Origin of the sequence: Stieleria bergensis (assembly GCA_007745635.1) — a bacterium.
GTDB lineage: Bacteria > Planctomycetota > Planctomycetia > Pirellulales > Pirellulaceae > Stieleria > Stieleria bergensis.
Genome location: CP036272.1, coordinates 4,411,721 through 4,469,391, shown reverse-complemented (window position 1 = coordinate 4,469,391; position 57,671 = coordinate 4,411,721). Strand labels below are relative to the sequence as shown.

General features: G+C 55.5%; 43 protein-coding genes (1 of these 43 cut by a window edge). 36 read left to right on the top strand and 7 right to left on the bottom strand.

What is annotated here, in order from left to right:
- Positions 1-50: 50 nt before the first annotated feature.
- The 12 genes from SV7mr_RS15850 (at position 51) to SV7mr_RS15795 (ending at position 17,284) form a co-directional block, all read left to right on the top strand.
- A complete protein-coding gene (locus tag SV7mr_RS15850) occupies positions 51-743 on the top strand; it encodes a cytochrome c3 family protein (protein WP_145274190.1) in 693 nt (230 codons plus the stop codon).
- 118 nt (positions 744-861) lie between these two features.
- Positions 862-4,212, top strand: a complete 3,351-nt coding sequence (locus SV7mr_RS15845; protein ID WP_145274187.1) for a TAT-variant-translocated molybdopterin oxidoreductase — start codon at positions 862-864, stop codon at positions 4,210-4,212.
- Positions 4,213-4,302: 90 nt separating this feature from the next.
- Positions 4,303-5,724 carry an NrfD/PsrC family molybdoenzyme membrane anchor subunit gene (gene nrfD, locus SV7mr_RS15840; RefSeq protein ID WP_145274184.1) on the top strand — a complete coding sequence of 474 codons (1,422 nt, stop codon included), beginning with the start codon at positions 4,303-4,305 and terminating at the stop codon, positions 5,722-5,724.
- Positions 5,725-5,820: 96 nt separating this feature from the next.
- Positions 5,821-7,239 carry a quinol:electron acceptor oxidoreductase subunit ActD gene (locus SV7mr_RS15835; RefSeq protein WP_419187461.1) on the top strand — a complete coding sequence of 473 codons (1,419 nt, stop codon included), beginning with the start codon at positions 5,821-5,823 and terminating at the stop codon, positions 7,237-7,239.
- Positions 7,240-7,332: 93 nt separating this feature from the next.
- Positions 7,333-8,607, top strand: a complete 1,275-nt coding sequence (locus tag SV7mr_RS15830) for a hypothetical protein (RefSeq protein WP_145274181.1) — start codon at positions 7,333-7,335, stop codon at positions 8,605-8,607.
- A gap of 95 nt (positions 8,608-8,702) precedes the next feature.
- Positions 8,703-9,305, top strand: a complete 603-nt coding sequence (locus tag SV7mr_RS15825) for a hypothetical protein (protein ID WP_145274178.1) — start codon at positions 8,703-8,705, stop codon at positions 9,303-9,305.
- A gap of 50 nt (positions 9,306-9,355) precedes the next feature.
- Positions 9,356-10,297, top strand: coding sequence for an SCO family protein (locus SV7mr_RS15820; protein WP_145274175.1), 942 nt, complete (start codon positions 9,356-9,358; stop codon positions 10,295-10,297).
- A 122-nt stretch (positions 10,298-10,419) separates the two neighbouring features.
- A complete protein-coding gene (locus SV7mr_RS15815) occupies positions 10,420-11,598 on the top strand; it encodes a cytochrome c oxidase subunit II (RefSeq protein ID WP_145274172.1) in 1,179 nt (392 codons plus the stop codon).
- Positions 11,599-11,726: 128 nt separating this feature from the next.
- Entirely contained in the window at positions 11,727-13,484 is a 1,758-nt protein-coding gene (locus tag SV7mr_RS15810) for a cytochrome c oxidase subunit I (RefSeq protein ID WP_145274169.1), read from the top strand.
- 135 nt (positions 13,485-13,619) lie between these two features.
- On the top strand, positions 13,620-14,927 hold the full coding sequence (locus SV7mr_RS15805) for a cytochrome c oxidase subunit 3 (protein ID WP_145274166.1): 1,308 nt from the start codon (positions 13,620-13,622) through the stop codon (positions 14,925-14,927).
- A 68-nt stretch (positions 14,928-14,995) separates the two neighbouring features.
- Positions 14,996-15,367, top strand: coding sequence for a cytochrome C oxidase subunit IV family protein (locus tag SV7mr_RS15800; protein WP_145274163.1), 372 nt, complete (start codon positions 14,996-14,998; stop codon positions 15,365-15,367).
- 270 nt (positions 15,368-15,637) lie between these two features.
- On the top strand, positions 15,638-17,284 hold the full coding sequence (locus tag SV7mr_RS15795; RefSeq protein ID WP_145274160.1) for a prenyltransferase/squalene oxidase repeat-containing protein: 1,647 nt from the start codon (positions 15,638-15,640) through the stop codon (positions 17,282-17,284).
- Between the two features lie 145 nt (positions 17,285-17,429).
- Here the strand turns inward: SV7mr_RS15795 and SV7mr_RS15790 are convergent, their stop codons facing one another.
- Positions 17,430-17,939 carry a hypothetical protein gene (locus tag SV7mr_RS15790; RefSeq protein ID WP_145274157.1) on the bottom strand — a complete coding sequence of 170 codons (510 nt, stop codon included), beginning with the start codon at positions 17,937-17,939 and terminating at the stop codon, positions 17,430-17,432.
- Between the two features lie 127 nt (positions 17,940-18,066).
- A complete protein-coding gene (locus SV7mr_RS15785) occupies positions 18,067-18,714 on the bottom strand; it encodes a hypothetical protein (protein ID WP_145274154.1) in 648 nt (215 codons plus the stop codon).
- Between the two features lie 593 nt (positions 18,715-19,307).
- Here SV7mr_RS15785 and ccoN point away from each other — a divergent pair.
- From ccoN to SV7mr_RS15745, 9 genes are all read left to right on the top strand, one after another.
- Positions 19,308-21,644 carry a cytochrome-c oxidase, cbb3-type subunit I gene (gene ccoN, locus SV7mr_RS15780; RefSeq protein WP_145274152.1) on the top strand — a complete coding sequence of 779 codons (2,337 nt, stop codon included), beginning with the start codon at positions 19,308-19,310 and terminating at the stop codon, positions 21,642-21,644.
- Entirely contained in the window at positions 21,644-21,820 is a 177-nt protein-coding gene (locus tag SV7mr_RS25485) for a hypothetical protein (protein WP_419187460.1), read from the top strand. The genes ccoN and SV7mr_RS25485 overlap by 1 nt, the downstream gene beginning before the upstream one ends.
- Positions 21,817-22,446, top strand: coding sequence for a cbb3-type cytochrome c oxidase N-terminal domain-containing protein (locus SV7mr_RS15775; RefSeq protein WP_145274150.1), 630 nt, complete (start codon positions 21,817-21,819; stop codon positions 22,444-22,446). Before SV7mr_RS25485 ends, SV7mr_RS15775 begins: the two co-directional genes overlap by 4 nt.
- A 50-nt stretch (positions 22,447-22,496) precedes the next feature.
- Complete coding sequence (gene ccoG / locus SV7mr_RS15770; protein ID WP_145274148.1) at positions 22,497-23,906, top strand: cytochrome c oxidase accessory protein CcoG; 1,410 nt, start codon at positions 22,497-22,499, stop codon at positions 23,904-23,906.
- Positions 23,906-24,442, top strand: coding sequence for a FixH family protein (locus SV7mr_RS15765; protein ID WP_145274145.1), 537 nt, complete (start codon positions 23,906-23,908; stop codon positions 24,440-24,442). The genes ccoG and SV7mr_RS15765 overlap by 1 nt, the downstream gene beginning before the upstream one ends.
- Positions 24,443-24,455: 13 nt before the next feature.
- On the top strand, positions 24,456-25,268 hold the full coding sequence (locus SV7mr_RS15760; protein ID WP_419187459.1) for a sulfite exporter TauE/SafE family protein: 813 nt from the start codon (positions 24,456-24,458) through the stop codon (positions 25,266-25,268).
- Positions 25,269-25,356: 88 nt separating this feature from the next.
- Positions 25,357-28,056 carry a heavy metal translocating P-type ATPase gene (locus SV7mr_RS15755; RefSeq protein WP_145274141.1) on the top strand — a complete coding sequence of 900 codons (2,700 nt, stop codon included), beginning with the start codon at positions 25,357-25,359 and terminating at the stop codon, positions 28,054-28,056.
- Positions 28,053-28,244, top strand: a complete 192-nt coding sequence (gene ccoS / locus SV7mr_RS15750; protein ID WP_145274136.1) for a cbb3-type cytochrome oxidase assembly protein CcoS — start codon at positions 28,053-28,055, stop codon at positions 28,242-28,244. Before SV7mr_RS15755 ends, ccoS begins: the two co-directional genes overlap by 4 nt.
- 11 nt (positions 28,245-28,255) lie before the next feature.
- A complete protein-coding gene (locus SV7mr_RS15745; protein WP_145274133.1) occupies positions 28,256-30,556 on the top strand; it encodes a heavy metal translocating P-type ATPase in 2,301 nt (766 codons plus the stop codon).
- 99 nt (positions 30,557-30,655) lie between these two features.
- On the opposite strand, the gene SV7mr_RS15740 is transcribed toward SV7mr_RS15745, so the two are convergent.
- A complete protein-coding gene (locus SV7mr_RS15740; protein WP_145274130.1) occupies positions 30,656-33,205 on the bottom strand; it encodes a DEAD/DEAH box helicase in 2,550 nt (849 codons plus the stop codon).
- Between the two features lie 553 nt (positions 33,206-33,758).
- Between SV7mr_RS15740 and nusA the strand changes: the two genes are divergently transcribed.
- From nusA to SV7mr_RS15715, 5 genes are all read left to right on the top strand, one after another.
- A complete protein-coding gene (gene nusA, locus SV7mr_RS15735) occupies positions 33,759-35,216 on the top strand; it encodes a transcription termination factor NusA (protein ID WP_145278499.1) in 1,458 nt (485 codons plus the stop codon).
- A 614-nt stretch (positions 35,217-35,830) separates the two neighbouring features.
- The gene (gene infB / locus SV7mr_RS15730; RefSeq protein ID WP_145274127.1) at positions 35,831-38,914 is read left to right on the top strand and encodes a translation initiation factor IF-2; all 3,084 of its coding nucleotides are present in this window, start codon (positions 35,831-35,833) and stop codon (positions 38,912-38,914) included.
- A gap of 365 nt (positions 38,915-39,279) precedes the next feature.
- Positions 39,280-39,705: a 30S ribosome-binding factor RbfA gene (rbfA, locus tag SV7mr_RS15725; RefSeq protein ID WP_145274124.1), complete on the top strand. Its 426-nt coding sequence runs from the start codon at positions 39,280-39,282 to the stop codon at positions 39,703-39,705.
- 135 nt (positions 39,706-39,840) lie between these two features.
- The gene (locus SV7mr_RS15720; RefSeq protein ID WP_145274122.1) at positions 39,841-41,109 is read left to right on the top strand and encodes a hypothetical protein; all 1,269 of its coding nucleotides are present in this window, start codon (positions 39,841-39,843) and stop codon (positions 41,107-41,109) included.
- A gap of 116 nt (positions 41,110-41,225) precedes the next feature.
- The gene (locus SV7mr_RS15715) at positions 41,226-41,969 is read left to right on the top strand and encodes a YebC/PmpR family DNA-binding transcriptional regulator (RefSeq protein ID WP_145274119.1); all 744 of its coding nucleotides are present in this window, start codon (positions 41,226-41,228) and stop codon (positions 41,967-41,969) included.
- On the opposite strand, the gene SV7mr_RS25480 is transcribed toward SV7mr_RS15715, so the two are convergent.
- Positions 41,966-42,262, bottom strand: coding sequence for a hypothetical protein (locus tag SV7mr_RS25480; RefSeq protein WP_419187458.1), 297 nt, complete (start codon positions 42,260-42,262; stop codon positions 41,966-41,968). The genes SV7mr_RS15715 and SV7mr_RS25480 overlap by 4 nt on opposite strands.
- Before the next feature lie 41 nt (positions 42,263-42,303).
- Here SV7mr_RS25480 and SV7mr_RS15710 point away from each other — a divergent pair, with 41 nt between their 5' ends.
- Positions 42,304-42,777 (top strand): hypothetical protein, encoded by a 474-nt coding sequence (locus tag SV7mr_RS15710; protein ID WP_145274116.1) that lies wholly within the window; start codon positions 42,304-42,306, stop codon positions 42,775-42,777.
- A gap of 52 nt (positions 42,778-42,829) precedes the next feature.
- Here SV7mr_RS15710 and cmoB read toward each other — a convergent pair whose 3' ends face one another.
- From cmoB to SV7mr_RS15695, 3 genes are read right to left on the bottom strand one after another with little or no spacing between them, the layout of a single operon-like run.
- Positions 42,830-43,888 carry a tRNA 5-methoxyuridine(34)/uridine 5-oxyacetic acid(34) synthase CmoB gene (cmoB, locus tag SV7mr_RS15705; RefSeq protein ID WP_145274113.1) on the bottom strand — a complete coding sequence of 353 codons (1,059 nt, stop codon included), beginning with the start codon at positions 43,886-43,888 and terminating at the stop codon, positions 42,830-42,832.
- On the bottom strand, positions 43,881-44,618 hold the full coding sequence (cmoA, locus tag SV7mr_RS15700) for a carboxy-S-adenosyl-L-methionine synthase CmoA (protein ID WP_145274110.1): 738 nt from the start codon (positions 44,616-44,618) through the stop codon (positions 43,881-43,883). Before cmoA ends, cmoB begins: the two co-directional genes overlap by 8 nt.
- Positions 44,618-45,568 carry a DNA integrity scanning protein DisA nucleotide-binding domain protein gene (locus tag SV7mr_RS15695; protein ID WP_145274107.1) on the bottom strand — a complete coding sequence of 317 codons (951 nt, stop codon included), beginning with the start codon at positions 45,566-45,568 and terminating at the stop codon, positions 44,618-44,620. Before SV7mr_RS15695 ends, cmoA begins: the two co-directional genes overlap by 1 nt.
- 185 nt (positions 45,569-45,753) lie before the next feature.
- On the opposite strand from SV7mr_RS15695, the gene SV7mr_RS15690 reads away from it, so the two are divergent.
- From SV7mr_RS15690 to SV7mr_RS15650, 9 genes are all read left to right on the top strand, one after another.
- A complete protein-coding gene (locus tag SV7mr_RS15690) occupies positions 45,754-46,692 on the top strand; it encodes a leucine-rich repeat domain-containing protein (RefSeq protein ID WP_145274104.1) in 939 nt (312 codons plus the stop codon).
- 34 nt (positions 46,693-46,726) lie between these two features.
- On the top strand, positions 46,727-47,809 hold the full coding sequence (locus tag SV7mr_RS15685; protein WP_145274101.1) for a M24 family metallopeptidase: 1,083 nt from the start codon (positions 46,727-46,729) through the stop codon (positions 47,807-47,809).
- 39 nt (positions 47,810-47,848) lie between these two features.
- Positions 47,849-48,331 (top strand): acetyl-CoA carboxylase biotin carboxyl carrier protein, encoded by a 483-nt coding sequence (gene accB, locus SV7mr_RS15680; RefSeq protein ID WP_145274098.1) that lies wholly within the window; start codon positions 47,849-47,851, stop codon positions 48,329-48,331.
- 331 nt (positions 48,332-48,662) lie between these two features.
- Positions 48,663-50,009 (top strand): acetyl-CoA carboxylase biotin carboxylase subunit, encoded by a 1,347-nt coding sequence (accC, locus tag SV7mr_RS15675; RefSeq protein ID WP_145274095.1) that lies wholly within the window; start codon positions 48,663-48,665, stop codon positions 50,007-50,009.
- A gap of 4 nt (positions 50,010-50,013) precedes the next feature.
- Positions 50,014-51,144, top strand: coding sequence for an MraY family glycosyltransferase (locus SV7mr_RS15670; RefSeq protein WP_419187457.1), 1,131 nt, complete (start codon positions 50,014-50,016; stop codon positions 51,142-51,144).
- The gene (locus SV7mr_RS15665; RefSeq protein ID WP_145274092.1) at positions 51,120-53,639 is read left to right on the top strand and encodes an O-antigen ligase family protein; all 2,520 of its coding nucleotides are present in this window, start codon (positions 51,120-51,122) and stop codon (positions 53,637-53,639) included. Before SV7mr_RS15670 ends, SV7mr_RS15665 begins: the two co-directional genes overlap by 25 nt.
- Positions 53,640-53,782: 143 nt before the next feature.
- On the top strand, positions 53,783-55,033 hold the full coding sequence (locus SV7mr_RS15660; RefSeq protein WP_145274089.1) for a DUF1573 domain-containing protein: 1,251 nt from the start codon (positions 53,783-53,785) through the stop codon (positions 55,031-55,033).
- Between the two features lie 48 nt (positions 55,034-55,081).
- On the top strand, positions 55,082-56,818 hold the full coding sequence (locus SV7mr_RS15655; RefSeq protein WP_419187456.1) for a multiheme c-type cytochrome: 1,737 nt from the start codon (positions 55,082-55,084) through the stop codon (positions 56,816-56,818).
- 439 nt (positions 56,819-57,257) lie between these two features.
- Positions 57,258-57,671, top strand: the 5' end (the start) of a protein-coding gene (locus SV7mr_RS15650; RefSeq protein ID WP_145274086.1) for a proline dehydrogenase family protein. Its footprint extends 3,207 nt past the window's final position; the window shows 414 of its 3,621 coding nt (coding positions 1-414); the start codon lies at positions 57,258-57,260; its stop codon lies off the right edge, out of view.

Here is a 57,671-nt window from a genome sequence, read left to right as displayed (position 1 = left end):
TGCACCTTTCCCAGAAATTCAGACGTCCGGTCTAGAGCCGGTCGATGATCATGCAACGATTTTTGTTTCCTCGCTGGACCAACCCATTTTTGACCGTCCTTGGAGCGGCCTTGGGTGGTGGTGGTCTCGTCGCGTTGATTTTTGGCGGTTTGGTAACTGATCCCGAAACGCTGAACGTTGGGTACCAGCCTGAACAGCCCGTTCCGTTTAGTCACGCGATTCACGCGGGCCAGCTCAAGATGGATTGTCGCTACTGCCACAATACCGTCTTTGACGCAGCTCACGCAGCGGTACCGCCAACGGCGACCTGTATCAACTGCCACAGCCCGCGCGAGAAGGAAGGCGGCCCGACTCCTCGTGCTGCGGTTCACGCTGACAGCCGAAAGCTGACTCCCATCCACGCCAGTTGGTTCGAAGGCAAGAGCATGCAGTGGAAACGAGTGCATAACCTTCCAGAGTTCGTGTACTTCAACCACGCCGCACACGTCAATTCCGGCGTCAGTTGCGTTAGTTGCCACGGGCGGATCGATCAGATGGAAGAGGTTTACCAGGCCAAGCAGCTTTCAATGGCTTGGTGCATCGAGTGCCACCAAAACCCCAACCCGCATCTGCGTCCGAAGGAATTTGTGACCAAGCTTGATTGGGAGCCATCGCCAGAGTGGGATCAGGAAGCGTTTGCTGCAGACGTTCGCAGAGAGCAGCACATTGATCCCAAACGAAACTGTGCTGTCTGTCACCGTTAATTCGCTGACCGATACGCGTTAGAGACCATACACACAACGATCTGCTTTGAACGCTGAATCACTGAGTTCAGCCGCGAAGTGGGTTCCAATGCTGAAAACCGTTTTTCGACCGAAGAATATGACCCAGAACGAATCAGCCGCCAGCGATCCAGCACCAACTTACTGGCGCAGCATTGCCGAACTGCAGGGCAGCGAAGAGTTTAAGGAAAAGCACTTGCACCGGGAATTTCCGGTGGCTGCATCCGAATATCCCGAGGGTGTTTCGCGCCGTCGTTGGATGCAGATCATGGGTGCTTCACTGACCATGGCTGGCGTTGCCGGTTGTCGTTATCCAGAAGAAGTGATCGCGCCATTCGTGATTCGTCCCGAAGGTCGTGAGCCTGGTGAGTTTTACGAGCGGGCGACCAATTTTGAATTGGCAGGCTCGGTCCATAACTTGCTGATTCGCTGTTTCGATGGCCGCCCTCAGCATGTCGAAACAAACCCGATGCACCCATCGAGTGCCGGAACGAATCCCTACATTCAAGCGTCGATTCTAAGCCTGTTTGATCCCGACCGCTCACGCGGGCAGGGTGGTCAGGTGCTTGAGCGGGTTGCTGGCCAGCGTCGCCAGGGCACCAGTTGGGACGCTGCCTTGACCGCTGGTCGAGAAGCCGTTCAGTCCGCGAAGGCGAACGGCGGCAAGGGCTTTGCTGTTTTGACCTCGTCGACTTCATCGCCAACCAACGTGCGATTGTTGAAGCGATTGAAGGAAGTTTTGCCGGCTGCCACGCTGTGCCGATACGATAGTGTCGGAGCGGGCGTGATGCGTGCGGCAACGAAGTCGGTCTTTGGTGCCGAAGCCACGCAGACATTGGATCTGAGCAAGGCCGAAGTGATTTTCTCGATCGGCGCCGACTTCCTGGGCAATGATCCCGGGTCGTTGCTTGCCGCGAAATCCTTCGCTGAGCATCGCGACGTGTCCAGCGGTTCGATGAGCCGATTGTATGTCGCAGAGGCTGCTTACAGCACAACGGGGACGATGGCTGACACTCGCTTGCCAGTGCGTCCGAGTGACATGGCTGGCTTGCTGAACCATGTTGCAAAGCTTGTCAAAGAGTTGAAGGCTGGCAAGCAACATGATCATTCCAACGATCCGCCGCCAACTCCTTTCGACAGTGACACGTTGACGCCTGCTGACCGCATGGCGCGATTTGCAGATGTCTTGGCACACGACATTGTTCGGGTTGAAGACAAGGCGGTTGTCATTGTTGGCGAATCAATGGGGCCAGAGGCAGTCGCGGCCGGCATCGCATTGAACTCGATGTTGGGCTCATTGGGGACGCTGCAGAAGTTCGTTCCCGCCGTCGATGGTGACTTGGAAACCGTTGGCTTGAAAACGCTGGTTGATCAAATCAATGGCGGCGAAGTCGATTCCTTGCTGATCTTGGGCGACAACCCCGCTGTGACGGCACCTGGCGACATTGAACTGGAAGCTGCGTTAAGCAACGTTGAAAATAGCTTTTATCTCGGTGAGTACGACGATGAGACGGCTTTGAAGTGCCGCTGGTCGTTGCCGCAGTCGCATCCCCTGGAGTCTTGGGGCGACAGCATCAATGGCGAAGGCTATTACGGCGTTTGTCAGCCGCAGATTTTGCCGCTGATGGGCGGTCGCAGTGCTGCCGAAGTCATCGCGTTGTTGCTTGAAGAAGATGTCGCAGATCCATTGAAGATGGTTCGCTTCACCGCCGATCGAATCGCCAGCCAAGCCGCCGGTTCAGCGCTCAGTGAACGCCAGTGGCGAGAGTTCTTGCACAATGGTTATAGCGACGAGATTCAAACCAGCCTGATTGAGGCTTCGGTTGACACCAGCAAGTTCACGCTGGATGCCGCAATGCCAACTCCCGTCAAGGCTGATGGAATCGATGGCGACAACTACGAAGTCGTTTTCACCGTTGCAGACGGTTTGTACGACGGACGGTTTGCCAATAACGGCTGGTTGCAAGAGATGCCACAAGCCATCACCAAGCAAACCTGGGGCAACTCGGCTGTGATGAGCCCTGGCACTGCCAAGCAGTTGGGCGTCAAGCACGGTTTGTACGTTACGCTGCGTCGCGGAGAAGGCAAGGTTGAATTGCCCGTATTCGAGATTCCCGGCATCGCTCCGGGTGTCGTCGTGACTCAGATCGGTTACGGTCGCACACGAGCCGGTAAGGTCGGTGGCTATGTCGACGAAGGTGTCGAGATTGCTGGAATCGATGTGTCCCCGATCCGCACCAGCGATGCGATGCTCGTTGCGACTGAGGTCCAAGCACGGCCAAACTTTAGCGAGTATGACTTTGCCACCACCCAGGATCACTGGGCGATCGATGAGCTTGGCAAAACGGAAACAGAGAAGCGTAGTTTCACCTTGGTTCGTGAAGGGACCGTTGGTCTTTATGACAAGATCAATGGCTTTGCTCATGCGGAGCCAAAGGAAGTGCATGTGCCAACCTTTGCACGTGACAATTCGCTGCAGAACCAGCCCATTCAAGACATTCGCCATGATGAAGAACGCAACTTCATCCCCCAGTGGGGCATGGCGATTGACCTGTCCAAGTGCACCGGTTGCAATGCCTGTGTGATCGCTTGTCAGAGTGAAAATAACGTTCCGATCGTGGGTCCAGAGCAAGTTCGTAATAGCCGCGAAATGCATTGGTTGCGAATCGATCGCTACTTCCAGGGGAACGAAGAAGATGCCTCGGTTGTGCATCAGCCGATGGCTTGCTTGCACTGCGAAACGGCTCCTTGCGAACAGGTTTGTCCTGTTGCCGCAACCGTTCACACGGAAGAGGGCATCAATGCGATGGCTTACAACCGTTGTATCGGAACGCGTTACTGTGGTAACAACTGCCCTGTGAAAGTGCGTCGTTTCAACTACTTCAACTACAACGAAGACATCGGTGTTGGATATGGTGTGAACGCCTATCCGGGCAACATCGAAAGTGCCAACCGTAAGTTGCAAGCCTTGGTGCTCAACCCCGACGTGACTCCGCGTGGTCGTGGTGTCATGGAAAAGTGCACCTATTGCATCCAGCGTGTTGAAAAGGGCAAGATCGAAGCTCGTAAGGCCGGGACGGGCATCGTCAAAGACGGTGGCGTCATCACCGCTTGCCAAGCCGCTTGTAGCACCAAGGCGATTGACTTTGGGAACATTGATGATCCCGAATCGGTCGTCCATGCCAAGCGTCAGGACCCACGTTCTTATGGCATTCTGAAACAGCTGAACATTAAGCCACGCACCGAGTACTTGGCTCGGGTGACCAACCCGCACCCCTCGCTTTATACCGCTGCTCAGCGTGATGACCTGGAGAACATGAAAGCTCCGCACCACGGTCATGGTGACGAGTCGCACGAAGGCGAGAAGCACAGCGAAGGCGAGAAGCACAGCGAAGCCGAGAAGCACAGCGAAGCCGAGAAGCACAGCGAAGCCGAGACCGCAAAACACTAAGCCAGAGATGGCTCATGGCCCAATCAGCGGCCGCGAGCACATTGAAGCAAACGAATTCTTAGACGATTTTCCTCGAACCGATCACAGAACATGTCACTCGCCATTCCAAACGGATTGGATAACACCGTCGAACGCCCAGGCGAACGCGCACCATTGGTGTTGGGAGAAACGACGTATAACGACATCACCGAGGCGGTCTGCCAAGTGGCCGAGCGTCCACCGAGCAAGACTTGGGTTGGCAGCTTCTTGGTTGCCTTCGCGTTGTTACAAGTCTTAGGCTTGTTGATCCTGTACTTGATCTACACCGGTGTTGGGGTTTGGGGTAACCGCTCTCCAGTGTTCTGGGGGTGGCCGATTGTCAACTTCGTGTTCTGGGTCGGGATCGGTCACGCTGGAACGCTGATTAGTGCGATTCTGTATTTGTTCCGGCAAGAGTGGCGAACCAGTATTAACCGGGCAGCGGAAGCGATGACGATTTTCGCGGTTGCCTGTGCGGGGACCTTCCCCGGGATTCACGTGGGACGAGCTTGGCTGGCGTTTTGGCTGGCACCTTATCCCAGTTTGAATCTTTGGATGTGGCCACAATTCCGCAGCCCTCTGTTGTGGGACGTGTTTGCCGTTTCAACCTACGGCACGGTCTCGTTGTTGTTCTGGTACATGGGGATGGTGCCCGACTTGGCAACCTTCCGCGATCGATCAAAGAACCCGCTGCGTCGAGCGGTGTATGGCGTCTTGGCGCTTGGCTGGTCCGGTTCATCGCGACACTGGATGCGATACGAGAAGGCTTACGCGATCTTGGCTGCCTTGGCGGCTCCGTTGGTCCTGTCGGTACACACGATCGTTTCGTTTGACTTCGCGGTCTCCCAGGTTCCCGGTTGGCACACAACCATTTTCCCGCCGTACTTTGTTGCGGGGGCGATCTTCAGCGGTTTCGCGATGGTGCTGACGCTGATGGTTCCGGCCCGCAAGATGCTCAACCTAGAAAAGTTGATCACGCTTCGGCACTTAGACAATATGTGCAAGATCATCCTGGCCACCGGCTCGATTGTCGGTCTAGCGTACGGGACGGAATTCTTTATCGCTTGGTATGGCCAAGTGGATGCCGAAATCTTTGCCTTCGTCAACCGAGCCTTTGGGCCGTACGCCTGGGCGTACTGGATCATGATTAGCTGCAACGTGATCAGTCCGCAGTTGTTCTGGTTCAAGAAGTGCCGGACGACGCCGTGGATCATTTTTGTTGTCTCGATCTTTGTCAACATCGGGATGTGGTTCGAACGATTTGTGATTGTCGTGACCAGTTTGGCACGTGATTACCTGCCGAGTGCCTGGGCCTACTTCACCCCGACTTGGGTGGACTGGGGCATGCTGATTGGATCATTTGGTTTGTTCTTCACCTTGTTCTTGCTGTTCTGCCGAACGCTGCCTGTCATCAACATGGCAGAAGTCAAAGCAACGCTGGCCAAGGAACACCACATGGCTCATGGCCATGGAGAGGACGGCGAAGAGCACTAGGTCACTCGCGGCCTACACACTGACGGAACTGAGCTGCCACGGCTTTGAAACGTGGCACATTAACGAATCTCATTTATGCCTTAGCGATCTGTTTCGATGGATCAGAAAACTATGTCGGAAAGCAAAGTAGAAGCGACAGACCACGGGATGGTGGCCGAATTTACGACGGTCGATTCACTGCTTGCAGCGTGTCGTCGAGTGCGTGATGCTGGTTACATCAAGACCGATGCGTTCACACCGTTTCCTGTCCACGGGATCGATAAAGCTCTCGGCATCAAGCCGACGATCTTGCCGTGGATCTGCCTGGTCGCAGGGATCACCGGAACGATGACGGCCTTGGTCATGCAGATCTGGATGAACAGTATTGATTATCAATACATCATCTCAGGTAAGCCATTTCTGTCGTTGCCCGCGTTCATCCCAGTGGCCTTTGAGCTGACCATTCTGTTTGCCGCGTTCGGAGCGTTCTTCGGTATGTGGGCGTTGAATGGATTGCCAAAGTTCAGCAACCCGGTGTTCACCGACCCCCGATTCGATCGCGCCACCGACGATCGGTTTTTCCTGTACATCGATTCATCGGACGAACGGTACGATGAAGAAGGCGTGCGAGCTCTGCTTGGCGAAACCGGCAGCGACTACATCAACAAAGTGGTTGAAGACGAATCGCCAAAACAGGTTCCCAAGTTCATCTACAGCGTGTGGGCTTTGTCCGTCGCGGCGTCCATCATCCCGCTACTATGCGTGTTGACGATGCGTGTGACCAACAGCAGCAAGCCACGTTTTCATATCTTCCCCGATATGGATTTTTCACCGGCACGTGATGCCCAGCAAACAACCAGTTTGTTCGGTGATAACCGCGCGATGCGTCCTGACGTTCCGGGCACCGTTGCCCGCGGTCAGCTCAGTGGTTCCATGGAAGCGTTGACCGGCATTGACTTCGATGCATTGACGGCTGTCGATCCCGGTGCCGCAGCCCAATTGGTGGCGGCCTATCAGGATGAAGCCGCCGGCACGACCACACCGCCTGCTGAACCTGTGGATGACACGCCCTGGTTGGATCACATTCCAGTGACCGTTGACGAAGCTTTGTTGGCGCGTGGTAAGCAGCAGTTCGGCATTTACTGCAGCGTGTGCCACGGCATGAGCGGACTGGGCAATGGCCTGGTCAATCAGCGAGCGACTGAGAAGCAGTTTGATACTTGGGTTCCACCGAGCAACCTTCACGACACCGCGCTGTACAGCGAAACCTACCCTGATGGCAAGTTGTTCTCAACGATCACCAATGGGGTTCGCAAGATGGCCGGTTACGCCAGCCAAATTGAGGTCCAAGACCGCTGGGCGATCGTGGCTTATGTTCGCGCACTGCAGCTGAGTCAGAACGCACCGTTGGACGTCGTCCCTGCTGAAAAGCAAGCGGAGGTCAAAGCTGCCGTTGAAGCGGCCAAAGAGAATTTGAAGCGGCAGGAAGAAGCGGCGGCAAAGGCCGCTGCAGAGCGAGAGAAAGAGCAAAACTAATACCGGTTTCGGCGGGCTCCGGCCCCCGGCACTGTTTCCCCGATACAACCTACGCCTTGGCGTAACGTCAGCACACGTTAGACCATTTGGATCATGTCAGAACACGCTGCAACAAAATTGAAACCCGCCGATGACCCGGCTTACAAGCTTCCAGCTTGCTTGGGCAAATTCCAACTGCCTTTGCTAGGTGGTGGATTGGCCTTGCTGTTGGTTGGCCTTTTCCTGGCATTCAGCGTTCAATCGAACGAAGACGTTAGCATGCCGCGATTCGGGTTTTCTGCTTATTTGACAGCCTACCTGTACACGCTTTCAATTTGCCTGGGCTGTTTGTTCTTCGTGCTGATCCAGCACTTGGTGCGAGCCGGGTGGAGCGTTGTCGTTCGGCGGATCGCTGAATTGATGATGATCATGATTTGGCCCATGGCGGTGTTGTTCCTTCCCATCCTGTTTGCTGCCTTCCAGGAAAACGCTCTCTTTGCATGGACCAACCCGGACTACATCGCTGAGTTTGTGCCCGAGAGAGCTTGGGAGAACAAAAAGTTGTTTTTGAACCCCACTTTCTTTGCCATTCGTGCCGTCGTTTACTTCACGATTTGGTGCAGCCTCTCGCTTTACTTTTGGCGTGGCAGTGTCCTGCAGGACGAAACCGGTGAGCGTGCTGCCACCGATCGCATGCAGTTATGGTCCGGTCCAGCTGTGATGTTGTTCGCTCTGTCGGTTTCATTCGCTGCGTTCGACTGGGGAATGTCGCTGGCTCCGATGTGGTTCTCGACCATGTTCGGTGTTTACTTCTTCGCAGGTTCAATCCTGGCCGCACATTGCTTCATCTGCGTGTCGGCGTTTCTGTTGCAACGTTGTGGTGCGGCGAAAGATGAGATCACGGTCGAGCATTATCACGACCTTGGAAAATACATGTTTGGGTTCATTGTGTTTTGGACCTACATCGGGTTTAGCCAGTACCTGCTGATCTGGTACGGGGCGATCCCCGAGGAAGCTGAATGGTTCTATACCCGACAGCTGGGTAGTTTTGCCGGGATTTCAATCGCGTTGGTGCTGCTGCACTGGTTGTTGCCGTTTTTTGGCACCATGGCCAGAACCGTGCGACGGATGCCAGCTGTGATGGCTCTCTGGGCCGTTTACATCTTGATCATGCACTTCGTTGATCTGTTCTGGGTCGTGATGCCCGAAGCACGGGTTGGACACCACGCCCACGTTGGTGGCGCCTTGGGTGTGATCGCTTGTGTTCTTTGTGCGGTTGGATTGTTAGGGCTTGTGCTGGGATTGGTGTTGCGAATGGCAGCCTCCAGCCATGTGGTGGCAGTTCGCGACCCAAGATTGCGAGAGTCGATCGCGTTCGAAAACTTTTAGAGTCCATCAAACTAGTTCATCACGCGGTCGGTCAACCGACTGCCCGAAACACATAGTCCTTTCAAACAACGCTGAATTCGTTTCACGATAAAGCCATGGCTAAATACGACGACTTAGACAACAAGCAAATTTTTGTCATCGGGATCGGCTCCGTCGCCGTGACGGTGGTGACAATCCTTGCTGTGTTTTATGTGTACTACCTGCTGCTTGATTTGAACAAGACAACCTGGCAAGCGAACAGCTCCTACGATCGTCAGAACACGATTCTGGCCAAACAGAGTGAGACGCTGGAAGGATACGGTGCCACCAAATCGGCGACCGTTGCGATCCCAATTGAATCAGCGATGAAGCTCGTGATCCAGCAGGCAGCGGCGCCAGCCGGTGAGTCCAGCGATCCCGTGGCTGAAGACATGCCTGCTGAACCTTCTGCACCGGTACCTGTTAAGCCAACACCTGTTGAACCGGTTCCTGTTAAGCCAGCACCAGAGAAGCCAGTTCCTGCAGAGAAGCCAGTTCCTGCAGAGAAGCCAGAGGTGGAAACGCCCGCCCCTGCGGAAGCCGAAAAGCTCACCGCCGTTGAACCAGAAACCGCACCGGTTGAAACTGAAAAGCCAGCCGAGGACACTCCAGGGGCAACCGAAGAGACACCCGATACTAAAGCCCCCGCCGTCGATCCACCGGAAACTGCTGGCGAATAAGTCACCGAGTGACGCCGAAGTCTCCGACAGAGTCCAACGAATAGAAAACCATGCACCTTTGTTACCAACCTAGCCGAATGTCGCCAGCGATTCAGTCGCTGTTGACGATCGCCATGATGTGCGCGATCAGTGTCGTGGGCGGTTCTCTCGCCGAGGGGCAGAACCAGACGCGGCTTGGCGAGCGAGTGATTGACGGTTCGTTGCCACCGGAGCGTCAGGGTGTCGATGTCAAACAGAACTTAGGGGATGAAATTCCCGGCAACCTCGAGATGATTGATTCGGACGGGCAATTGTTTTTGTCCGGCCAGCTGTTTGATGGCAAGACTCCCACCATCATCACATTGAACTACAGCGACTGTCCCGTGCTTTGCAGCACACAGTTGAATCGTCTGGTGTTGGCGCTGAATGATTTGGAACTCAAGATCGGTCAAGACTTCAAGATGCTGACACTCAGCATTGATCCGAAAGAAACGATCGAGCGCAGTGCGAGCACCAAGGAGCGTTACGTGGATGCTGTCCGTAACCAGCCTGGTGCAGCGTCCGGTTGGACTTTCGCAACGGCCGAGCAGCCCGTGATCACCAAAATGGCCGATGCGTTGGGTTTTCAGTACAAGTACGATCCGGTCATTAAACAATACAACCATCCGGCTATGCTGGCATTCGTCTCACCTGACGGTGTTATCACGCGGTATTCCTTGTCGTTGGATTTTCCAGCAGACCAGTTGAAGCTCGCGTTGGTCGAAGCGGGTGAGGGCACCGTTGGGAATGTTGTCGACCAATTTATCCTGTGGTGCTACAGCTACGATTCAACTTCCAATTCATACACCCCGGTCGCTTGGCGAATCATGCGGATTGGTGGATTGGGGTTCCTGTGCTTGATGTTGATGGTGTTGACGCCGTACTGGTTAGGAACCCGTGGCAGATCCAAGACGGCGACGTCGGAATCTGGCCCGCAAAAACAGAACTCGCTGCTAGCTTCCGGAGACCGCTGAGCTGCAGCTGGCCAGAGCTTCTGGTCGACATGACCCATTGGATTTGCGGGATGCGTTTCGCGAATCAACTACCGAACATGAATGCGGCTTAGCCGCGCCAATTAACTGCTTTAAAAAACGACATGACAACCATGTTTTCCGTTCCGAACTTGCTTGCTGATGAAGCCAGCGGATTGTTTTTCCCAGAGTCCGCTTCGACGTTCTCGCAACAGTCTGACACCGTGTTCTACGCGATCACGATTGTTTGTGTGTTGTTTTTCATTCCGATCACCATCGCGTTGTTCGGTTTTGCGTCGAAGTACAAAAAGGCGAAAGGTGAACAGGCTGAAAGCCAAGTGGATCACAACACCAAGTTGGAGTTGATCTGGTCTGTTGGTCCTTCGTTCCTGCTGATCGCGATGTTCTACTTCGGTGCTCGTGGATTCATGGAGCAGCGAACCATTCCAGAAGGTGCTTACGAGATCGGTGTGAAAGCCACTCGTTGGAACTGGTCGTTCAACTACGGCGGGACCACACAGAACTCTGAATTGCATGTTGTCAAAGACGAGCCAACCAAGTTGGTGATGACAGCTGACACCGTGATTCACAGTCTGTTCATTCCCGCTTTCCGCGTGAAGAAAGACGTCGTGCCAGGTCGTTTTAACTACATGTGGTTCCGAGCAACGAAGGCCAGTGAGAAGCTGAGCGATGAAGAGCTTGCCGCTCGGAAACAGGTCTACAAAGACGCCAGTGAGAGCTGGAGTTACGAGAAGGAAGGTTACACCGAGGATGGCTATGCCTTTTATGATCTTTATTGCACCGAGTATTGCGGGAAAGATCACTCAATGATGCAGACCGTCGTCGTCGTCCACGAGACTCGCGAAGAGTTGGAAGCATGGGTCGAGGAAAAAGGAAAGCGTCAGCCCGGTGTTGATCCCGTGACCTACGGCCGAAAGCTGTACGAGTCACGTGGTTGTAAGAGCTGCCACTCACTTGAACCAGGAGTCAAATTGGCTGGTCCATCGTACGCCGGTTCCTTTGGAACGTCGCGTGAATTGACCGATGGATCCTCAGTGACAATGGATTACGGCTACATCAAAGAATCGATTGAGGATCCCAAGGCGAAAATCGTCAAGGGATACGCCGGGGTGAACATGCCGAGCTACAAGGGCATGCTCTCGACGGATGACATTTACTGCTTGGCTCAGTTCATCAAGTCACTTAACCCCAATGCTGCTAAGCAAGAAGCCGAAGAGGCTGATTCAGGTGCTGCCGTGGCGGAGACGGGGACGGAAGCTGATGTAACTTCAGCTAGCGAATAAGCGAAACAACTAGCGAGGCAGGCGATCGATTGTAGGCGTCTGTCCAACAGAAATAGATTAAGACTGTATTTCGACTTCAGATAAAGGTGATCCCTTTGTCAGCCACGAAGTTACACTTGAGGTAAACGATGTCTGCAGGAAAAATTTCTTCCGGCTCTGAGATTGACGATCCAGGTTATCCAACGCCAGAAGAGAACTACCTGACCAATTCGAAAGGTTTGTTGTCTTGGATTTTCACCCTGGACCACAAACGCATCGGCGTGATGTATTTGGTCGGCGTTTCGGTCGCCTTCTTGGTGGCTGGTTTGCTGGCGATCGGCATTCGCTTGCACCTAATGTCCCCGGATGGCTGGTTCCTGGAGACCGGTGCGGTCAAAGCGATCACAGGTGACAAGCCGACTAACGACGTGTACAATCAGGTGTTCACGTTGCACGGGGCGATCATGGTCTTCCTGTTCATCATCCCGAGTGTGCCCGCGGCTCTTGGTAATTTCTTGGTGCCGATCATGCTGGGGGCGAAGGATGTCGCTTTTCCACGCTTGAACCTAAGTAGTTTCTACCTGTGGATGTTTGGTGCGTTCTTTTTTATCTCAGCCCTGCTGGCTAGCGGGTTGGATACGGGTTGGACGTTCTACACTCCGTACAGTACGACCAGTAATACGTCGGTGATTCTGGCCACCTCTGGAGCCTTTATTTTGGGCTTCAGTTCGATCTTCACGGGTTTGAACTTCATCGTTACGATCAACACGATGCGGCCGCCAGGGATGACTTGGTTCCGAATGCCATTGTTCCTTTGGGCAACCTATGCGACCAGCATCATCCAGGTGTTGGCGACTCCCGTTTTGGGCATCACTCTGTTGCTGTTGATTGCCGAACGGACGATGCACATCGGGATTTTTGATCCCCAATACAACGGTGACCCGGTCACCTTCCAGCACTTCTTTTGGTTCTACAGTCACCCCGCTGTGTACATCATGATTCTGCCAGCATTTGGCGTGATCAGTGAGTTGATTAGCGTGCACAGCCACAAGCGAATTTTCGGCTATCGCTTTGTCGCATATTCTTCGATCGCGATCGCGCTGCTGGGTTTCCTGGTTTGGGGGCACCATATGTTCACCTCAGGGATGAGCCCGGTGACCACGATTATCTTTAGTGCATTGACCTTTAGTGTTTCGGTGCCATCGGCGATTAAGGTTTTCAACTGGTTGGCGACCATGTACAAAGGGTCGATCAGTCTGACGACTCCGATGGTTTACGCCATCGTGTTTATCTTCTTGTTCACCATCGGTGGCTTGACAGGTTTGCACTTGGGTACTTTGGCAACCGACCAGCACCTGCACGACAGTTACTTCGTCGTCGCTCACTTTCACTTTGTCATGGTCGGTGGAACCTTGGTGGCATTCCTAGGGGGTGTGTTCCACTGGTGGCCGAAGATGTTCGGAAAGATGTACAGCGAGAAAGGTGGCATCGCTTCGGCAGCTTTGGTGTTCATTGGCTTCTTGGTGACCTTTTTGCCTCAGTTCATTCTCGGCAGCCGCGGGATGCCCCGTCGTTATGCAACGTACGATCCAGAATTCCAGACATTGCACGTGGCCAGTAGCATTGGATCCTTGATCCTGGGATTGGGCTTGTTCGTTGCCTTGTTCGTGCTTTTGAAATCATTGTTCAGCAAGGAACGGGCACCGGCCAACATGTGGGGCGGTGCGACTCTTGAGTGGGCTTGTACCTCTCCGCCGCCGTTCTACAACTTCCAGCGAGCTCCTGCTGTTGACGATCCATATGACTTCACCGACATTGTTTGGGACAGCGTTTCAGAACGTTATGTTCGAGTGGAACCAGAACGAAAACTCGCTCCCGAAGAGCAGCCAGCACACGCTGGCGAGTAAGGCAAATTAGAAGTCGTGAGCCAGTTGGTTAGTTGGCTCATGACACTTTCAAGACAGAAACATCGGTGGATCAGGGCTCGGAATGACCCGCTCTGGTCTGCCTCCAACTTTACCTTCGCAAAATCGATTCCATCCATGGCAACCTCAGAAGCAGGCCATTCCGCTGACCAACACGCCGGTGATGCACATGGTCATGACCATGATCATCCGGACTACTTGGCGCACCACTTTGACACTCCCGAACAGCAGTTCGATAGTGGTAAGTTGGGGATGTGGCTGTTCCTTGTCACCGAAGTGTTGTTCTTTAGCGGCATGTTCTGCGCCTATGCGATCTTTCGTGCTTGGCGTCCAGAGGTGTTTGAGGGCTGTAGCCAGTTCTTGAACACAAAGCTCGGGGCGATCAACACTGGCGTGCTGCTGTTTAGCTCGTTCACCATGGCTTGGGCCGTTCGAGCGAGCCAGTTGGAAGAGCACAAAAAGACCGCCGCTTTGATCGCTACCACGCTCTGTTGTGCGATGGTGTTCCTGGGCGTGAAGGCGGTTGAGTATTCACACAAGTGGGCAATGGGTTTGCTGCCAGCAGGATTGTTTTCCTATGACGAAAACAATCCCCATCCACCTGGACCCAATTGGTTGCTCTACATCTGCATGCCGTTCATCGTGATCACCATTGGTGTATTTCTTTGGATGGTGTTCTCATGGGCGACAAAGGCAAAGTTTCAATTCCAGTGTGCGAAGCCTCTGTTCTTCGTTTGCTTGAGCTTCTTTGGCGGTGTTTATTTGGGGACCGTGCTCGAACCTAAAGTTGAAGATCATGCTGTGCATGCTTCCGCTGATGGCCACGCTGACGCTGCAGAGCACGCAGAAGGTGACCCCCACGCAGAAGGCGACTCCCACGCAGAGGGCGAGGCTGAAGCTGCAGGTGCCGACGAAGGCGAGCACACGGAAGAGGCTCACGAGGCCGCACCGGCAGAGGAAGAGACTGAGGAGCCCGTGATCGAGTTGGGTTCCGTTGTTCCCAAGTCTGGTACCATGGTCGATACCAGTCGTGACTTGGAGATTCAGCGTAAGTTAGCCAGCGTTGAAGCAAACTCCGCGGTTCGCGACGAGTTGAACGCTCTTGAGCGTCAAGACATGAACGCATCGGGAGCAATTACCTACCATCAAACCGATGACACATCCAACACCATTGCGGGAAGCGAAGAAGACGTGATGCGACGCAGTCGTGCAGGTGTTTTCTTTAGCATTTACTATTGCATGACCGGCGTTCACGCGATTCACATTTTGGCTGGGATCGGCGTGTTGGTTTGGCTGCTGGTTCGTTCGCTACGAAAAGACTTTAACCGCAACTACTATGGCCCTGTTGACTACGTCGGTCTGTACTGGCACTTGGTCGACTTGATTTGGATCTATTTGTTCCCGCTGATGTACTTGATCCGCTAGGTTTGGGCGACTGCCTGACCCGTGCCCATTCGACCGACTTTCCACCACGCATTTGAAACGATAGAGCCATGTCCGCACACGAAGGATCTAAAGAAGGCTACGACTTCGCACACCCGTTACCACTGTCGTTGCTGTTCGGAGTGTTTTTAGCTTTGACCGCATTGACCGTGGTCACGGTCGCTCAAGCAAGTTTTGACTTGGGCAGTTTTGACATAGTTGTGGTGATGTTCATTGCCACCATCAAGGCTTGCTTGGTGATGGGGATCTTCATGCACTTGGCGTGGGACAAGCCCTTCAACATTTTGATGTTCGTAGGTTCGTTTGTGTTCGTCGCCCTGTTTATCGTGACGACCCTCTACGACAGTCGAGCAACCTCACAGGATAGTATTCCCGTGACCAACGACATTGTGGCTGGCCCGAATCCAAAAGTGGAATCGTAGTAGGCCGTCATACAACTGAATCACTGAAATGCACCTTCGATGGAGGGTGCATTTTTTTGTGCTTGCTCCACAGATGCTTGCGTGACACCTCTGCAACTTCTGAACGATCGGCATGAGGTTTGGTTGTAGCGAGAGGATTTTCGGTGACGATAAAGGGCGCTACGCGAAAGCTATAGTTGGACTGCGGTGAGGTGGCGTTGCGTCTTTCATCACCGCTTGTGTCCTACAGTCGCTTTCTTCCCGAAATTCCGTTCTGCCCGCCGGTTTGACGTGAAACGCAAAATCGATTCAACCGGTCACTCTGGCTTGCCACCTGAGCATGGCGAGAATCCTGCGCGACAGACGGCGTCTGGTTCTGAATTGGATCGCAACGCGAAGCGGGTTGTTCATCAGCCCCCGATCCCAACCATCGCGGAAATGGACGACGAACGGGTTGCCGGTGGTGCTCTTGGCGGGGAGTCTGGGAATCGGCGGATCATCGGTTGGATGGCCAGCGTGATCGTTCACCTGTTGGTGGTTATCCTATTGGCTTGGCTGAGCATCTCGTTTAGCGGGACGGAGCGGGGTTTTAGTATCCAGGCCGAACTCGGCCAGAACGATGGCAATGAAGTCGACTTGTCGGTCAATCTTCTCCAGCCTGAGCAGCAGAAGGATCAACGGAACGATGTCAGCGAGCTAACGCCGGTGAAGATTCCGGATGTGACCGCCAGGTCAGTGATTGCCAGTCTGGATTCGCCAGTCAAGCAGACGGTGGATCGCGAGTTAGAAGCCTTAAAGGCTATGCTTGCCTCTGGCAGCGTTAGCAGTAACGCGATGGTCCCAATGCGCAGTGCATCTGGAGGCGGTTACTCAGCGCGAACACCGGAAGGCCGAATTGCCCAAGGCGATCATTTTGGTGCGACGCCTGAAAGTGAGGCGGCCGTTGAAGCAGCCCTGCAGTGGCTGGCGGCTCACCAGCGCTCCGATGGTTCGTGGTCATTTGATTTGCGTCAAGATCCCTGTTCCGGTCGATGTCGTCATGGGCGGCCCATTGGCGCGGAGACCCCGACGCCTTCGACCGCGGCGACCGGGCTGGCGCTGTTGTGCTTTCTTGGTGCGGGCTACAACGATCTGAAGGGGCCCTACCAGCAGAATGTTCAGAAGGGGATTTACTACCTGCGGCAGATTGGCCGTGAGTCCGACTTTGGAATCGATCTACAGCGCGGCAGCATGTACGGCCACGGCATCGCCATGTTAGCGCTGACAGAGGCCATGGTGATGAGTAGGCAGGACGGCCAAGTGGATCCCGCAATGATGCAGTTTGTCAATCGCGGCGTTCAGTTCACCAGTGCAGCGCAACACGAAGGCGGTTCTTGGGGCTACATTCCTGGTGTGAAGGGGGACACGACAATCACCGGCTGGCAAGTCATGTCCATGGTGGGTGCCAAAAAGTTGGGATTCTCGTTGCCGACAACGTTGTTTCGGCGCGTGGTCGATTTCTTGATGACTGTTCGTGAGCAACCGGGGTATCACTTCGGTTATCGTACTCCGGAAGCTCAAAAGACCACCACGGCGGTCGCGCTAACCATCTTGACCTTTCTGGGGCACGGACCTGGCCAGACTTTATTTGACCGGGCCGTTTATGAGATTGCTGAAGCCGGGCCGACGCAGAAGAACATCTATCATGACTACTATGCCACGCTATTGATTTTCCATACACGCAATGAGCTGTGGCCACAGTGGAATCAGCAGATGCGTGATTACTTGGTGAAGACGCAAGCAAAACGGGGCCATGAAGCCGGGAGCTGGCACTTTCCCGGTGATCGTTATGGCGATGTCGGTGGTCGTCTGTACACCACCTGCATGGCGACGTTGACATTAGAAGTCTACTATCGCTATCTGCCGCTGTATGATGAGCTGCCAGAGTTTCCGCTTTAGGACACCAAGCGGGGCGGCTGATTGAGTTCTTGCCGCATTTCGTTCCCGTCGTCAGAGCACACGAGCAAGGCAAGGCAGCCGCGCAGAGTTAGCCGCGCGGCTGGTTTAGAACCTTTTCCGGTGGAAGCCCATTGGTGGTTGGTCGTTACGGATGCGCCACCAGGGCACGCTTGTGGTTGGGAAGTTTGGGCAGCGAGCCGTCGGTCAGTTTGATCTTGTTTTCACGGATGTAGCTGTGACATTGCACGCAGTGCACGGTCAAACCAACATAAGCCAGCGCGGCGCGGTTGACGTCTTTTGCCTTGGCGGCTTGTTCAAGGGACGAGCAATCGCGGCGAAACTGTTCGCTATAGATGCGATATTGTTCGGTCTGCACGACGTTCCAACCGGTTTCCGTGCTCAACAAGCGAAGCTGCCGTGCGCTACTGGCAATTTTGTCGTAATTCTCAAGTGTCAGGCCTTCCAGAATCGATTTTGCTCGGTCCAACTTCTGTCTCATTAGCGGCGGCACGTGCTTGGGGTTCAGTTCCGTTCCGCTGTCGGGTTGTTGGCCGACGGCGTTGGAGTCCTGGTGGTTGAACAACAAGTGGGTCGGTTGCAGCAATGCAATCAACAGTGTCATGCCGATCACTGCAATGAAGCCAGTTTTTAACATCTATTTTCTCGTGATGGTAGGTAACGGGGACGGGTGTTCCGCTGAATGCGTTTCGTAAGTGAGGTCCGGGGTGGGCAAGGGACGTGCAGGGTGGGCAAGGGACATGCAGACGGTTGAAATCAACTGCTTAATTGAGGGTGTGATCTGAGTTCAATGTTTCTGCGATCGTCCGCAACATGCGTTGCTGTGATTTGAGTTGCGTTTTGTTGATCGAAAGGTTGGTGGTCGACTGAGCCAATTGTTCGCATTGCTCCAGGATCACTCGGTGGATGCTTGGTGTCATTTCGCGATTGATTCCCGGTGTCATTGCGGAGGGCTCGCGGTCAGGTTGGTTCGTGGCACAGCGCACCCAATTTTGCCATAGCGTTCTGGGAGGGCGGCTGACTGTCCAGTGCTGAATCAGTTGAAACGCCAGAGGGTTTCCAGCAACCGCTTGCATTAGCAGAGAGCCAATCATCGCCTGACGCTTCTCGTTGCTGCCCAGCACGCTGTACCAAGCGGGGTTCGCCCAAGCGACGAACACCAAGGGCGTGTACAAGTAAGCCCCCAAGGTCAATGAGGGCAATGGACTACGTCGCGAATCGCTGTCCGGCGGCGTTTGCAAGCCCATTGAGATCAGGATTTCCCGTTCGAGCACCTGATCGGTGTGCGATCGCTGGATTGATTGGACGAGCCAGGGTTCGGCTGAGATGAAAAAGGCGGCCTGCAAGCTGCTTTCCTCACACGCCGTGAGCGGCTGCGGCGTCAAGCGTAGCGGAGTGGTTTCTAACGGCATTGCGGTCACCCGGAAGGCATGCGAGACAGGTGTTTTCCGGCCATGCGGTGAGGCTCAGCCAGTTGTCAGTCCCTGAAGAGCAATCGGGGTGCCATATCAATGCTCAAACGGGGGCGATTCGAAGAAGAGGGCTGTTCGTTTTGGTTTCGGAGCAATGTGTTGAAGGCGATGGCTACCTGAACGGGCGGGTTAGCGCGTGCATTGGCATGGCAAATCACGCTCTTTTGCTGGCGTGCTTGTTGCAGCATTGATTTTCAGCGGGCGTCGCTTGAGCTTTTGACAGCCAGGTGCTCAAAAAGGGAAACCCATCATGCACTGGTCTTCGTTTTGGTCGCGGGGGCTGATGGATGCTTTGCTGCGCGCCAGTTGGCACATCTGGCTGTGCGAAAACGGCATGTGACAATGCGCAAGTTTGGCAATTTCACCTGCGGCAAAGCGTCACGGAAATGAATACTTTGCCTCGTTTCGACGCGATCGACGGTAGCTGTGCTGGTACGCGATACTAATTTGGTACTAAATTTGTAGAGATATGTGGATCGGGATCCGTGACCCGTTCTCACGTTTGATACTCGTTCAAATAGAAATAGCCGCTGATGGATATGCAGCTTGCTGACAAATCACAATCGTCAAGCCAACCCTATTCTCCTGCACCGAGTCCCGAGGTCGAATCGTTTAGCTACGATGATTCGATTGTTCGCATGTTTGTCACCGCGACGGTGGTCTGGGGTTTGGTGGGAACGCTGGCTGGGTTAATTGTTGCGGTCTTATTGGTGATGCCTGAGTTGACCGATGGTCGGCCTTGGTTGTCCTTTGCTCGGCTCAGACCGTTGCATACCAACGCTGCGATTTTCGCTTTCGCGGGTAACGCGATTTTCGCGGCGATTTATTACAGCACCCAGCGGTTGTGCAAAGCTCGAATGTGGAGTGATTTGCTAAGCCGGTTGCATTTCTGGGGCTGGCAACTGGTGATTGTTTTGGCTGCGGCGAGCTTGCCGTTTGGGATCACGCAAGGCAAGGAGTATGCCGAGCTGGAGTGGCCGATCGATATTTTGATCGCGGTTGTTTGGCTGTTTATCTTTGGTGGCAACTTCTTGATGACGTTGTTGAATCGTCGGGAGCGACACATGTATGTCGCACTGTGGTTCTACATCGCGACGATCATCACGGTCGCCCTTTTGCATGTCTTTAATAACTTGGTCGTACCTGTTGGCTGGTTTAAGAGTTACAGCGTTTACGCGGGTGTCCAGGACGCCTTCATGCAGTGGTGGTATGGTCACAACGCGGTGGCGTTCTTTTTGACCACGCCGTTCTTGGGGCTGATGTACTACTATCTGCCCAAAGCCGCTGAGCGCCCGGTCTTCAGTTATCGGCTGAGCATCATTCACTTTTGGTCGTTGGTCTTCATTTACATTTGGGCTGGCCCGCACCACTTGCACTACACCTCATTGCCGGAATGGGCCAGCACGCTGGGCATGCTGTTCAGTTTGATGCTTTGGATGCCCAGTTGGGGTGGGATGATCAACGGTTTGTTGACACTGCGAGGTGCGTGGCACAAAGTGGCCTCCGATCCAGTGCTTAAATTCTTTGTTGTCGGCATCACGTTTTACGGCATGGCAACGTTCGAGGGGCCAATGCTTTCGATCAAGTCCGTCAATGCACTGAGTCACTACACCGACTGGACCATTGCTCACGTTCACTCGGGCGCCTTAGGCTGGAACGGCTTCATGGCATTTGGCATGCTGTACTGGCTGCTGCCACGGATTTATCAAACCAAAATGTGGAGTGACAGGCTGGTCAATCTGCACTTCTGGATTGGAACGGCGGGCATTCTGCTGTACATCATTCCGATTTACATGGCTGGCTTGATGCAAGGCATGATGTGGCGAGGGCTGGACGAAACCGGCAACCTGTCCAATCCCATCTTCGTTGAAACCATTCAGGAAATTCAATGGCTGTGGTGGGGACGCGTCATCGGCGGAACGCTGTATGTCGCTGGTGTGGTGATGTTGTGTGCCAATACGCTGATGACTTGGATGGCTCGTCCCAGCAAGTATGAGGTGCCGGTACACACCGCTCCGAGGTTGACCAATGATTATCAGCCGTCGGCTGAGGAGTCCACTGACACCTCGCAAGGCAAGTTGGCTGATGTGCCGATGTTGGACCTTGGGAAGAAAATTGACATTTGGGCCCGGATGGGGTGGCACCGCAGGTGGGAACGCTTGCCGGTCAAATTCACCGTCCTGGTGACGGTCGCCGTCGTGGTTGCCACGCTGTTCGAACTGGTTCCCACTTTCTTGATCCGATCCAACGTGCCGACCATTGCCACGGTCAAGCCTTACACGCCGCTAGAGCTGTATGGGCGACACATTTATGTCTCGGAAGGTTGCTTTAACTGTCACTCGCAGATGGTTCGTCCGATGGTCGCCGAAGTGTTGCGGTATGGTGAATACAGCAAAGCTGGCGAGTTCATTTACGATCGTCCGTTCCAATGGGGCAGTCGGCGTATCGGGCCTGACTTGGCTCGCGAAGGTGGGCGTCAGAGCAGTAAGTGGCACTGGGATCACTTCGAAGATCCGGCCGGCCAGGTCGAGGGATCGGTGATGCCAAACTACAAGCATTTGCTTCACGACGAGATTCCTTATGAAGAAATCGTCAAGCACGTCCAAGCCGCTCACGTGTTGGGTGCAGAATACAGCGAAGAGGCGCTCACCAACACGGGAGACGTCGCGTACCGTCAGGCCGAGCAGATCGTTGCCGACATCGTGTCCCAAGGTGGGCCACCGGATCAAATGGACAAAAAAGTGATTGCGTTGATTGCGTATGTCCAGCGATTGGGAGTCGACGCGTTTAAAACACCAGAGCCTGAAACCGATCCTGCGACTGAAGAACCTGCAGCAGAAGGTGCTGAAACCATGGAGGGAGCTGAGTAATGTTAAAAGAAGTTGTTTCTTTCCTGAACTACTCGGCCTGTGCTGAGCTGGCTCTCTTGTTTTTTGTTTGCACTTTTTTGTTCATCATGTTTGGCGCTATGCGGTTAAGTAAAGGCGCTTCCGAACGCTTTGCGTCTATTCCTCTTAGCGACGATGTGGAGGACCCACGATCATGAGTGAAACCCCAAAAACTGACCACGCCTACGACGGCATCGAAGAATATGACAACCCCTTACCGGGTTGGTGGAAATGGTTGTTCGTGGCCACCATTGTGATCTGCCCGTTTTACTGGATGTACTATCAGACGGGGCAGCGCACCGTCGCGTCCCAGTTCGAGGGTGCGATGGCAGAGAACAGCCGATTGAAGTTCCAAGAGATTGGCGATCTGCAACCGGATGAAGTCACTCTGGCGACCTACTTGCAAAAGGAAAACTGGGTCAAGTTCGGTAAAAGTGTTTTTGCCACTCACTGCACCAGCTGTCACGGTGCAAAGGGCGAAGGCAAAGTCGGCCCCAACCTGACCGACGAAGCCTTCAAGCACATTCGCACACTGCCGGACATCGCGAAAGTCATCGAGAAGGGTGCCAACAACGGTGCCATGCCCGCTTGGGGACATCGCCTGCAGATGAACGAGATTGTCTTGGTCTCGGTTTATGTGGCTTCTCTGCGCGGCACCAACATCGAAGGTGGCAAGCCCGCCGAAGGTCAAGAGATTCCAGCTTGGCCGGAACCGCCAAGTGACGCAGTGACCGAGGATGCGACCGAGGACTCTGGCGAAGCTGAACCTGCGGAGGGCGCTTAGCTGCAATCAAACCGTCGCAATTCTTGCGGCTGTGCAGTGAGGTGAGTGAGATGGCCGGAAAGACTGTTCTCGACAACGATGCTCTGTTAGAAGCTCCTGTGCATGTGCTTAGCACCATGGAGCAAGATGGCAGTCGACGTTGGCTGTCACCTAAATTGTCAACCGGCGCTTGGTGGAAACGCCGGCGAGTGGTGGCCTATTTGTTGATGGTCATCTTTGTCTTGTTGCCACACATCAAGATCGGCGGAAAGCCTGCGGTTCTATTAGACATCGGAGCCAAAAAGTTCACTGTCCTGGGGCAGACGTTTTTGCCCACCGATACGCTCTTGCTGGGGCTGTTGATCCTGTGTGTGATCTTTTCGATCATGTTGATCACTACGCTGGCAGGTCGTGTTTGGTGTGGATGGGCCTGTCCCCAAACCGTGTACATGGAGTTTCTGTTCCGGCCGATTGATCGGCTGTTTCAAGGGACAGCAGGGAAGGGCGGTAAGCCCAAGCGTGCCGTCAGCGGATTGTTGTTCTTTGGTCGCTTCGCGGTGTACTTGCTGTTGTGTGGCTTCCTTGCTCACACGTTCTTGGCGTACTTTGTTGGCGTGGAACAACTGGCCGTGTGGATGCGTCGCTCGCCGGTTGAGCATCCCGTTTCCTTCATGGTGATGTCGGCGACCGTCGGATTAATGCTGTTCGACTTCATGTTCTTTCGCGAACAACTGTGCACGATTGCCTGTCCTTATGGACGTTTTCAATCGGTCATGTTGGACCAGCAGTCGCTGATTGTCGCCTACGATCCTGAACGCGGAGAACCGCGTCAGAAAGGGAAACGGCACGAAGGCGATGTGGCAGGCGATTGCGTGGATTGCAATCAGTGTGTGGTGGTTTGTCCGACCGGAATTGATATTCGCCAGGGATTGCAGATGGAGTGCATCAACTGCACTCAGTGCATCGATGCCTGTGACGATGTGATGACTAAAGTTGGCAAGCCCACCGGGCTGATTCGCTATGGCTCACAAGAGTCCATCGCTGGCAAGGCTCGAAACCTGTTGCGGTTCCGAACGGTGATTTATCCACTGGTGCTGTTGGTATTGTTCACTGGGTTGGTGTTCGCCATTTCAAGTCGCAGTGGATTTGATGCCAGGATTTTGCCGGCCAAAGCCGGTGCACCGTTCACCAAGTTTGATGATGGTACCGTTTCCAACGAATTTAAATTGCGGTTGGTCAACCGTACCGATGAACAGCAAACGTACACCGTCAATCCAGCGGAGAAAACGCCCGTGGAGATTGAGGTGATCGATCCGAGCATGATGACTTTGGAACCTGGCGATTCTGTTTTGGTGCCCATTCATGTTACCTTTCCCATGGGGTTCACTCGCAATGGCGGACGGCAACGCACTTACATGACGGTTGAAGATCAACAGGATCAGCAACGGCGACTTGAGTACACATTGCGGGGGCCAGGGTGATGTCTCAGAGTTCGGTAGCGTCGGATTTACGAAAGACGGATGCGGACGCGAAGGTGGAACGCAAAGCCAAACGATTCTACATTGGTTTGGTCTTGTTCTTGTTCGCCATCCAAGCGTCCATCATGACGGCTGTGATCACGATGTCGATTGGCGATCCTGGTGGTGCGGTGATGCCAAACTATTACCAGGCTGGACTGCAATGGGATCAGACCAAGCAGTCGCGGACAGCGTCGGATCGATTAGGCTGGTCGGTGGACTTGGAGGCATCGGATGTGGTCGATGGAAGTGGCAAGCGAGCCTTGCTGGTCTCCGTCGTTGATGCCCAGCAGAAAGGGATCGATTCGTTGGCTGTTGCGGGGAAACTGTATCATTTGGCTGCTGCTGACGACATCATTGAGTCCCCGTTCGTGGCCTCCGGTGAGGGTCGCTATTTGGCCTTGTTGCCTGTGGCTCGTCCGGGAAGTTGGAAATTGGAACTCAATGTCGATGGCGCTGGCCAACCGATGACTGAGTCCATTGACTTTACCGTGGACTGATGAGGGGACGGACATGGAAACGATTGCCGTTTTGGCCACCGCCGTCTTCACTGCCAGTCTGATTGGCAGCATGCACTGTGTGGGAATGTGTGGTCCGCTGGCGCTGTGGGCTGCCGGTGCCGGTGAGAACACCAGCCGTTCGACGCTGCTCTTTTCAACCAACTTGTACCATTTGGGCCGGTTGACCACGTACGCCATGGCGGGACTTGCCGCGGGCTGGGTGGGCCAGGCGATTGACTTTGGCGGCGACACCTTGGGCATTCAGCTAGCCGCCGCGCGGATCGTTGGTGGCATGATGATCTTGATTGGTTGCGTCAAGCTGGGCTCGCTGGTCAATCAACGCTGGCAGTCAGCCAACAAGCAACCCGAGGCGTCATTCGATGAGGCGCCCCAGCCATCGTGGATGACTCGGCAATTGCTGCGGATTCGTCCGTTTGTGTTTCGGTTACCGATTCCCGTGCGGGCGACCGTGGTCGGTTTGTTGACGACCTTGCTGCCGTGCGGCTGGTTGTACGCGTTTGCTTTGATCGCCGCTGGAACCGCTCAGCCGGTGCTTGGCGCGGTGGTGATGTCAGCGTTTTGGCTGGGCAGTGTCCCGGCATTGGTCTCGCTGGTTGCCGGAGCAGGTGTGATGGCCAGAAAGTTCAAGACCGCCACGCCGGTGGTCGCGTCACTGTTGCTGATCCTTGCCGGTTGCTTTACGGCAAGTGGGCGTGGATTCGCGGGATTCGATCAGTTTGAGACGCTTCGGGGCAACGGTGACGTGTTCCAGCAGCTCAATCAAGTGGGCGATCAAAAACTGCCTTGTTGTGAAGTCGACACCTAACGTTTCTCGTCTTGATTGCGGAACTCGTTCGCGTCATCCCTTGTTCGTCATCCGTTGTTCGTCATCCCGCCGGTGGTCTTCCCGTTCGATGAACGCTCCTGCTTCTAGGCCTGATCTGGCCTCGACTGCCGACCAGGCGGAATTGGACCCCTCCAGCGGGAAGGAGCGATCCACTGCGCGTGAGTTGCCCTGTGTGCATTGCGGTTTGCCAACGCCTTGTGATGGGGGCTGCAATCCGAAGCAAGTGTTTTGTTGTGGCGGATGCAGGCAAGCGTATCAATTGATTCACGGCTGGGGATTGGATCAGTTTTATTCGTTGCGAGATCAAGCCAGTGGTTCATCCGAGAATCTGTCGCTCGCATCACTGTCGTCTCGCAATCGATATGAGGTGTTCGATGACGATTTGTTCCTGGGGCGATCCAAGCCAGTGGAATTCGGCCAGGGACAATTGAAGACTTCATTGTCGCTCTCTGGATTACATTGTGCGGCCTGCGTTTGGTTGATCGAGAACATTGCCAAGCGAACCGCTGGCTGGACCAGTGCTCGCGTCAACATGAGCCGTCATACCATTGAGATAATTTTTGCGCCCCAGCAGATCAAGCTAAGCCAGATTGCCGACTTGATTGGGCAACTTGGTTACACGGCGTTTCCGTTGACGGATCAACCCGTTGACGCCTTTGCCGCCGAGAATCGTCGGCTGTTGATGCGGATCGCAGTCGCAGGGTTTCTTGCCGCCAACGCAATGTGGATTGCGATTGCCTTGTACGCGGGCGATGCCTCGTGGGTGGCAGCGGATCATCGCAGCCTGCTGCGTCTGTTTGGGACGGGTTTAGGATTGGCGTCTGTGCTGGGACCGGGCCGCGTCTTTTTCGTTGGCGCCCTGGCTTCGCTGCGAACGCGAACGCCACATATGGATTTGCCCGTCGCACTGGGGTTGCTGGTCGGCAGCGTCGTGGGTGGTTACAACGCCTTTGTTGGTGTGGGCGAAGTCTATTTCGATTCACTTTCCATGCTGGTGTTTTTGTTGCTGATTGGTCGTTGGGTCCAGTTCCGCCAGCAGCATCGGGCTGCCAATGCGATCGAACTCTTGTTGCGCATCACGCCCCAGCATGCTCGACGCATTGAATCGCAGCAGCCCGGTGACTTCAACGCCGCCAGCGAGCCCAGTGATCCAGCGCAAGCCTCCGGCGATGGGCGAATGGTGACCGTCGATTCGTTGCAAACAGGTCAAGCCGTCCGCGTCTTGGTTGGGGAAAGCATTCCTGTTGACGGCAGTGTCCTGGCCGGCCAGTCCATGGTGGATCGTTCTTTGCTGACCGGGGAAAGCGTTCCCGTCGCTGTTGGCGCCGGTGATGAAGTCACTGCGGGGACAGTGAATTTGACCAGCCCCATCGACGTGCAAGTGTCCGCCGTTGGCATGGAAAGCCGGATCGGGCAAGTGATGCAAACCGTTGAACGGGCGCTCGGCAAGCGGACGCCGATTGTTCAGCTTGCCGATCGGATTGGCGGAGTCTTCGTTGTCGCTGTCACCTCATTGGCCGTCGTGACGTTTGCGTATTGGTTGCGATCGGGGCTAGATCAAGCCACCGCCAATGCGACCAGTTTGTTGATCGTTGCTTGTCCCTGTGCGCTTGCGTTGGCGACCCCGTTGGCGATCGCGATTACCTTGGGGCGAGCAGCGAAACGCAAAGTGCTAATTCGTGACGGCGGCGTGTTGCAGCAATTGTCGCGACCTGGCGTGGTGTGGTTTGACAAAACGGGGACACTCACCGAAGGGCGCCCAAAAGCCAAACAGATCGCCGGCCCTGAGGAAGCATTGTTCATCGCCACAGCACTGGAGCGGTCTTGCTGTCACCCGATTGCCGATGCGATCATTCAGGCCGCGCAACAGGCGGCGGCGACGCGGTCGGAGTCGCAAGCGGTCGATTCCTACGTTTGCCAGAATGTTGCGCTGGCCGTGGGCGGTGTGTCCGGCGAAGTGCAGCAAATCGACGAAGCGGGCGACTCCATTCGTTGTTGGGATGCCAAGATCGGTAACCAGCCGTTTGTCTCGGCTCATGCCCATCCCATTGATGTTTCGATGCAGCGTGCCGTTGAACGTTGCGTTGACGATGGGGCGACTCCGATCTTGTTGGCCGTCGACGGTCAGATCGTGGCGGTCTTTGGTGTTGCGGACCGATTGAAACGTGACGCCTCACAGACCGTTGAATCGTTGCGAGCATTGGGGTGGCAGGTTGGGATTCTGTCCGGGGATCATCCGTCCACTGTTCAGCTGATTGCAAATCAAGCCGGTGTGCCGAAGAGTATGGCATTCGGTGCGATGACTCCAGAAGAAAAATTGGCCGTGGTGACCTCGGCGTCTTCCCCATCCGATGAGTCGCGCGATGATTCAGACAGCCGGTTGAACCCCGCGGACTTGGATCCCGCGATCGTGCGTGGGACAACGGTCATGATTGGTGACGGAGCGAACGACGCAGCAGCGCTGGCGGCGGCAGATGTTGGCATTGCCGTGCGTGGTGGCGCCGAAGTGAGTTTGCAGTCAGCGCCGGTGTTTGTTGCCTCCTCGCGACTTCACTGTGTGCCTGAGCTGATTCAGGCTTCCAAGTCGGCAAACCGGTTGATTGCGACAACGTTTGCGGTTTCCTTGAGCTATAACATGATCGCTGCAGGCTTGGCGATGTCGGGAATGATCACGCCGCTTGTGGCTGCTGTCCTGATGCCGATCAGTTCGGTGTCGGTCTTATCGTTGTCGTTGATTTGGCCTACGTTTGGGAAGGAAACCAGATGAGCGTGCTGTACATTGCGTTGCCCATCGCGATCCTGCTGGGCGCTGGTGGTTTGATTGCTTGTTTGTACTGTATCAAAGATGGCCAGTACGACGATCTGGATTCGCCCAGTGTGCGGATGTTGATCGATGATGAGCCCGTTCAGCAGGCCGCCGAGAGCGATGCAGACGCGCACGAAGCGAAGTTGTAGGAATCAAGTTCATGACTCAAGTGGGCGATCAAGTGGTAGCCAGTTCTGAAAACACCACGGCTGATTTATCTAAAGTCACGTTACCCGTCGATGGGATGACCTGTGCCGGTTGCGCACGATCGATCGAGCAAAAACTGCAACGCGTCGATGGTGTTTGCGATCCCGTCGTCAACTTGGCCGGCAAGTCGGTCACGGTTCAATACGATGCCGACAAGACCAGTGTAGACACGGTTTCCCAGCTGATCACGGGGCTGGGATTCGAGATTCGCGATCCTACCGCCGACGATGATCAAGACGCTGGCAGTGCGACGTCAGTTTCGCCGCAGGCTGCCAAAGAGTTTCGCATCATGATGCTTGGTGTCGCCCTGACAGTGCCGCTGTTTGTATTAAGCATGGGGCGTGATTTTGGACTCTGGGGCCCGTGGGCAAACGCCAATTGGGTCAACGTTTTGATGTTGGCCCTGGCTGCTCCCGTTCAGTTTTATGTTGGCCAAGCGTTTTATCGAGGTGCCTACCGTGCCCTGGTCAATCGCCTGGCCAACATGGACGTGCTGGTCGCGATGAGCACCAGCGTCGCGTTTGGATATAGCGTCGTGGTGCTGATTGCGCTGTTGCGCGGTTCGACAGCGCTGGGCCATCACGTCTATTTCGAGACCTCGGCGACAATCATCACGTTGGTGCAAGTCGGGCACTGGATTGAGAGTCTGGCCACCGAACGGACCCAAGGCGCAATGAAAGCCTTGATGAGGATGCAGCCCAAAACGGCACGCCTGATCAAAGGATTGGAAACCGCTGATGTACCGATCAGCGAGGTAGCGGTCAATGATCTTGTGGTGGTTCGACCGGGCGAACAGGTCCCCGTTGATGGGGTGGTGTTCAGTGGGCAATCATCGGTCGATGAAAGCATGCTGACCGGCGAGAGCATGCCGGTGTTCAAACAGGAGCGAGATCGAGTCGTTGGCGGGACCATCAATCATGATGGCATGCTGACCGTGCGCACCACGGGCGTCGGGAAAGACGCTGTCTTGGCGCAAGTGATTCGACAAGTCACCGAGGCCCAAGCGACCAAGGCACCGATTCAGCGACTTGCCGATCAGATCTCCGGTGTGTTCGTTCCCGTCGTCGCTACGGTTGCTTTGCTGGCGTTTGCCTGCTGGACGATCTTTGTCGGTGACCCGGTTCAAGGCATGCTACGACTGGTGGCGGTGTTGATCATTGCCTGTCCATGCGCCATGGGGCTGGCGACTCCGTTGGCTGTGACCGTGGCGATGGGACGTGGCGCACAACTGGGGATTTTGTTTCGCAGTAGTCGTGCAATCGAGCAAGCGGGCAAGGTCGGTTGCGTGGTGTTTGACAAAACAGGCACAATCACCGAGGGCAATCCCAGCGTGACGGACGTTGTTGCGGTGTCGCAGGCAGACCAGCAAAGTCTCTTGAGGTTGGCGGCAACCTTACAACAGGCCAGCACGCATCCGATTGCCCAGGCGATCTGCAGGGATGCCACCGAGAACCATGCGCTAACCATCGGTCCAGCGCCCGAGCAGTTTGTTAACTCGCCAGGACTCGGTGTGGCAGGGCTAGTCGATGGAGTCCAGGTCCGCTTGGGACGAAAAGCCTTTGTTTGCCAGGCGGACGAGGTGGCCAGGGCATTGGATCAGTCGGCCGAGCGTCTGGAGTCCGAGGCGAAGACCGTTGTCTGGATTTCCGTCGCAGGTGAGTTGCAGGGGCTGATTGCCGTCAGTGATCGCGTCAAGTCAAATGCGGCCGAGGCGATTGCTGCACTCAAACAAGCTGGCATGGAAGTGCAGATGCTGACCGGAGACCAACCCATCACTGCCCGCAGCGTGGGTGATCAAGTTGGAATTGCGACCTGCCATGCGAGTCTGTTGCCAGAGGACAAGACCCGCATCGTTCAGGAGTTATCACAGCGTTTCGGTTCGGTGGCCTTTGTCGGAGATGGCGTTAACGATGCGCCTGCCTTGGCGGTCGCCGACGTGGGGATCGCCATTGGAACGGGGACAGATGTTGCGGTCGATGCGGCGGAGGTCACGCTATTGGCTGGGGACTTAACTGGGGTGCAGCGAGCGATTGAGTTATCGAAGGCGACGATTCGAAATATCAAGCAGAATCTCTTTTGGGCCTTCGCGTATAACTTGCTGCTGATCCCGATCGCGGCAGGCGTGCTGGCGGGAGTGTCGCAGGCGCCGATCTGGTTAAGAGAGTTGCACCCGATCTCGGCGGCGTTTGCGATGGTCGCATCGGATTTGGTGATCGTTGCCAACGCGATGCGTTTGCGCCGCGTGTTGCGGTGAGTCCACGCAAACCGGCCGACCATTCGTTGACTGCACTCTCCCGCTTGCGGGAGAGTCGAGTTTTTGCAACGGTGCTGGGGCTGCGATTCCCTTTACCGCTTAGTTGCGTCGTCCGGGTTTGGTCAGATCATCTTCCAGATGTTGGTTGCCAGCGAGGATTTCTTCGGTGGTTTCTGGGTCCGCTTGTTCGCAGGATTTGGTCAGCACTTCGGCTAGGTCATCCAACCAGTTTTCCCAGGTTTCGACCGTGGTGTTTGCCGGTGGTACGTTGGCCATTTCATCCAGGAACAAGATCATTCGTAAACAGTGTCGCAAAAGGATGCCTTCATCCTTTTGCAGTTTCTTGGTTGTCACATAGCGATTGAAGTCGCCGTCGTACTGTAGCAATTCACCGACGATCCAGACGGGTCGAATGCGGACGCCTTCGACCGAGGGGTGATGGAATTGGAACAGGCGATGAATTTTTTCTCCAATCGTTAGTGGCCAGACGCGAGGTTCGTCGAACATCACTCGTCCAAAGCCTCGGTCTTGGACGTCGTCCTCATCGTCTTGCGATTTTGCGCCAAGTTCTTCAGCGGTGGCCAGGCCCCATTGCAAAAGTTTGGGATCCAGTTCCTCGGTGGCCAACTTGCCCGCCGGCATGATCTCTAAATTGGGGACGCGGGCAAATCGAGCGACAGTGCCGGGGACTTCAAGAACAGATTCCAGCGTCGCGATGCGTTCGTTGTCATCGGCGTTGGAGAGCTGGTCAGCCATGAAGGCGCCGTAGAGCGGATTAATGCTGCGGAGGTAAACCAAGCGATCGAGTTGTTCGGTGGGTGTTGCGGTGACGGGCCGATAGTTGTCCAGTTCATAGGCTTTGACCGCTGGTCGCGTTTCGCTGTCAGACTCGCTTGGGGCTTCGTCTGGTTCGGCATCGGACTCGTTTGGGGCAGGCGGATCGGATTCGTTGGTTTGCATCGAATCGAGCAGGTGTCCAAACAGGCCGCCGGTGGCGGGAGCGGGTTCGCTTGCCGGTGCTGAGCCGCCTTTTTTGTTGCTGTTGCTTGGTGGTGCGGCGCCCGCTTTGGCGAGAGTCGGTGGTGGATCGAGTCGAATGTAATCCGCGTGCCACAGCGTCACCAGCATTCGGTTGAGGTCTCGCTGAGCCTGTTCGATTTTGATGGGAGTCAGCAGGCGTTTGCCGACCAAGTCACGCAGTGGTTGGACTTGGGGGGATTTTTCCAACATGTAAGCCATCAATCGCCACGGCAGGTTTCCTTTGCTGGCGAGGTTGGCCGCCGGTGCTTCTTGAAGCTGAACAAACTGCTGTTCGGTCCAATAGGTTTCACCGCTGCGGCGTTTGGGCATTTTCTTCTTGAGTTGCTTTTTGGCTTTCAGCAGGCCAGGGTCCTTGGTGTCCTCTGGGATGGAGTCATATTTCTCGCGCCATTTATTCAGTTTGACGTCGTCTTCGTGAGCCAGTGCGTACACAAATCCTTGGGTATCGTATTGCGGTCGACCAGCGCGTCCAAAGATCTGCTGAGCCGAAGCCACCTCGACCAATTTTTTCTTGTCGCGAGGGCCTTTCATCAAGTTGGGCAGGACCACGCTGCGTGCGGGTAAGTTGATGCCGGCGGCTAACGTTTCGGTGCAGACGCACATGGCCAGCAGTTTTCGTTGGAACAGGTCTTCGACCAAGCGGCGGTAGCGCGGCATGACTCCCGCGTGGTGAACACCGACTCCACGCATCAGAATCTGTTTCAATTTTGGCCCTGCCCCTGCGGACAGATCGACTTGATCTAAGTAGGCCGCGAGTTCTTGTTGGTGCTGTTTGTCGATTAGCTTTTTGCCTTTCAGCATTTCCGCGACCGTCCAGCATTGTGAACGGCTGAAGCAAAACACCAGCGAAGGTGTGCGGCGAACGTTTTCGTCACCCGCTGCGATGGATTCGGCGAAATCATTGAGGACTTGATCGTCGACCCATTCGTACTGCAGGGGCACCTTGCGTTCTGTGCCGCGGACCAATTGCACCCGGCGATCATGTGCGCGAGACAACCAGCTGGTGAACTCCACCGCATTGCCGACCGTGGCGCTTAGCAATAGCATGCGAACATGTTTGGGAAGCATCGCCAGGGTGAGTTCCCAGACGACTCCGCGTTCGGGGTCATTGAACGAGTGAAACTCATCCATCACGACGCTGGTCACATCATCAAAGTGAAAGCTGTCCGGGTTCAGCAGACGGTTCAGCAGGATCTCTGCAACGACGACCAAGACAGGTGCGTCGCCATTGACGCGCCGATTTCCAGTCACCAAGCCAACGCTCTCGGCGGGGAATCCCCAGCGCACCGCGCTCTGTTGCAGTTCGTCCAGTTTCTGGTCCGTCAATGCGATCAGCGGAGTGGTGTAGTACATCCGCTTGCCCGTTCGCAGGGCTTCGTAGACCGCTGACTCGGCGATCATGGTTTTACCGGTGCCGGTTGGTGCACAGATCAGGACCCCTTGATCTGCCAGGCCGGGTTGCCCAGCGAAGTAAGCCAGCATGGCCTCTTCTTGCACCGGGTATGGAGCATAGGGCAGCAAGCCAAAGTACTCTTCCGCTAAGGTGTCGCGATCGATGTTGGGGGCAACTTTGCCAGCGATGGTTGGTGAGGATTCGTCTGTATTCATGCTCAAGTTGTAGCGGATTGCCGTGGCGACAAGAACGCAGGAATCGAGGCTTGGCCGACCATTTCAGTGATTCGCGTTTGGGCTGTGTCGAAGGGGGCTGCAAACGAGGGCAAGCGGCAGCACCGCAGAGCACCTGATGGTGGCCAGTCAGATGGTGGAGGCTGCTTTCGGTGTGGAGTTGGGTGAGCGGAGTTTGGCGAGCATGAGTTTGCTGGCGGATCTGGGCCTCGTTGGCTGGCATTGCGGGGAAGTTCATTTGATTTCGCCTTCCAGGGCCGGTCGTAATGGTTATGCAAATCGCCTTGCTTCGCCCGCTTTGCTAGTCCGGGTCAGATCAGTCTGATCTGGGGGCCTCTTGGTTGACACTCCGACGGCTTGTCGGTAGCCTTTACTCGCAACAGCACTGGTAAGCTTGATTACCCGGTCCTGCGATGGGTCCGGGTATATTTTTTGCCCCGTCGGTGGCTCGATTTTCCGTCAATCGAAGGTTCTGCTGGTGTCCGGCCACGGTGCTGGTGTTGATTTTTACTATTCCTTTGCTGATTGGTTTGCCATGAACCCACAAGACATCCTGCGCTACGTCGACTCCTTGCACATGGAAAAAAACATCGACAAAGAGTTGGTGTTTGCTGCAATTGAGGCGGCTCTGCAGACTGCGGCACGGCGACAGTACGGCGAAGAGGCCGACATCACTGTTTCGGTGGATCGCAGCAATGGCCGTGTGGGAGCGATCTTGGATGGCGATGAATTGGGAGACGACCAGATCGGTCGAATCGGCGCCCAGACTGCCAAGCAAGTCATCATTCAGAAGGTGCGTGAAGCGGAACGTGACTCGCTGATCAACGAATACCACGAGCAAATCGGTGATACCGTCGCAGGCATTATCGGCCGCGTTGAAGGCGGAGTGGCCACGGTCAATCTAGGAAACGTGGAAGCGATCCTGCCGCGCAGCGAGCAGATCCCAGGTGAAACCCTGCATGCCGGCGAACGCGTTCGTGCCGTTGTTTTCGAAGTCCGCAGCGCGGGCAATCGAGTCCGCGTGGTCTTGAGCCGAACCCGAACTCAGCTCGTCCAACGCCTCTTCGAACAAGAGATTCCTGAGCTAAGCGAAGGTGTCATTAGCGTCAATTCAATCAGTCGCGAGCCAGGTTATCGCAGTAAAGTCGCCGTCAGTAGCGTCGACTCGCAAATCGATCCCATTGCCGTCTGCGTCGGCTATCGTGGCAGCCGAATCAAGGCGGTCCGTGAAGAGCTGGCCGGCGAGCACATTGACGTGGTGCGTTATAACGACGACCCCGAAATCCTGATCCCCAATGCGTTGCAGCCTGCTGAAGTCGAACAGGTCTTGCTTTGTGACATGATTGGTCGGGCCATTGTGTTGGTCCAGGAAGACCAGTTGTCCCTGGCGATCGGCCGGCGTGGCCAGAACGTTCGCTTGGCCAGTAAACTCTGTGGCTGGGACATCGAAATCATGACCGGTGGCGAGCTGGAAGAGCAGATCGAACGAGCCGTTGGGGCGTTTAGCCAGCTTGATGACATGACTCCGGAGATCTCACAGGTCTTGGTCGAGCAAGGTTACCTCTCTTATGACGACCTGTCGGTGATCGAGCCGGACCAGTTTGTTGAAATCAGTGGGCTGAGCGAAGCGCAGGTCGATCGCATTGTTGAAATGGCCGAAGAGAAAGCCGAAGAAGCTGAAGTGGCTGCTGCCGAAGAGCGTCAGGCTCGAAAAGAGCGTGAGCGTTTAGAGAAAGGGCAGCAAGCCGCAGCAGAGGTCGTCGCCGCACAGCAACCTGCTGCTGAGGCTCCTGCTGCTGAAGAACCTGCTGCTGAAGAACCTGCTGCTGAAGAACCTGCTGCTGAAGAACCTGCTGCTGAAGAACCTGCTGCTGAAGAACCTGCTGCTGAAGAACCTGCTGCTGAAGAACCTGCTGCTGAAGCGGAAGTTCCCGCTGAGCCAGTTGCTGAAGAGCCGTCGGCTGAAGGCGATCAGCCCGTTCGCCAAGACTAGTGGGTGCGTTTGGTTTTCGCGTTGTTGGCAGTCAGCTTCCAGCATTCACAGTCGGTGGGAGATGTGGCGGGGGTTGTTCGTTTGATTGCCATGCCGGTTGACGATCGTCAGGCCGGTATCAGCGTGCCGGGCTGAGGGCATGCTTGGGCGGTTGCGTGGTTCGGCGTGTCCGCTGAGCGAATTTGAGCGTCGCCGGTGGTGAGTTTGGTTATGCGTGGAAATCGCCGGTTTTCACATCGCTTGGCTGGATTCCCTCGCCGGAATGGCCATTTGGTGCCATTGAAATGACAAGATTCCTTGAAAAGTCGGTTGAAATCGGCTATTCGAGTCTAGTCGGACCTCTGCGAGTGGCCGACTTTTCGCTATCCTTTGCGGACCAAACTACCATCTCGACCTTCCCCTTGGGTTGCTTCGTGAGCACCCTCGGTCGATGGAGGAGCTTTTATGTGACATTTTAAAGAACAATCGAAACTTGCGGCTTGGCACTCTAGATAAGAACTAATAACGCAGTGCTGCCAAGAGAGCCGGTGAATGAATCCCGGTAAGACATTCAGGGCGTTGGACCCGGTAATGTAATCGGCAAGTTTCAGACAATTTGACAGGACCTGTACCAAGTGGCACGCATTTACGCGCTCGCAAAAGAACTGAATCTCGATAGTAAAGAGCTGGTTGATCTCGTTAAGAAAGTAGGCATCACCGGGAAAGGGTCGGCATTGGCCAGCCTTTCCGATGAGGAGGTGCAACGTGTGCGCGATCATCTGAGTGGGGCCAAGGCTTCTGAGAAAGCCAAAGCACCCGCCGCCAAAAAGACGGAAGCTGCGCCTGTGGGCGCCGTCCGTGATACCGTTCGCGCTGAGCGGCGTCCGGTGGATCTCTCCGCTCGCGGCAAAGTGGCCGCTGTTGGAGCAGCCAAGCCAGCTGAACCTGCCAAGGCTGCTGAACCTGCCAAGGCTGCTGAACCTGCCAAGGCAGTTGAACCAGCCAAGCCAGCTGAGCCAGCCCAGCCGGTTGCCAAGAGCGCAACTGTCGAACCCGAAACCAAGCCGGCACCCCGTCTTCGCACTCCCGCACTGCCACCGGTTGAGCAAACTCCAGCAGCGGCCGATCCGGTTCCTGCACAATCTCCCGATGTCAGGTTGCCACCGACAACGCGTGCCGCTGGCGGACTCGCCGGACGGCTCAAGGGTGGAGCCAGGCCTAAGACGGAAAGCAGTCCGGCGGCCAAGGCGGCTCCAGTACGCAAACCCAAGCCTGCTGCGGATGTAAAAGCCAAAGAGGTCAAGGCTGCGAGTGAGCCAAGTAAACCCTTGCCTCCCTCTCAACCCGGTCCGTTGTCTGCTCGTGGAATGGGCAGCACACCGACTGCTGTTCGCGGTGGTGGCGATGGTCGGCGCATTCGTTCGCTAGATGGTCGCAGTGGATCGCAGACGCCGTCAGAAGGCAAAAAGCCTGAAGGCAAATCCAAGCGTCGCGAGCCACGGATTTCAGTCAACTTGGCATCGCTTCCTGATGCTCCTGCTGAACCGCAGCAAAAGCAAAAGGATCAGCAACAGGCTCAGAAGCCTGAGATCAAGCTGAGCCGGGAATTGATTGCCGGGCACAAGCAAGGCATGAAGGCTCCGCTGGAGAAACTTGCTGCTGACACCACAGATGAAACAAAGCGAGCAGCTTCTGCTGGCAAACGCGGTGGTCTTTCGGGCTTCACTGACAAAGGGAAGCGTGGCGGAGCCACCGAAGAAGAAGATCGGCCGCGCAAGAAGGGTTTGGCCGGCATGGCCAGCGCCCGAGCCGATCGTGGCAAGCGTCGCCGTGGCAGAGACATGTCCTCCTTCGGTCGTGATGATGGGAATCGGTATGGTCATCGTCGAACGTTGCAACACAAAGGCACCAATACCGCGGCGCCTCGAAAAGAGCCCGTTCAGATTGAATTGCCTTGTACGGTGCGAAGCTTCTCTGAAGCGGCCAGTATCGGTGTGGCTCAGGTTCTCAAGGCCATGATGACCTTAGGGATCATGGGGAACATCAACGCGGAGATGGACTTCGAAACCGCTGAATTGATCGCCACCGAGTTGAACCTTGAGTTGCAGTTGAAGGCGGCCGAGACTCTGGAAGACGAGTTGATCAACGAGATCGAAGATCAGGCTGATGATCCGGATTCCTTGGTCAGTCGACCTCCAGTGGTGACCTTCTTGGGCCACGTTGACCACGGGAAAACAAGCTTGTTGGACTACTTGATCGGCATCAATGTCGTCAGTGGCGAAGCGGGCGGGATTACCCAGCACATTCGAGCCTACGAAATCGAAAAAGATGGACGGAGTGTCACCTTTGTTGACACGCCGGGTCACGAAGCGTTTACCGAAATGCGTGCCCGTGGTGCCAATGTCACCGACATCGCTGTTTTGGTCGTCGCCGCAGATGATGGAATCATGCCGCAGACCGAAGAAGCCATTAGTCACGCGAAAGCTGCTGAAGTGCCGATTGTCGTCGCCTTGAACAAGATTGACTTGGAAGGCGTGGATCCCAACCGAGCGCTGACTCAGTTGACCGAACATCAATTGACGCCTAGTGAATGGGGCGGTGATGTCGAAGTGGTTCGAACCAGTGCCACCAAGGGCACCGGCATGGATGAACTGCTGGAAACATTGCTGACCATCGCTGAACTGAACGAATATCAAGCGAATCCCAGTCGCTCGGCGTTGGGCGTTTGCTTGGAATCCGAACAGCAAGGGGACCGCGGTGTGGTCGCCAAGCTGATCGTGCAAAACGGAACCATGCGTGTTGGCGATGTTGTCGTCTGCGGTCCGACCTACGGTCGTGTGCGTGCGATGAACAATACGCTGACTGGTGAGCCGATGGAAGAAGCCGGTCCAAGTACGCCAGTGAGCGTGATGGGCTTGGAGGCGCCTCCGGGGGCTGGTGACCGATTCCATGTGCTGGACGACATTGCGGACGCTCGAGAAATCGCCGCGACGCGTGCCGACGCCAGCAGTCGTGAATCGCTTTCCGGGACCACGACCAAGGTTTCCTTCAACGACTTCCAGTCATTGCTGCAGGATGGTCGTTTGGGACAAGCCGAAGAACGCGTCAAGTTGAATCTGATCATCCGAGCGGATGTGAAGGGTTCCTTGGAAGCGATCGACAAAGAGCTCAGCAAGCTGGATCATCCAGAATTCGATATCAAAGTGCTGCAGCGTAGCGTCGGTGGAATCACTCTCGCCGATGTGACTCTGGCCGATGCTTCAAACGCAGTCATCTTGGGCTTCAATGTGATCCCTGATGAACAGGCCAGGTCAGCCGCTGATACCCGTGGGGTTGAGATTCGACGTTACGACGTGATCTACAAGCTGACCGACGACATCAAAGCGATGTTGGAAGGCCGTTTGAAACCCGAAGAACGAGTGGTCGAACTTGGACGTGCTCTGGTGAAACAGGTCTTCTCGATCAGTCGAGTCGGTGCCATTGCCGGTTGTTACGTCTTGCAGGGGGCCATTCACCGTGGTTGCCGAATTCGAGTCCACCGCGACGGTCGTACCATTGGTGATTATGGACTGGATAGCTTGCGGCGTATCAAAGAAGACGTCAAGGAAGTTCCGCGAGGGATGGAGTGCGGTATTCGCTTGCAGGGCTTCAACGACATTAAGCAAGACGACGTCCTGGAAGCTTACCGAATCGAAGAATTCGCTCGGAAGCTCGATTGATCCAGCGATCAATTTCGCGGCGTGAGCCAGCCAGTGTTGGCTGACGCCGCCAACGGATCCGGGCAACCGGTTCCAGTTGGCAATGCTGGCTAATCCGCACTGAAGAAAAGAAACAGTGCTGAAAGCAACGGGCGATGGGGTGCCCGTGGTGAATCTCAGGAAGGAAGGGCAAGCGGGGTTTATCTGTTGAAGGATGAACCGCGCATTGTGCCGACGGATTTCGGTGGTTTCGCCAAGGCAAACACCGGCTCTGGCCGATGGCAGCACGGCCGTTTCGTTTTCGATGCGGTCGGTTGTAGGCAACGTCGATGCCCTCGTAAACAATCATTACCATTCATGTTATTCTTCTTGCCCAGGACAGGTGAGTGCCAAGTCGCAGAACACTAAAAGCCGCAGAAGCGATTCGAGAAGTCGTCGCCTCGGCAATCTTGACGGAAATTCGTGATCCGCGCGTCAAAGACGTGACCGTGATCGGTGTCGAAGTCACGCCCGATATGCGTGAGGCGGTGGTGTCTGTCAGTGTCATGGGCGAAGAAGCTCAGAAACAGTTGACACTGCACGGGCTGCAAAACAGCGCCGGCTTCCTGCAATCCAAGATCGCGCGGCGTATCGATACTCGGTACACTCCCAAGTTGCGTTTTGAACTCAATCGCGGCATGGAAAACGCGATGGTCGTCGGTGAACTGCTTGGCAAGATCCGTCGGGAAAAAGATCCGGAAGACGCCTTTGAGCCAACGGATCCATCGCCTGCAGCCAATGATGATGACACGCAGCCGAATGAAGACGCATAAGTCGAAGCCGCATCAGCGCGGGATGCCCCGTTAGAGAAGACCAAACAATCAACCTGTTTCGCTTGTCGCAGAACGACCTCGCCGGGCTGTTCTGTGAAAACTGTAACTAACACTCAGCTATAGACTTAAACAACGATGGCAGCAAGCGCACGAGCCAAACTGATCACCAAGCTGCACACCGAGTTGAAGAAAAAGTACTCGGTGCCTCCCTCCCAGCCTTCGCGTCCTCTGTTGGAGCACATCTTGTATGCCTGCTTGCTGCAGGATGCGCCCTATGATCTGGCCGATGAGGGTTTGGCGAAGTGTGAGCAAGAGTTTACGGATTGGAATGAGGTCCGGGTGACCAATCTGCCTGACTTGGCTCAGGTGCTTTCCGGTTTGCCCGATCCAGGAAAGGCCGCTCGTCGCTTGAAAGAAACCTTGCAGGCTGTCTTTGAAGAATTCTATAGCTTCGATCTGGATTTTCTAAAAAAGGAAAACCTGGGAGTCGCGGTCGGCAAGTTCGAAGCCATGCCCGCGTTCACTCCGTTTGTGCTCGCCTACACATCGCAGCATGGTTTGGGGGGACACTCGATCCCGATCGATTATGCGGCAATGGTTGTGATGTTGTCCGTCGGAATTGCATCACAAGACGAGGCTGCATCAGGAAAGGTGCCAGGCCTGGAACGCGCCATTCCCAAAAACAAAGGGACCGAGTTCGGCGCACTGCTGCATCAAGCGGGCGTGGACCTCATACTGGACCATTCCAGTAAGACGGCGCGTGGATTGCTTGATGCGGTGACGAAAGGTGCATCCACCGCGTTTGACGAGTGGGAGAAAAGTAAGAAGGATGCGATGCGGCGTGTGAAACGTCGTCGCCGCCAAGAGCAAAAGGCTGAAGAAGCCGAAACCGCACAGAGTGAAACGGAGCAAGTTGAAGCGGTTCAAGAAGCCGTCGAAACGCCCGAGGTCAAAAAGGAAAGCAAGGCCAAGGCATCGGTCAGCAAGTCCAAGGCGAAGGCATCGGTGAGTAAAACCGCTTCGAGCAAGAAGGCGGCCAGAAAACCCCAACCGGCAGCAAAAGCAACCGAGGCCGAGCCCGCCAAGAAGAAGTCTGTTGCCACGAAGGCGGCCGTGAAGAAGGCTTCAGAGAAGGCCAGCGTCAGCAAGTCGGCGCCCACCAAAAAAGCTGCCGCAAAGAAAACGACCAAGGCGAGTTCAGCCGCTAAGTCCAGTACCAAGAAAGCAACGAAGAAAGCGGCTGCTAAAAAGTCTTCCTCGTCGACCACCAAGAAGTCGACCACCAAGAAGTCGACCACCAAGAAGTCGACCACTAAGAAGGCTGCCAAGAAAAGCGCTAAGTCATCGTCGGCAAAATCCAGTAGCAAAAAGGCCGCGAAGGCTTCTAAGCGAAAGCCTCGCTAGTTGACGCGGTTGGCTGCGGCACCGGTTCATCTGCTGCAATCTCCCGGCGACTCAGCTTTGGCGATCATGGTCACGGATCCCTAAACAATCACTCCCCACTGTTTTGATTTTCAGCTATGGCAGGACATTCCAAATGGGCCAACATCCAGCACCGCAAAGGACGCGTGGATGCGGCACGAGGAAAGCTTTGGAGCAAACTAAGTAAAGCGATCATCATTGCCGCACAAGGCGGTGGTGGAGATCCGTCGTCGAATTTTCGGTTGCGTAAGGCGATCGATGACGCCAAAGCCATCAGTATGCCGAAGGACAATATCTCGCGTGCGATTAAGCGTGGAACCGGCGAACTGGGCGGCGATCGAGTCGAAGAGGTGGTCTATGAAGGCTATGGTCCAGGTGGCGTTGCCGTCATGTGCGAAGCCTTGACCGACAACCGAAATCGCACCGCTCCGGAATTACGCTCCATTTTCAGCAAACTCGGCGGCGAACTGGGCAAGACCGGTTGTGTCAGCTATCTGTTTGATCGCAAAGGGCTGTTCGTTTTCGACGCCGAATCGATCGACGAAGAACAGTTGACCGAGGTGGTGTTGGAAAATGGTGCCGAGGATATCGAAGCCACCGACGATGGCAAGCTGCAAGTGACTTGTCCGCCGGAAAACTACGATGGCTTGGACGATGCACTGACCGCTGCAGAACTGGCAGCCGAGATGAAACAAGTCTCCCAGGTGCCGCAAACCACCGTTGATGTCGACTCAGACACGGGCAAGAAAGTATTGCGACTGCTGGAACAGTTGGATGATCATGATGACATCCAAACCGTCAGCACCAATCTGAACATCACTGATGAGCTGCTTGGCGATTAACGCCAGTCGCCGCTGCTTTGCTTCTGGCTGCTTTGCTTCTCGTCAGCTGAATGCTGTTTCAGCTGACTTGCGAATCTCTGGCTTGCAATTAACGGGCTTGCAATCAACTGCGGGCCCATTTTGGGCCCCGTGACTTTGCACGTCCGTTTGACGCGTTTCTCTGCTGCCGCCAGCGACGGGCCCGTTTTGATACACTGTTTTCTTACGCAGCGTCCAATCGCGTCATGTGAGGTGACGTGAATCGTTGAAAACTTGTTTTCGATCAAGTCACCTGCACGGTTGGATCGCTTCATGTGCTTCAACTCCGGAAGGGTGAACCATTTTGTTCCATGTCATGCAGCGAAGATCTCTTGTTGTCCTTGCCGCTTGGCTGTGTGGTGCCTCGTTGGGCTGCAGCGATCATTCATCCACAGCGCCAGGAGGCCGTCGCGTTGGACCGGCGCCTGCGTCAAGTCAATCAGTGAGTGGCGGCTCTGGCAATGCGCTGAGCATCAACAATGGCGTGATGAAAGCGGCGATCAGGATCGTTGATAAGGTGACGGTGCTGGAGGTTGCTGGTGAAGAGGTGCTGGTTTACCTCGGGGCGGGAGAAGTGAATGCAGAAGGCTTGGCGCAGTGGTTCAGGATTGCCCAGGATGCCGATGCGGAATTGAGTTCGGCAGGGCAGATGAAGCTTCAGACAATCGAGTTGACCGCTGGGCCAGAGGTTCCCGAGGCTGCTGTGGAGGCATGTGCCAAGGTGATTGGCGAGATGGGCCTGGAGGTCGAAATCCAAAACGAAGGCCGTGTTGACGCCGGTGATCAGTAACACACGGGGCGGTGACAGATCGATCAGAAACGCAGGCCTCTTGTGTTGACGTCTACTTCGTCGCAATCAGCAAGGCTCGCCTGGGTGCTGAGTAGCCTTCGATTGTCATGGCCGGGTCGTTGGGATCGAGGAAGTCCGCAAGAGACTGGAAGGTCATCCACGGCGTGCTGCGTTGTTCTTGTGTGGAGGTGTCGTTGACGTCGGCAACGGTAATGTTTTGGTAGCCTGTTCGGCGTAGCCATCGTTCCAGCATTTTGATGCTGGGTAAGAACCAGACGTTTCGCATTCGCGCGTAGCGATCTTCGGGCACAAGCACTTCGTCTTCGGTCCCGTCAATGATCAAGGTCTCCAGGACGACCTGGCCGCCGGGCTTGAGCATGCCGTGCAGGGATCTTAAGTGATCGATGGGGCTGGTCCGGTGGTAGAGCACTCCGGCCGAGACAACGATATCAAAAAACGGGCAGCGCTCGGGCAGTTCGGTGTCGATCATCGGCACAACGTGATGACTCGGCACATACACCGGCTCGTTCGTTGGTTTAGCGGCGTAGCGGTGAAAGACTTCGAACTGCATCAGGTAGCGCAAGATCGGGTCGAGGCCAAGCACGAACGATGCGCCCGCACCGAGCATTCGCCAGCCATAGTATCCGTTGCCACAGCCAACATCCAGGACGGTTTTACCGGTGAAGTTCACGCATTCGTTGATGCGTTCCCATTTCCAGTCCGATCTCCATTCGGTGTCAATGTGCAGGCCAAAGAAATGCAGTGGCCCCTTTCGCCAGGGATGGAACTGCATGAGCGACTTGTGCAGCGTCTCAGTCGCGTCGATGCCGTCGTCTGCATTCAGGGTCAGGGGTTTCACAGCAACGTCGGTCTGAAATTCAAGCGTTGCCGTCTCGGGAGCTGGTAATTGCTTGATGGCGTCAGACCACATCTGTAGCTCGCGCCGATTGCCGACTTGCAAACGGCGAGCAGACGCTTGGCGGATGGCCTCGGCCAGCTTGTCTTGCCCTTGGGTTTCTAAGTAGCGAAACAGGTCGCTGCGATCGATCCAGGCTTCTTTGGGGGACTCTTCAGAGCCAGAGCCAAGATGTTGAATGTTGCGGTTACTCATCTGGCTTCAGCGCCAACATGGAGACAAAATTGAAGCACTGGAACCAGGGGAACGCTGATGCGAAGCCGACGTCGCGCAGTCGTCCGCAATGGGTCTCAATCGATTCTGGGATCAAGGTGTTTTCTAGCGAGGTTCGCTTTTGGGAAATTTCCATTTCGCTGTAGCCGCAGGCACGCTTGAAGTCCAAGTGCAATTCGGTGAGGTGATGTTGTTGCGCGGGGTCCTGATAGCAAACCTTTTCGCTAAGCACCAGCGCTGCGCCAGGCTGCATCGCTTGGTAGCAGGCTTTCAAGAGCTGGCTGCGATCTTGTTCGGGGATGAACTGGAGCGTGAAATTCAAGACGATCAGTGAGGCGTTCTGCATCGGCAGATCGCGAATGTCGCACTGATGCAACTGGACTGGGCAGCGCTGCTCTGCAGGCTCTTCGCTCAGTCGTTGTTGCAGCCGGGTCATCATGGCGGCCGAGTTGTCGACGGCATGGATCACCGCGTCCCGGGGAGCCTGTTGACGCATCAGAAAGGTCGCCGCACCCAAGGAGCAGCCAAGGTCGTAAACATTGCTGCCTGCGGTGACATAGCGGGCGGCGAGTTGTTCGATGACCGACAGGATCGACGCGTATCCGGGAACGGAGCGTGAGATCATGTCCGGGAAAACCTGCGCGACTTCATCGTCGAAGCGAAACTGCCCGACTTTATCATGTCGCAATGCAAAGATGTTGTCCCGACTCATTAGCTTTCGCTACTAACGCTGGGAGGCTTGAAGGAGATTTCTTGCCATTTGATGCCCTTGTCCATCGGTTCAATTTGCATCTTCAGGAAACCGTCCTGATAAAGTCGGACGGTGCCGGTGGACTGGCTGACCACAATTGCGATCGCGTTTGTGCGTCGAGTGATTGCCGCGGCGGCCCAGTGACGAGCGCCAAGGCCCTTGGACATGTTTAAGTCTTCGTGCAGGACTTCAAGCATTTGCCGCGACCGTTCGATCGAGCCATCGGCTGAAATGATGAAGGCACCATCGAGCTGTGCGAGCTCTTTGGCGTCCTCTTGCACTTTGGCGTCCAGCACATTGCGGGACTTGCGGTTGTAGCCACGAAACGGGTCGACGCCGCTGTCGCTGGCATGCTTGAGAACGCTCCGGGAGTCACCGACGACGAACAACGCGCCGACCGGTTTGCCTTCGCGGCCTTCGACACCGATTTGGACCGCTAGGTCAACGATCGCTTTCAAGGTTTTCAGGGGCACGCTGCTTTCGAGCGACTGCAAGTCTCTTGCAGAGAGGCGTCGCATGCGTTCGTCGAGCTTTAAGTGGCTGACGGAATCCAAACGACCTTGAGCGAAACCACCGTAGATCGCCACGATCTCATCATTGGTTTTGATGAACTCGTCGGCAGCGGCTTCCAAAAGGGCGTGTTGCAAGCGTTCCAGTAAGGGGGCTTTTTCCTTTTTCAGTGCGATCGGGTGCAGGCCTGCTTCTGCCGCACCATCAAGGTCTTCGACCAGATCTAAAGCGACCACAAATGGTTTTTCAAAGGCGGCTTCCTTAATCAGCTCTGCCAGTCGTTGCCAGTCCGTCGCACCAGAGAGCAGCAAAACGATGGCATCTGAAGAAGTCGCCTCGGCAAGCTTGATCCCCGACCGTAAGATCGAGGTGTTATGCTTTGTCAGGCGTAAGTTTGGCATCGAAAAACAGTCGCGTTACGGTGCAAAGAAGATGGTGTTTCCAGAGAGCGATCAACCTCAACAAATGTAGCTTATCGAATGCGGACTGGCCAGCATCAGGACGCCTTTGAGCCCTTGTTTTCCCAAACCACGTCGAGCATGATTAGCTTGTGTGTTTTATGAATCCTGATCGGGAATCAACTCTGATGCGAAATCGAACAAATCCGGTGGCAGCGAAGGCAGCGAAGGCAGGGCCGAGCGGTTTGCAAAGTCACTGGCACCGCTGGTCGCCTTGCGTGTGGCTGTCGGTCATCGCGCTGTGGGTGACGATGTCTGGTTGCACTCAACCTTCCGATCCGCAGAGTGAGCCTGGTTCGCGGGGCGAGCCTGATCCGCAGGGCGAGCGGGCAACGGACAGCGGCGATGTGGGCCTGGATGATCTGGCCTTGCCACCTTCTGAGGTCGCCGGACTACTCCCCGTGTCCGGGGGCACGTTTGCTGAGCAGTTAGCTGCGGGCCGAGCAGAATTCAGTTCAACAAATCAGAGTCCGCAGGCCGGCACAGACCGCTGGGCCAGCGATTCGATTCAGACCGACGCGCCGATGACCGATCAGCAGCTGGCCGAACTGAATGCTCAGGACGCGTGGCTGGAGAATTTATTGATCGATGAAGGGCAGCTCAGTGATCAAGGTCTGAAGGCGATCGTCGATCTGCCAAACTTGTCGCATCTTCGTTTGCGGCAGAGTCCGATCGGAGACCTGGGGCTCGTCGAGATCGCCAAATTGGCCAAGCTTCGTGTGCTGAATTTACCGCAAAGTCAGGTGACCGCAGGGGGCCTGCGGGCGCTGGCAAAAAACACTACACTGCGGAGCCTTCGCTTGGGCGGTGATCGCTTAGATTCGACCGCGGCGCAGAGCTTGGCCGAACTGAAAACGTTGACAAGTCTGCATCTGATTGATGTTCCGATCGATGACGCAGGCCTCAAGGTGATCATGACGTTGCCAAACTTGCAGTCGCTGTACATTGACGGCAGCGAGATCACTCAGCAGGGTTGGGACCAGTTGTTAGAGGCTCGTCCCGGTCTGCACTTGCATGTCAATCAGCAGCACTTGGATCGTGATCCCCACAAGCACCCGCACAACTAAGTCCGATTTCCATTGAAGGTTAAGGAAAACAGCGATGAATCCACGCATCACCAGGCTTGCTGAAAAGCTGCCCGAACTGAGCGCCGAAGGCATTTGGATCACCGATGAAACCAATGTCACCTACTTGACGGGGTTCACCGGTGATAGTTCGTCGCTATTGGTGACCGCCAACGGGGCGACCATGCTGAGCGATGGCCGGTACAAGGAGCAGCTCGCCGACGAATGCCCTGGGTTGAACGTGGCCATCAAGTCACCACTGCAGAGCCAAACCGATTTTTTTGTCGACGTGCTGCAGTCCGCAGTCACCGATCTGGCTTTCGAAGCCGACACCATGACCGTGGCGGCTCTGGACGGATTGAAGAAGGCGTTGCCCAAGACCAACTGGATTCCCTCCGAAGGCATTGTGCTTTATCAGCGTTCGATCAAAGACGAACACGAAATCGAAATTCTCCGCCGAGCTGTCGATATCAATCAGCGTGCACTGCAATCGGTGCTTGCCAAACTGGTCCCCGATTGGACCGAAGCCGAGATGGCGTTGGAACTGGAGGCGACGATTCGACACTTGGGGGCTTCGGGGTTTAGTTTTGACCCGATCATTGGCGCCGGACCTGGCGGCGCCAAACCGCATTACAGCGTTGGCGATATCCGTTTGGGCGACCACGCTTGCTTGCTGGTCGACTGGGGCACAAAGTATCAAGGCTATGCCAGCGACTTGACGCGTTGTTTTCATTTTGGCAAGCCTCCCGAGCGGTTCAATCACGCGTATCAAGCGGTTTTGGATGCTCAGATGGCGGCGATTGAAGCGATTCGGCCAGGCGCAAAGTGCAGCGATATTGATGCTGCTGCCCGAAAGGTCCTTCAACAGGCGGGGCTGGGGGACTACTTTGTGCACGGACTTGGCCACGGCGTGGGGCTGCAAATTCATGAATCCCCTCGTTTGTCCGTGGTCAGTGAAGATATACTCCAAGTGGGCCAGGTGATCACCATCGAGCCGGGTGTGTATTTTGAGGGCGATTTTGGGATTCGCATCGAAGACGATGTTCTTGTGACGGAATCCGGCTATCAGGTGCTCTCAACCATGCCAAAGGGCCTCGATGATTGCGCCGTAATCCTGTAAAACGACGCCTGTCCGATTTTTTCCTGTGATGAGCACGGTATGACTAAAGGAAAACCAACCAGCGAAAGCGTCTTCGATATTCAACGCATCCGCGACATCGTGAAACTGATGGAAGAGCACGAGTTGACGGAAGTGGATCTCCAGCAAGGTGACGACCGAATTAAGCTCGGCCGGGGCGGACAAGCCCCCGTTGTGGCCGCTTCGGTTGCGCCCGTAGCGGCACCCGCCGCAGCTCCGGCTGCAGCAACGCCCGCCGCTGCTGCCCCAGCGGTCGACGACGATACCATTACCATCAACGCACCGATGGTCGGAACGTTTTATTGCAAAGCGAACCCCGAATCAGATCCCTTTGTGCAAGTGGGGACAAAAATCTCCGCAGACACCATTGTCTGTATTGTCGAAGCGATGAAGGTGTTTAACGAGATTCCGGCTGAGTGCAGCGGCACGATTGTCGAAGTCCTGGTCTCCGATCAAGAGGCGGTGGATTTTGGCAAGCCAATGTTTCGGGTCAAACCCAACTAACGTCGCCGTTCGCACAGCGGGACTGATTGCAGGCAATGCGGCTCTTGCTGCCGGCTGCCTTGCTGAGTGACTTGCCGATTGACGCGAATTGAGTGTTGCCAGGCAACCAACGCTCGCTGATGGACTGTCGTCAGTGCGTGATGGATGTAGCCACTGGGTTCGCACATGTTTTTTTGCAGGACCTTCAGTCAAACGGTTCGTGTTGCCACGCTGCCAGCGAGCGATCACTGTCCGTGTCGCCTGCTGAGGCGGGCGTGCTGAAGTGATGTGGGCACATTCGGTAGCACAATCTTGGGTGTGAACAACACCAACACCTCTATTGGATTACAACGTGTTTCAAAAAATCTTAATTGCCAACCGTGGCGAGATTGCCGTTCGTATCATTCGCGCTTGTCGTGAGTTGGGCATTCAGTCGGTAGCTGTTTACAGCACCGCCGATGCCGACAGTATGCACGTTCAGTTGGCTGATGAAGCGTACTGCGTTGGCGGCCCCAAAAGTGCCGACAGCTATCTGAAAATTGATCAGATCATTGCAGCCGCCGAAGTCGGTGACGTCGATGCGATTCACCCCGGCTATGGCTTCTTGGCTGAGAACGCTCACTTCAATGAAGTCTGCCGCAGCAGCGGGTTTGAATTCATCGGCCCCAGTCCCACCGCAATGGAGAAACTGGGCGATAAAAACACCGCGCGCTCCATGGCAATCGCCAACGAAGTGCCTGTGGTTCCCGGTAGTGATGGCTTGATTGAAGACGACGCTGCGGCGATTGAAACCGCCAAAGAAATCGGCTTTCCCGTTTTGATCAAGGCCACAGCCGGTGGCGGTGGCAAAGGCATGCGAGTGGCCGAAACCGCCGATGACCTGGAGAATGCACTTTCCCAAGCTCGCAATGAAGCACAAGCCGCGTTTGGCAACGGTGGCGTTTATCTGGAACGTTACATCACCTCGCCACGTCACGTGGAAGTTCAGGTGATTGCCGATCATCATGGCAACGTCTGTCACCTTTTTGAGCGTGATTGCAGTGTCCAGCGTCGACACCAGAAATTGATCGAAGAGGCGCCCAGCCCGAACTTGCCCGCTGACAAACGCAAAGCCATTTGTGAAGCCGCGGTACGCATGATCCGAGGTGCAGATTACAGCAATGCCGCGACGGTGGAGTTTATCGTCGATCAGAACGACGACTTTTTCTTTATCGAAGTCAACGCGCGGATTCAGGTCGAGCATCCGGTGACCGAGATGATTACCGGCGTGGATTTGATCAAAGAACAGATTCGCGTCGCTTCGGGCGAAAAGCTGTCGTTCAAACAGGACGACTTGAAGGTCATCGGACATGCCATGGAGTGCCGGATCAATGCGGAAAATCCGGATAAGAACTTCATGCCGAACCCCGGCTTGATCAAAAAGTTCTATGCGCCGGGTGGACTAGGCGTCCGTTTTGATTCTCACGTCTATGGTGGTTACAGTGTTCCGCCACATTACGATTCGATGATCGGTAAGCTGATCGTCCATTGTGTGGATCGCGAACAAGCGATCATCACCATGCGTAGAGCCTTGGCGGAGATTGTGACGGACGGGATTTCCACCACCGCTCCGTTCCACGATGTGGTGCTTCAGCATCCAACCTTCGTTGAAGGTAAGCACGACACGAAATTTGTAGAACGCGAATTCACCGGCAAATAATCCCTTGAGCGACAAACTGGTTCTTTGGCTGATTCTGTTGGCGGTGCTGCCACCGCTGATTATCAGCTTGATCAGTTTGTATCCCGTGCGGCGTTGGGCACAGCGTTTGGGATTGATGGCAAACCCTGGCGGCCATAGCACTCACACCAAGGTGACTCCGCTAGGCGGAGGCATCGGAATCTATCTTGGCATGATGATTCCGATGGTTGCCGGGACACTGTTTGTCTTGTTTTCTGATGCCATGCCCTGGTTGCCTGAGCTGTTGCCAGAGTCGCTGCGCCGTCATCTGCCTGGCATCCACAGCCGGCTTGGAGACCTCTGGGGCGTCTTAGGATGCGCCAGTGGTTTGTTTGTCTTGGGGATCTGGGATGATCGTCGTGGGGCACCGGTGAGTGTCCGGCTAGGGATCGAGTTTCTGCTGGCGGCAGTGACTGTCTATGTGTTTGATGTGCGTTTGACGGCCTTCATTGGCGCTGCTTGGCTAACGGATTTGCTGTCCGTGGTTTGGATCGTTGCGGTCATCAATTCGTTCAATATGCTGGACAACATGGACGGTCTTAGCGGTGGCATTGCCATGATCATTGCTGGTGCGATGGCAGCGGTTATGTTGACGACTCCAGTTGCCGGCGGAGGCCAACCGCAGTTATTTGTTGGCGGGCTATTGCTGGCTCTGTGTGGGGCGTTGCTAGGATTTCTTTGGCACAACCATCCACCGGCCAAAATCTTCATGGGCGATGGTGGCAGTTACTTTATCGGTTACATCATCGCGACGGCGATGCTGATGGCGACGTTTGCCAGTGATCCTCGTCCGCACGCCGTTTTAGCGCCGTTATGCGTGATGGCCATTCCGCTGTACGATATGTCGACGGTGTTATGGATTCGGATTCGCGAGGGACGCAGTCCCTTCAAAGGCGACCGCAGTCACTTTTCGCATCGCTTGGTCGATTTAGGGCTCTCACGCACACAGGCTGTGCTAACAATCTATTTGGTGACGATGACCTGTGGATTGGCGACGCTGGTGTTGGTTCACGTGACGGTGCTGCAGGCCTTTGCGGTGCTGGGGATTGTTGCCTGTATGTTGCTGTTGGTCGTCATTTTGGAGTCGACTGGATGGGCGAAGCAAAACGACAAGTGAAAAAACGCAAGCGTCCTTCCGGATCTGACAACCCGTCAGCAGAATCCGCGGCCGGCTCTTTAAACGAAGGCCACGCCACCGGTGATGCCCGAGGTCTCAGTGGGCAAGTGTTCGGTGGCAGTGCGATCGAGGGGTTGCCCCGATGGGTGATCATGCTGCGAGTGGCCAGTTATGCACTGCTAGGCGTTGCCTTGGCGTTTGTCGCCTGTTTTCCCAGCGACAGCGTGTTGGTAGAACGTGGCGATGCGCTGTGGGCCGTGGCGATCATGATCGTCCTGGCAACGTTTACCCTTGCCTCCCAAGCCTGGCATGATGGCGCTGGGGAAGTCGGCGGGGCTGGGAAAGGCTTTCCTGGTCACCGAGCGGGAGTGGTCTTTGACGCCTTGCTGTTAGCCTTGGGCTTGTGGATGATGCTGGGCGCGTTTGCCTGCTCTCCGCCGGGCAATTTGCGCATGGCGACCAACGAAGCTTGGCTTTGGTTGGCAGGAGCAACGCTAGTGGTCAGCGGCCGTCGTTTGCTAACCAGCGACCTGATTCGAGTCTCGGTGATCGCGATTGTCACCGTGCTGGCGGTCGTCCTAGGTCTGACGATTTTGTACGAGGCGTTTGTTTCGTTACCCGCATTGCGAGCGGAGTTTCTTGCCGATCAGGAAGCGTTTCTGCGGCGTGCTGGACAGGATTTTGAGCCGAATTCTGCCGAGCGGATGCTGTACGCGAACCGTTTGCTTGATGGTGGCCCCGGCGGAAATTTTGTGCTTGCGAATTCCGCCGCCGCGCTGCTTCCTTGGGGCGTTGTGGTTTCATTGGCCTTTTTAAGAAGCCTTTTTGCGCGGCGAGAGCAGAGCGATGCCGAAGACTCTGGACGTGTCCCGTTTAACGGACCAGTGTTGTTGCTTGTTGCGGTCGCATTGCTTTGTGGAGCCGCATTGATGGCGACCAAAAGTCGCTCCGGAATGTTGTCTTGTTTGTTCGGGATCTTTTGGCTCTGGTCCGATCGCATCAAAATCGCGTTTCTGTCCCGCAATCGATCCATGTTGCTCGGCGGTGCGGTGCTTGTAGCGGCGATTGGCTTGGGCGTATTGGTCTTTGGGGATTCGGAATGGATCGAGACCGCTCCCGCGTCGATTCGATTTCGATTCCACTACTGGATTGCCACCCTTGGGATGTTGTTGCAGCACCCTTGGTTTGGCGCCGGCCCGGGGTCGTTCCAAGCCATGTATCCTCAGTTTCGGTTACCGATCGCCAGCGAATCGATCGCCGACCCACATAACTTTATTTTTGAAACACTCGCGTCCGGTGGCTGGATCGCCGGTGGAATCTTGCTGTCGCTATGCGGATTGGGCTACTGGTTTCGCAAGACGTCGGGGGACCGTGACGTGGTGGCTGAATCACTTGGCGACGCGGCGCCCTTTTCTCGATTGGCGGCGCGAGCGATCTGGATCGGTAGCCTTGTCACGCTTGGCGTGGTCGGACTGTTTCAGTTGGCGATCAACAATGGCGAATTGGCGGCCTATTGCCTGATCGCTGGTCTAGCGCTGTTGAGCTTCTTTTGGCTGTCCGTTCGTCTGTTTTCGCAGGTCTTGGATCAACAGGCGCAAACCCGATTGATGGTGGCGTTGTTGAAGTTGTCACTCTTGCATCTGGCGTTTTCTGGGGGCTGGACCGTGCCGGGTGTTGTGTTGCCAATCTGGTTGTTGGTGGCGATGCTGGTTCCGGTTGGCAAGAACGCTAGGCAAGAATCTGGCGCCACCAAACAGCTAGACTCAGGCGATGCACAGCGACGCATGACGCTGGTTTCTGTTAGCTCGCTCGTTGCGGGGCTTGTGGTGTTGTTGGTCTTTCACTCCGTTGCGCTGGGCCCGGTAGAAAAAGCCAAGCGGCTCTTGGATGTGGCCACGGCCGATACCAGCCGGGGGGACTATTCCAGCGCGATCAAGGTTTCTCAGTTGGCCACCGAAGCGGATGCTTGGTCCACCGAACCTTGGCTGACCAAGGCCTTTGCGGCCTCCAGTGGGTTGCTTTCCAGTGCGTCCAATCCGCAGCGCAGGCACCAGGCCAGCCAACTGAGGGAGGTTTGGCAATCCAGTATGCAGGAGGCATTGCAGCGATTTCCTGCCGATTGGACCTTGTATGCTCGCTTTTCTGATCAGCGGTTGGTGGTTTATCAGTGCTCTGGTGAAGCAGCCGATCTTGAAGCGTCAGAAAAACTGCTCCATCGTGCCGTTCAATTGAATCCTCATCGCGTGGCCTTATTGGCACAATTAGCAGTCGTCGCGGAGGCTCGAGGGGACGTGCAACGGGCCCGGGAATTGGCGGATCGGGCTCAGAAAACCTCGTTGCTGGGGGGCAATCTTGTTCGCAATTTGGACCGGCAGATGCTGTTGGAGCCGCGCCAGATCCCGGCATTCTCGCAGGTTGGCGCGACACTGGCACCAGCTAGCGAGCTTTTGCGGCCATTGTTGCCCGAATCGGCCGAACCACGACCGTCCGGTTGACGTAGCTTTCTGTGGACCATCCTAGCGATTGAGTTGCTAAACTCTGTTTGCGATGCAGCTGACACATTGGCGCTGGTGAACCGTGATAGGATGGTCGCTTTCAGCCCATTACGCCTTGTATCTGGTTACTCTAGGGAACTGCCGTGAAGTTCTTTTTGCCCGTTTGTTTGATCGTTGTCGTCATCGGAACCTCCATCGGATGGGCCGTCAATCATTATTCGTTTGGTTGGCGGGAAGCCCGGTTTGGCGAATTAAGAATGGATGGAAGCGTTGACGCGGACAATTTGAGCGAGCATTTGGTATCGCTGCGCCCAAACGCGGCATCGAAAGCTGAATTGCCCAACGGCAGCATCCATGATTTTGGGTCGATGGCGCAGGGCGAGCAGGGCGAGCACACCTTTGTGATCAAGAATGTAGGCAACGCCCCGCTTACACTCAAAAAAGGGGCCAGTACTTGCAAGTGTACGTTGGCGAACCTCGAAAAAGGCTCGTTGGCTCCTGGTGAAGAAACCACGGTCAAGTTGGAATGGACCGTGCAAACCGCTGAGCCTCAGTTCTCGCAGAACGCTGAAATTCGTACCAATGATGCGACCATTGGTGCGATTTCGTTGCAGATTCGCGGGAAGGTTTATCGAGAAGTCGAATTTGTGCCCGACAGCATTACCTTTGGTGAGATCGCCGCCGATGATGCGTTTGAGTTTGCTGGCGAAATGTACAGTTACTTGGACGATACCATCACGATTCAAAAGGTCTCCTTTGGCAGCAAGCGTTTGAACGCTCTTTCAGAGATTCAGTGGGAGGCACTGCCCAGAGAGAATTATGATCTCGTCCACGAACAGGCCAAGCAGGCGTTTCGTTTTGTCGCCAAAGTAAAACCGGGATTGGATCAAGGATCGGTTTCAACGCCTTTGAAGGTCCAGTTCTCCAAGGCCAGCGAGCCCAATTCACAGGATCCCGAGAACTGGTACGTGACCACCGTTTCCTGCGCTGGCAGTGTTGTTGGCGAGCTGACGGTTTTAAAAACATCTCTGGTCAAAACGTCCTCCAATGACGTCAATTATTTGAATATTGGCGATGTTGGCCCCGGCGACGATCTGGAGTACCCGTTCCTGCTGAAGTTTAAAGGCAGCCAGGCGGCGAAGACCAACCTTTCGATTGGAGCCTGCACCCCGAAAGACTCGGTCAGCGCGACGATCGAAGAGCTTGGGAAACCCAACCCAAACAGCACCAGCCGCACGTTCCGCGTCAAGGTCAAGCTGACTCCCGGGCAATCCGTCGTCGATTTGCGAATCAATGCGACGGATAACGTGGGCTGGGTCACGATTGAGTCCGATAATCCTAAAGTTCCTGCACTGCGTGTTGCGCTGAACGTCAAAATCGAGTCCGTTCCCTAAACTCCGTCTCGTCGTCTTCGGACAGCGGCGAGCTCTCAAGGTGGTGCCGTGCGTCGATCGATCCTCACAACAGCCAGTTCTTCGCCCCAGTTCCCAAGCCGTCAGCTGATGGCACCGGGGCGGTGGTTTTCTACAGCACCTTGGTGCTTGCTGGCCGCGGCGTCAATGGTGTTGTTGGGCTGTTCCGATTCGGGCCAGCCGTCCAGCAACGGTGCTGGTCAGGCCAAGACCGCTGACTCAGCGTCGCAGTCCGGTCAATCGGCCAGTGAGACGGATTCCCAGGCCTGGACCGTTGACTCGCCCGTCGACACGACGTCTCAGGACAAGCCAGATGCCGGTCAGCTAGCAGCTGGCACCGAAGCCGCTGACGACGACCCAGCTGACGACCCAGCTGGGCCAGAGGATTACCGCACCTGGGAATCCCCCCAGGCGGTCTTGGTCGTGACTGGAAACCAGCACGGCTACATCGAGCCTTGTGGTTGCACCGGTCTTGATCGTCAAAAAGGTGGTGTCGCTCGTCGCATGACCTTCATGACGCAACTGAAGGAAAAGGGCTGGCCCTTGATTCCCATCGACGCGGGGAATTTGATTCGTCGCATTGGCGCCCAAGCATCCATCAAGTTTGAACAGTCCACCAACGCGTTGAAGCAGATGGAGTATCAAAGCGTCGGGTTTGGACCGGACGACTTGCGGCTCTCTGCGACCGACTTGATCTCGTACACCTATGCCGACACGCCCGAGCAAGCGATGTTCGTCTCGGCCAACGTCACGCTGTTGGATCCCGAATTGTTGCCTAAGTTTAAACTGGCCGAGCAAGGCGACATGGTTGTCGGCGTCACGAATGTCTTGGACCCCGAAAAGGTTGATGCCAACAACAGCAGCGACATCACGGTAGACGATCCCGTTGAATCCGCCCAAAAGGCGCTCGATGAGATGAACAAGGCGGGCGCGGAATTTCGAGTCCTGGCCTACTTTGGAACCGAGGAGGCCGCACAAGCTGTCGCCAAAAAAGTCGGTGGCTATGACCTTTTGGTCGTCTCCGGTGGCTATGGTGAACCAACTTACCGGTCGCTGGACATTGAAGGTTGTGACACCAAGATGATCGTCACCGGCAACAAGGGCATGTATGCTGGTTTGGTGGCGCTGAAGAAGGATGCTTCGGGCGCGGTCACGCAGACTGCTTACAGCCGTGTGCCGTTGACTCATGAATTCAAGGACGCGCCCGCCATGCGGAAGCTGATGGCGGACTATCAGCAACAGCTTGAACAATTGGGCCTAGACGGTTTGGGACTGCGTCCTGTCCCACATCCATCAGGTGGTCAGTTCATCGGTTCGGCCGCGTGCGCCAAGTGTCATCAAGACGCGTTCGATGTCTGGGAATCAAGTCCTCACGCCTTTGCTACCGAATCGATCGTCGAGCCCGCCGAGGGACGGGGCGACGTCGCACGCCACTTTGACCCTGAATGCATTAGTTGTCACGTCACCGGTTGGAATCCCCAGGAGTACTATCCCTACGAAAGTGGATACCTCGATCTCACTCAGTCCAGCCATCTGACCGGCAGCGGCTGTGAAAACTGTCACGGTCCAGGGGCCGCGCACTCGGCGGCGGAACAAGAGGGTTCGGGAGTGAGTGAAGAGCAGCTCAAGGCTTTGCGACTGGCGATGCAGCTGCCGCTGGATAAAGCACGCGACAAGTGCATGACCTGCCATGACCTGGACAATAGTCCTGATTTTCATGATCCAGACGCGTTCGAGGACGAGTACTGGCCGCAGGTGGAACACTAGCCACTGGTTAGCTGTCACTCTTTCGTCTACGGCGCATCGCAACGTTGCGAACTGTTCAAGCACCTGGTTCGGTCGTTGTTGGCGGCGCGTCGCCTGCTGGTTGGCGGTTTGCCGCTGGGTGTGCCGTGAACTGGCTTGCTGGATGCCGCCGCCGTCAACTGTGTGTGTCTTGACGGTCGCTTGTGCTGGCGGGACGGGGCGTGAAAGCCTCGTCATCGCAACGTGCTGGAGTTGCATTGAACGCTGCCAGTTCCGGGAATGCTGGACGAGTGTGTTCTGTGATTTTCAGGTTCAATCGAGCCGCTGGTAGATCTCGCTTGGCGGCTAGTCGCATTCCAAGGGACGGTCTAACAAGGGGCTGTTTCAGCACTGGACGCTTTTAAAATCCGGTACTACAACGGACGCTAACGCTGGTTAGTTTCTTTTTGAAGGACGAACGATGAGTGCTCACGATGTTGACCGTGCCATTGAATTGGCTGCTGAGTTGTTGACCGTTGCCGCGGGTCTACAGACCGCCAGTGAACGACGTCAACAGGCGGAACTGGACCGCATGATTGGCCATGATGAAGACAAGGCGACACTCGTTGAAATGACGGACCAGGCCTTCCGCACGCATACCCCAGCGCGAGTGGCTGATCAATTGACGCACCTGTTGGATGTGCAGGGCGTGCCACGGTTCTTCAGTCCCGTTGAACAGGCGATGCTGCGTGGTTTTCAATCCTTTGGTGCTTACCTTCCCGGTGTTGCAGTTCCGCTGGTCAAGGAAAAGATGCGGCGGGAAACTGCCAACGTGATTCTGCCTGCTGACCCCGATTTATTGCGCACTCACTTGCAGCAGCGTCAGCAGCAAGGC

Bases quoted from the DNA above. Each gene is read 5' to 3' on its own strand.
- SV7mr_RS15850 (WP_145274190.1), top strand. From the start codon at position 51: ATGCAACGATTTTTGTTTCCTCGCTGGACCAACCCATTTTTGACCGTC.
- SV7mr_RS15845 (WP_145274187.1), top strand. From the start codon at position 862: ATGACCCAGAACGAATCAGCCGCCAGCGATCCAGCACCAACTTACTGG.
- nrfD (WP_145274184.1), top strand. From the start codon at position 4,303: ATGTCACTCGCCATTCCAAACGGATTGGATAACACCGTCGAACGCCCA.
- SV7mr_RS15835 (WP_419187461.1), top strand. From the start codon at position 5,821: ATGGATCAGAAAACTATGTCGGAAAGCAAAGTAGAAGCGACAGACCAC.
- SV7mr_RS15830 (WP_145274181.1), top strand. From the start codon at position 7,333: ATGTCAGAACACGCTGCAACAAAATTGAAACCCGCCGATGACCCGGCT.
- SV7mr_RS15825 (WP_145274178.1), top strand. From the start codon at position 8,703: ATGGCTAAATACGACGACTTAGACAACAAGCAAATTTTTGTCATCGGG.
- SV7mr_RS15820 (WP_145274175.1), top strand. From the start codon at position 9,356: ATGCACCTTTGTTACCAACCTAGCCGAATGTCGCCAGCGATTCAGTCG.
- SV7mr_RS15815 (WP_145274172.1), top strand. From the start codon at position 10,420: ATGACAACCATGTTTTCCGTTCCGAACTTGCTTGCTGATGAAGCCAGC.
- SV7mr_RS15810 (WP_145274169.1), top strand. From the start codon at position 11,727: ATGTCTGCAGGAAAAATTTCTTCCGGCTCTGAGATTGACGATCCAGGT.
- SV7mr_RS15805 (WP_145274166.1), top strand. From the start codon at position 13,620: ATGGCAACCTCAGAAGCAGGCCATTCCGCTGACCAACACGCCGGTGAT.
- SV7mr_RS15800 (WP_145274163.1), top strand. From the start codon at position 14,996: ATGTCCGCACACGAAGGATCTAAAGAAGGCTACGACTTCGCACACCCG.
- SV7mr_RS15790 (WP_145274157.1), bottom strand. From the start codon at position 17,939: ATGTTAAAAACTGGCTTCATTGCAGTGATCGGCATGACACTGTTGATT.
- SV7mr_RS15785 (WP_145274154.1), bottom strand. From the start codon at position 18,714: ATGCCGTTAGAAACCACTCCGCTACGCTTGACGCCGCAGCCGCTCACG.
- ccoN (WP_145274152.1), top strand. From the start codon at position 19,308: ATGGATATGCAGCTTGCTGACAAATCACAATCGTCAAGCCAACCCTAT.
- SV7mr_RS25485 (WP_419187460.1), top strand. From the start codon at position 21,644: ATGTTAAAAGAAGTTGTTTCTTTCCTGAACTACTCGGCCTGTGCTGAG.
- SV7mr_RS15775 (WP_145274150.1), top strand. From the start codon at position 21,817: ATGAGTGAAACCCCAAAAACTGACCACGCCTACGACGGCATCGAAGAA.
- ccoG (WP_145274148.1), top strand. From the start codon at position 22,497: ATGGCCGGAAAGACTGTTCTCGACAACGATGCTCTGTTAGAAGCTCCT.
- SV7mr_RS15765 (WP_145274145.1), top strand. From the start codon at position 23,906: ATGTCTCAGAGTTCGGTAGCGTCGGATTTACGAAAGACGGATGCGGAC.
- SV7mr_RS15760 (WP_419187459.1), top strand. From the start codon at position 24,456: ATGGAAACGATTGCCGTTTTGGCCACCGCCGTCTTCACTGCCAGTCTG.
- SV7mr_RS15755 (WP_145274141.1), top strand. From the start codon at position 25,357: ATGAACGCTCCTGCTTCTAGGCCTGATCTGGCCTCGACTGCCGACCAG.
- ccoS (WP_145274136.1), top strand. From the start codon at position 28,053: ATGAGCGTGCTGTACATTGCGTTGCCCATCGCGATCCTGCTGGGCGCT.
- SV7mr_RS15745 (WP_145274133.1), top strand. From the start codon at position 28,256: ATGACTCAAGTGGGCGATCAAGTGGTAGCCAGTTCTGAAAACACCACG.
- SV7mr_RS15740 (WP_145274130.1), bottom strand. From the start codon at position 33,205: ATGAATACAGACGAATCCTCACCAACCATCGCTGGCAAAGTTGCCCCC.
- nusA (WP_145278499.1), top strand. From the start codon at position 33,759: ATGAACCCACAAGACATCCTGCGCTACGTCGACTCCTTGCACATGGAA.
- SV7mr_RS15720 (WP_145274122.1), top strand. From the start codon at position 39,841: ATGGCAGCAAGCGCACGAGCCAAACTGATCACCAAGCTGCACACCGAG.
- SV7mr_RS15715 (WP_145274119.1), top strand. From the start codon at position 41,226: ATGGCAGGACATTCCAAATGGGCCAACATCCAGCACCGCAAAGGACGC.
- SV7mr_RS25480 (WP_419187458.1), bottom strand. From the start codon at position 42,262: ATGAAGCGATCCAACCGTGCAGGTGACTTGATCGAAAACAAGTTTTCA.
- SV7mr_RS15710 (WP_145274116.1), top strand. From the start codon at position 42,304: ATGCAGCGAAGATCTCTTGTTGTCCTTGCCGCTTGGCTGTGTGGTGCC.
- cmoB (WP_145274113.1), bottom strand. From the start codon at position 43,888: ATGAGTAACCGCAACATTCAACATCTTGGCTCTGGCTCTGAAGAGTCC.
- cmoA (WP_145274110.1), bottom strand. From the start codon at position 44,618: ATGAGTCGGGACAACATCTTTGCATTGCGACATGATAAAGTCGGGCAG.
- SV7mr_RS15695 (WP_145274107.1), bottom strand. From the start codon at position 45,568: ATGCCAAACTTACGCCTGACAAAGCATAACACCTCGATCTTACGGTCG.
- SV7mr_RS15690 (WP_145274104.1), top strand. From the start codon at position 45,754: ATGCGAAATCGAACAAATCCGGTGGCAGCGAAGGCAGCGAAGGCAGGG.
- SV7mr_RS15685 (WP_145274101.1), top strand. From the start codon at position 46,727: ATGAATCCACGCATCACCAGGCTTGCTGAAAAGCTGCCCGAACTGAGC.
- accB (WP_145274098.1), top strand. From the start codon at position 47,849: ATGACTAAAGGAAAACCAACCAGCGAAAGCGTCTTCGATATTCAACGC.
- SV7mr_RS15665 (WP_145274092.1), top strand. From the start codon at position 51,120: ATGGGCGAAGCAAAACGACAAGTGAAAAAACGCAAGCGTCCTTCCGGA.